This window comes from Xenorhabdus sp. KJ12.1 (assembly GCF_963876495.1).
GTDB classification, from domain to species: domain Bacteria; phylum Pseudomonadota; class Gammaproteobacteria; order Enterobacterales; family Enterobacteriaceae; genus Xenorhabdus; species Xenorhabdus stockiae.
The window spans coordinates 115,343-172,897 of the sequence record NZ_CAWNQH010000138.1; the positions used below are offsets into that span (position 1 = coordinate 115,343).

General features: G+C 45.4%; 59 protein-coding genes (1 of these 59 running past the window's edge). 40 read left to right on the forward strand and 19 right to left on the reverse strand.

The features are described from left to right. From AACS92_RS21400 to greB, 12 genes are all read right to left on the reverse strand, one after another. Nucleotides 1–82, reverse strand: the beginning of a protein-coding gene (locus AACS92_RS21400) for a hypothetical protein (RefSeq protein ID WP_099109519.1). It extends 1,118 nt beyond the left edge of the window; 82 of the gene's 1,200 nt are visible here — the first part of the coding sequence; the start codon lies at nt 80–82; its stop codon lies off the left edge, out of view. A 126-nt stretch (nt 83–208) separates the two neighbouring features. Then, nucleotides 209–964, reverse strand: coding sequence for an amino acid ABC transporter permease (locus AACS92_RS21405; RefSeq protein WP_099109520.1), 756 nt, complete (start codon nt 962–964; stop codon nt 209–211). Nucleotide 965: 1 nt separating this feature from the next. Then, nucleotides 966–1,703, reverse strand: coding sequence for an amino acid ABC transporter permease (locus AACS92_RS21410; protein WP_099109521.1), 738 nt, complete (start codon nt 1,701–1,703; stop codon nt 966–968). A gap of 206 nt (nt 1,704–1,909) precedes the next feature. Then, nucleotides 1,910–2,770, reverse strand: coding sequence for an ABC transporter substrate-binding protein (locus AACS92_RS21415; RefSeq protein ID WP_099109522.1), 861 nt, complete (start codon nt 2,768–2,770; stop codon nt 1,910–1,912). A gap of 110 nt (nt 2,771–2,880) precedes the next feature. Beyond that, nucleotides 2,881–3,597: a phosphate signaling complex protein PhoU gene (phoU, locus tag AACS92_RS21420; RefSeq protein ID WP_099109523.1), complete on the reverse strand. Its 717-nt coding sequence runs from the start codon at nt 3,595–3,597 to the stop codon at nt 2,881–2,883. A gap of 26 nt (nt 3,598–3,623) precedes the next feature. Beyond that, nucleotides 3,624–4,403 carry a phosphate ABC transporter ATP-binding protein PstB gene (gene pstB, locus AACS92_RS21425; protein WP_099109524.1) on the reverse strand — a complete coding sequence of 260 codons (780 nt, stop codon included), beginning with the start codon at nt 4,401–4,403 and terminating at the stop codon, nt 3,624–3,626. 21 nt (nt 4,404–4,424) lie between these two features. Then, complete coding sequence (gene pstA / locus AACS92_RS21430; RefSeq protein ID WP_099109525.1) at nt 4,425–5,339, reverse strand: phosphate ABC transporter permease PstA; 915 nt, start codon at nt 5,337–5,339, stop codon at nt 4,425–4,427. Between the two features lie 5 nt (nt 5,340–5,344). After that, the gene (pstC, locus tag AACS92_RS21435; protein WP_099109526.1) at nt 5,345–6,331 is read right to left on the reverse strand and encodes a phosphate ABC transporter permease PstC; all 987 of its coding nucleotides are present in this window, start codon (nt 6,329–6,331) and stop codon (nt 5,345–5,347) included. A gap of 155 nt (nt 6,332–6,486) precedes the next feature. After that, nucleotides 6,487–7,527, reverse strand: coding sequence for a phosphate ABC transporter substrate-binding protein PstS (gene pstS, locus AACS92_RS21440; RefSeq protein WP_099109527.1), 1,041 nt, complete (start codon nt 7,525–7,527; stop codon nt 6,487–6,489). Nucleotides 7,528–7,786: 259 nt separating this feature from the next. Beyond that, a complete protein-coding gene (locus AACS92_RS21445; protein WP_099109528.1) occupies nt 7,787–8,797 on the reverse strand; it encodes an ATP-binding protein in 1,011 nt (336 codons plus the stop codon). A 42-nt stretch (nt 8,798–8,839) separates the two neighbouring features. Then, the gene (gene ompR / locus AACS92_RS21450) at nt 8,840–9,559 is read right to left on the reverse strand and encodes an osmolarity response regulator transcription factor OmpR (protein ID WP_099109529.1); all 720 of its coding nucleotides are present in this window, start codon (nt 9,557–9,559) and stop codon (nt 8,840–8,842) included. 177 nt (nt 9,560–9,736) lie between these two features. Continuing rightward, complete coding sequence (greB, locus tag AACS92_RS21455) at nt 9,737–10,222, reverse strand: transcription elongation factor GreB (RefSeq protein ID WP_099109530.1); 486 nt, start codon at nt 10,220–10,222, stop codon at nt 9,737–9,739. Between the two features lie 412 nt (nt 10,223–10,634). Here greB and AACS92_RS21460 point away from each other — a divergent pair, with 412 nt between their 5' ends. The 8 genes from AACS92_RS21460 to AACS92_RS21495 all read left to right on the forward strand — a co-directional run bounded on the left by AACS92_RS21460 (nt 10,635) and on the right by AACS92_RS21495 (nt 18,635). After that, entirely contained in the window at nt 10,635–12,983 is a 2,349-nt protein-coding gene (locus AACS92_RS21460; RefSeq protein WP_099109531.1) for a Tex family protein, read from the forward strand. 389 nt (nt 12,984–13,372) lie between these two features. After that, complete coding sequence (locus tag AACS92_RS21465) at nt 13,373–13,897, forward strand: pyridoxamine 5'-phosphate oxidase family protein (RefSeq protein ID WP_099109532.1); 525 nt, start codon at nt 13,373–13,375, stop codon at nt 13,895–13,897. A gap of 286 nt (nt 13,898–14,183) precedes the next feature. Next, nucleotides 14,184–14,414 carry a ferrous iron transporter A gene (gene feoA / locus AACS92_RS21470; RefSeq protein ID WP_099109533.1) on the forward strand — a complete coding sequence of 77 codons (231 nt, stop codon included), beginning with the start codon at nt 14,184–14,186 and terminating at the stop codon, nt 14,412–14,414. Nucleotides 14,415–14,488: 74 nt separating this feature from the next. After that, a complete protein-coding gene (gene feoB, locus AACS92_RS21475) occupies nt 14,489–16,798 on the forward strand; it encodes a Fe(2+) transporter permease subunit FeoB (protein ID WP_099109574.1) in 2,310 nt (769 codons plus the stop codon). Between the two features lie 8 nt (nt 16,799–16,806). After that, nucleotides 16,807–17,049 carry a FeoC-like transcriptional regulator gene (locus AACS92_RS21480; RefSeq protein WP_099109534.1) on the forward strand — a complete coding sequence of 81 codons (243 nt, stop codon included), beginning with the start codon at nt 16,807–16,809 and terminating at the stop codon, nt 17,047–17,049. 123 nt (nt 17,050–17,172) lie between these two features. Beyond that, nucleotides 17,173–17,619 (forward strand): type II RES/Xre toxin-antitoxin system antitoxin, encoded by a 447-nt coding sequence (gene parS / locus AACS92_RS21485; RefSeq protein ID WP_099109535.1) that lies wholly within the window; start codon nt 17,173–17,175, stop codon nt 17,617–17,619. Continuing rightward, entirely contained in the window at nt 17,616–18,077 is a 462-nt protein-coding gene (locus tag AACS92_RS21490) for an RES family NAD+ phosphorylase (protein WP_099109536.1), read from the forward strand. Before parS ends, AACS92_RS21490 begins: the two co-directional genes overlap by 4 nt. A gap of 114 nt (nt 18,078–18,191) precedes the next feature. Then, nucleotides 18,192–18,635 (forward strand): OsmC family protein, encoded by a 444-nt coding sequence (locus AACS92_RS21495; RefSeq protein ID WP_099109537.1) that lies wholly within the window; start codon nt 18,192–18,194, stop codon nt 18,633–18,635. 55 nt (nt 18,636–18,690) lie between these two features. Here the strand turns inward: AACS92_RS21495 and bioH are convergent, their stop codons facing one another. Then, nucleotides 18,691–19,473 carry a pimeloyl-ACP methyl ester esterase BioH gene (gene bioH, locus AACS92_RS21500; protein WP_099109538.1) on the reverse strand — a complete coding sequence of 261 codons (783 nt, stop codon included), beginning with the start codon at nt 19,471–19,473 and terminating at the stop codon, nt 18,691–18,693. Between the two features lie 67 nt (nt 19,474–19,540). Between bioH and gntX the strand changes: the two genes are divergently transcribed. The 7 genes from gntX to AACS92_RS21535 all read left to right on the forward strand — a co-directional run bounded on the left by gntX (nt 19,541) and on the right by AACS92_RS21535 (nt 25,781). Next, nucleotides 19,541–20,224 carry a DNA utilization protein GntX gene (gene gntX / locus AACS92_RS21505; protein WP_099109575.1) on the forward strand — a complete coding sequence of 228 codons (684 nt, stop codon included), beginning with the start codon at nt 19,541–19,543 and terminating at the stop codon, nt 20,222–20,224. A 59-nt stretch (nt 20,225–20,283) separates the two neighbouring features. Further along, entirely contained in the window at nt 20,284–20,859 is a 576-nt protein-coding gene (gene nfuA / locus AACS92_RS21510) for a Fe-S biogenesis protein NfuA (RefSeq protein WP_086954736.1), read from the forward strand. Between the two features lie 143 nt (nt 20,860–21,002). Next, the gene (gene glpE / locus AACS92_RS21515) at nt 21,003–21,326 is read left to right on the forward strand and encodes a thiosulfate sulfurtransferase GlpE (RefSeq protein WP_099109539.1); all 324 of its coding nucleotides are present in this window, start codon (nt 21,003–21,005) and stop codon (nt 21,324–21,326) included. A gap of 171 nt (nt 21,327–21,497) precedes the next feature. After that, on the forward strand, nt 21,498–22,334 hold the full coding sequence (gene glpG, locus AACS92_RS21520; protein ID WP_099109540.1) for a rhomboid family intramembrane serine protease GlpG: 837 nt from the start codon (nt 21,498–21,500) through the stop codon (nt 22,332–22,334). 56 nt (nt 22,335–22,390) lie between these two features. Next, entirely contained in the window at nt 22,391–23,149 is a 759-nt protein-coding gene (locus tag AACS92_RS21525) for a DeoR/GlpR family transcriptional regulator (RefSeq protein WP_099109541.1), read from the forward strand. Nucleotides 23,150–23,491: 342 nt separating this feature from the next. Further along, nucleotides 23,492–24,985, forward strand: coding sequence for a glycerol-3-phosphate dehydrogenase (glpD, locus tag AACS92_RS21530; protein WP_099109576.1), 1,494 nt, complete (start codon nt 23,492–23,494; stop codon nt 24,983–24,985). Between the two features lie 280 nt (nt 24,986–25,265). Beyond that, a complete protein-coding gene (locus tag AACS92_RS21535; RefSeq protein ID WP_099109542.1) occupies nt 25,266–25,781 on the forward strand; it encodes a GNAT family N-acetyltransferase in 516 nt (171 codons plus the stop codon). A 124-nt stretch (nt 25,782–25,905) separates the two neighbouring features. On the opposite strand, the gene AACS92_RS21540 is transcribed toward AACS92_RS21535, so the two are convergent. Together AACS92_RS21540 and AACS92_RS21545 are read right to left on the reverse strand one after the other, a co-directional pair. Beyond that, a complete protein-coding gene (locus tag AACS92_RS21540) occupies nt 25,906–26,952 on the reverse strand; it encodes a hypothetical protein (protein ID WP_099109543.1) in 1,047 nt (348 codons plus the stop codon). 338 nt (nt 26,953–27,290) lie between these two features. Beyond that, the gene (locus AACS92_RS21545; protein WP_099109544.1) at nt 27,291–28,199 is read right to left on the reverse strand and encodes an alpha/beta fold hydrolase; all 909 of its coding nucleotides are present in this window, start codon (nt 28,197–28,199) and stop codon (nt 27,291–27,293) included. Between the two features lie 465 nt (nt 28,200–28,664). On the opposite strand from AACS92_RS21545, the gene yhfZ reads away from it, so the two are divergent. The 10 genes from yhfZ to AACS92_RS21595 all read left to right on the forward strand — a co-directional run bounded on the left by yhfZ (nt 28,665) and on the right by AACS92_RS21595 (nt 38,396). Then, on the forward strand, nt 28,665–29,573 hold the full coding sequence (gene yhfZ, locus AACS92_RS21550) for a GntR family transcriptional regulator YhfZ (RefSeq protein ID WP_099109545.1): 909 nt from the start codon (nt 28,665–28,667) through the stop codon (nt 29,571–29,573). Nucleotides 29,574–29,659: 86 nt separating this feature from the next. Beyond that, nucleotides 29,660–30,022 carry a PRD domain-containing protein gene (locus AACS92_RS21555; protein ID WP_099109546.1) on the forward strand — a complete coding sequence of 121 codons (363 nt, stop codon included), beginning with the start codon at nt 29,660–29,662 and terminating at the stop codon, nt 30,020–30,022. Between the two features lie 102 nt (nt 30,023–30,124). Next, the gene (locus tag AACS92_RS21560) at nt 30,125–31,297 is read left to right on the forward strand and encodes a YhfX family PLP-dependent enzyme (RefSeq protein WP_099109547.1); all 1,173 of its coding nucleotides are present in this window, start codon (nt 30,125–30,127) and stop codon (nt 31,295–31,297) included. A 151-nt stretch (nt 31,298–31,448) separates the two neighbouring features. Beyond that, the gene (locus AACS92_RS21565) at nt 31,449–32,399 is read left to right on the forward strand and encodes a phosphotriesterase-related protein (RefSeq protein WP_099109548.1); all 951 of its coding nucleotides are present in this window, start codon (nt 31,449–31,451) and stop codon (nt 32,397–32,399) included. 45 nt (nt 32,400–32,444) lie between these two features. After that, on the forward strand, nt 32,445–32,807 hold the full coding sequence (locus AACS92_RS21570) for a DUF2620 domain-containing protein (RefSeq protein WP_099109549.1): 363 nt from the start codon (nt 32,445–32,447) through the stop codon (nt 32,805–32,807). Nucleotides 32,808–32,817: 10 nt separating this feature from the next. Next, nucleotides 32,818–34,188 (forward strand): YhfT family protein, encoded by a 1,371-nt coding sequence (locus AACS92_RS21575; RefSeq protein WP_099109550.1) that lies wholly within the window; start codon nt 32,818–32,820, stop codon nt 34,186–34,188. 18 nt (nt 34,189–34,206) lie between these two features. Then, nucleotides 34,207–35,301, forward strand: a complete 1,095-nt coding sequence (locus AACS92_RS21580) for an aminotransferase class V-fold PLP-dependent enzyme (RefSeq protein WP_099109551.1) — start codon at nt 34,207–34,209, stop codon at nt 35,299–35,301. Nucleotides 35,302–35,439: 138 nt separating this feature from the next. Next, nucleotides 35,440–36,825, forward strand: a complete 1,386-nt coding sequence (locus AACS92_RS21585) for a pyridoxal phosphate-dependent decarboxylase family protein (RefSeq protein ID WP_099109552.1) — start codon at nt 35,440–35,442, stop codon at nt 36,823–36,825. A gap of 124 nt (nt 36,826–36,949) precedes the next feature. Beyond that, nucleotides 36,950–37,486 carry a type IV toxin-antitoxin system AbiEi family antitoxin gene (gene abiEi / locus AACS92_RS21590; RefSeq protein ID WP_099109553.1) on the forward strand — a complete coding sequence of 179 codons (537 nt, stop codon included), beginning with the start codon at nt 36,950–36,952 and terminating at the stop codon, nt 37,484–37,486. Next, entirely contained in the window at nt 37,476–38,396 is a 921-nt protein-coding gene (locus tag AACS92_RS21595; protein WP_099109554.1) for a nucleotidyl transferase AbiEii/AbiGii toxin family protein, read from the forward strand. Before abiEi ends, AACS92_RS21595 begins: the two co-directional genes overlap by 11 nt. 79 nt (nt 38,397–38,475) lie before the next feature. Here AACS92_RS21595 and paaZ read toward each other — a convergent pair whose 3' ends face one another. Then, a complete protein-coding gene (gene paaZ / locus AACS92_RS21600; protein ID WP_099109577.1) occupies nt 38,476–40,539 on the reverse strand; it encodes a phenylacetic acid degradation bifunctional protein PaaZ in 2,064 nt (687 codons plus the stop codon). 327 nt (nt 40,540–40,866) lie between these two features. On the opposite strand from paaZ, the gene paaA reads away from it, so the two are divergent. The 13 genes from paaA (at nt 40,867) to paaY (ending at nt 52,766) form a co-directional block, all read left to right on the forward strand. Next, nucleotides 40,867–41,820 carry a 1,2-phenylacetyl-CoA epoxidase subunit PaaA gene (paaA, locus tag AACS92_RS21605; protein WP_099109555.1) on the forward strand — a complete coding sequence of 318 codons (954 nt, stop codon included), beginning with the start codon at nt 40,867–40,869 and terminating at the stop codon, nt 41,818–41,820. Between the two features lie 39 nt (nt 41,821–41,859). Then, nucleotides 41,860–42,147 carry a 1,2-phenylacetyl-CoA epoxidase subunit PaaB gene (paaB, locus tag AACS92_RS21610; protein ID WP_099109556.1) on the forward strand — a complete coding sequence of 96 codons (288 nt, stop codon included), beginning with the start codon at nt 41,860–41,862 and terminating at the stop codon, nt 42,145–42,147. A 16-nt stretch (nt 42,148–42,163) separates the two neighbouring features. Beyond that, nucleotides 42,164–42,967, forward strand: a complete 804-nt coding sequence (paaC, locus tag AACS92_RS21615) for a 1,2-phenylacetyl-CoA epoxidase subunit PaaC (RefSeq protein ID WP_099109578.1) — start codon at nt 42,164–42,166, stop codon at nt 42,965–42,967. Nucleotides 42,968–43,018: 51 nt separating this feature from the next. After that, nucleotides 43,019–43,570, forward strand: coding sequence for a 1,2-phenylacetyl-CoA epoxidase subunit PaaD (gene paaD, locus AACS92_RS21620; RefSeq protein ID WP_099109557.1), 552 nt, complete (start codon nt 43,019–43,021; stop codon nt 43,568–43,570). Between the two features lie 11 nt (nt 43,571–43,581). Beyond that, entirely contained in the window at nt 43,582–44,697 is a 1,116-nt protein-coding gene (paaE, locus tag AACS92_RS21625) for a 1,2-phenylacetyl-CoA epoxidase subunit PaaE (protein WP_099109558.1), read from the forward strand. Nucleotides 44,698–44,752: 55 nt separating this feature from the next. Continuing rightward, complete coding sequence (gene paaF, locus AACS92_RS21630; protein WP_099109559.1) at nt 44,753–45,526, forward strand: 2,3-dehydroadipyl-CoA hydratase PaaF; 774 nt, start codon at nt 44,753–44,755, stop codon at nt 45,524–45,526. Nucleotides 45,527–45,529: 3 nt separating this feature from the next. Further along, a complete protein-coding gene (gene paaG, locus AACS92_RS21635; protein ID WP_099109560.1) occupies nt 45,530–46,333 on the forward strand; it encodes a 2-(1,2-epoxy-1,2-dihydrophenyl)acetyl-CoA isomerase PaaG in 804 nt (267 codons plus the stop codon). Nucleotides 46,334–46,443: 110 nt separating this feature from the next. Next, nucleotides 46,444–48,021 (forward strand): 3-hydroxyacyl-CoA dehydrogenase, encoded by a 1,578-nt coding sequence (locus AACS92_RS21640; RefSeq protein WP_241537920.1) that lies wholly within the window; start codon nt 46,444–46,446, stop codon nt 48,019–48,021. Further along, nucleotides 48,014–48,505, forward strand: coding sequence for a hydroxyphenylacetyl-CoA thioesterase PaaI (gene paaI / locus AACS92_RS21645; RefSeq protein ID WP_099109561.1), 492 nt, complete (start codon nt 48,014–48,016; stop codon nt 48,503–48,505). Before AACS92_RS21640 ends, paaI begins: the two co-directional genes overlap by 8 nt. Continuing rightward, on the forward strand, nt 48,502–49,716 hold the full coding sequence (pcaF, locus tag AACS92_RS21650; protein WP_099109562.1) for a 3-oxoadipyl-CoA thiolase: 1,215 nt from the start codon (nt 48,502–48,504) through the stop codon (nt 49,714–49,716). The genes paaI and pcaF overlap by 4 nt, the downstream gene beginning before the upstream one ends. A 65-nt stretch (nt 49,717–49,781) precedes the next feature. Then, nucleotides 49,782–51,125, forward strand: a complete 1,344-nt coding sequence (gene paaK, locus AACS92_RS21655) for a phenylacetate--CoA ligase PaaK (RefSeq protein WP_099109563.1) — start codon at nt 49,782–49,784, stop codon at nt 51,123–51,125. Nucleotides 51,126–51,205: 80 nt separating this feature from the next. Continuing rightward, nucleotides 51,206–52,138, forward strand: coding sequence for a phenylacetic acid degradation operon negative regulatory protein PaaX (gene paaX, locus AACS92_RS21660; RefSeq protein WP_099109564.1), 933 nt, complete (start codon nt 51,206–51,208; stop codon nt 52,136–52,138). Nucleotides 52,139–52,169: 31 nt separating this feature from the next. Beyond that, on the forward strand, nt 52,170–52,766 hold the full coding sequence (paaY, locus tag AACS92_RS21665; RefSeq protein WP_099109565.1) for a phenylacetic acid degradation protein PaaY: 597 nt from the start codon (nt 52,170–52,172) through the stop codon (nt 52,764–52,766). Nucleotides 52,767–52,806: 40 nt separating this feature from the next. Here the strand turns inward: paaY and AACS92_RS21670 are convergent, their stop codons facing one another. From AACS92_RS21670 to AACS92_RS21680, 3 genes are all read right to left on the reverse strand, one after another. Further along, nucleotides 52,807–53,346 carry a hypothetical protein gene (locus tag AACS92_RS21670; protein WP_099109566.1) on the reverse strand — a complete coding sequence of 180 codons (540 nt, stop codon included), beginning with the start codon at nt 53,344–53,346 and terminating at the stop codon, nt 52,807–52,809. A gap of 10 nt (nt 53,347–53,356) precedes the next feature. Further along, entirely contained in the window at nt 53,357–54,199 is an 843-nt protein-coding gene (locus AACS92_RS21675; protein WP_099109567.1) for a hypothetical protein, read from the reverse strand. 224 nt (nt 54,200–54,423) lie between these two features. Continuing rightward, nucleotides 54,424–54,702 (reverse strand): PAAR domain-containing protein, encoded by a 279-nt coding sequence (locus AACS92_RS21680; protein ID WP_241537919.1) that lies wholly within the window; start codon nt 54,700–54,702, stop codon nt 54,424–54,426. 356 nt (nt 54,703–55,058) lie between these two features. Between AACS92_RS21680 and AACS92_RS21685 the strand changes: the two genes are divergently transcribed. After that, on the forward strand, nt 55,059–55,601 hold the full coding sequence (locus AACS92_RS21685) for a dihydrofolate reductase family protein (RefSeq protein ID WP_099109569.1): 543 nt from the start codon (nt 55,059–55,061) through the stop codon (nt 55,599–55,601). A 340-nt stretch (nt 55,602–55,941) separates the two neighbouring features. After that, nucleotides 55,942–57,126 carry a M20 metallopeptidase family protein gene (locus AACS92_RS21690; RefSeq protein WP_099109570.1) on the forward strand — a complete coding sequence of 395 codons (1,185 nt, stop codon included), beginning with the start codon at nt 55,942–55,944 and terminating at the stop codon, nt 57,124–57,126. The last annotated feature ends 429 nt before the right edge of the window (nt 57,127–57,555 follow it).

Genomic DNA, 57,555 nt, shown 5'->3' on the forward strand with positions numbered 1-57,555 from the left:
GCTTAACCTTTTCATCTATTTTCCCATGCAACTCTAAAAATTTTTTAAATTGACTGTTAACTAATATACTTTTTATACTCATACTATATTCTCAAATTCAAATAACTTCCCTTTCAGGGTATTTTTATTAAACTCAAAACATAATAGAGATAATAACTCCCCACTTCAATCGCGGAGAGTTGACAGGTGAAACAAGCCAAATATCTGGCTAACATTTAATATTAGCGTTAGAAACCATCGTTAATTCCTTTTTAGACCAAAACGTGAAAAATCCCTTTCTTTCTCGCCTTACTGAGAAACGACGAGCCACATAGTTCGCTGTCAATTCCAGTGATAAACACATCACGAAATACACTAATGCGACAAATAAAAAGACTTCCATCGGGTAAACCATACTGCGGTTATTAACCTGTGTTGCCAGAAATGACAATTCTGCCACGCCGACAATATAAGCCAATGAGGTATCTTTGATTAATGCAATCCACTGGTTGATAAACGAAGGCACCATCATGCGCAAAGCCTGTGGTAAAACGATATGCCACAACACTTCCCAGCGATTAAAGCCCAAAGACAACCCTGCTCGCCATTGGCCTTCTCCGATTGCCAGAATACCTGCTTTAACACCGTGAGCCAGATAAGAAGAGGTGATCAGAGCCAGTGCGCAGACAACCGTTGTAATTTCGGGAATTTCCATTCCCAATACCACCGGCAACAGAAAGTAAGTCCAGAAAATCAGCATAATAACCGGTATAGCACGGAAAAAACCCAACACCGCCGCCAGCAGGTTTACCCAGAAACCACGCAGCATCGCCAGTGCAACGCCTGCCACAATTCCTAAAACAATGGAAATTGCTCCGGCCATCAGGCTGATTATCAGTGTTAATGCGGCACCTTCCAGTGGCCCGTCAGGAAATGTGCCCAACAGTAGGTAGCGCCAGTTTTCAGCGATAACAGTAAAATCCATATCAATGCCCTCTCGCCAGTATTCTCTGCTGACGCCACTGCCCCCAGCCTTCCATCACCGCAATAATCGCAATGTAAAGCACTGTCGCAACACCAAACGCTTCAAATGTTTTCAGGGATTGTGTTTCTACCTGACGGGAAGCATAGGAAAGTTCAGCCACACCAATCGCCATCGTTAATGATGAGTTCTTAACGATAGTCATGTACTGCCCTAACAGGGGCGGCATAGCAATTTTCAGTGCTTGTGGCAGCACAACATAGCGCATCGCCTGCCAGCCAGTTAAGCCCAGAGCCTGAGCCGCATATTTTTGCCCACGCCCAATCCCCTGCATGCCTGCTCTCAGCTCTTCGGCGATAAAAGGCGCTGAATAGAGCGTCAGACCGATAAACCCCGCCAGAAATTCAAATGAAGGCCATTCCAGTGTTAAACCTGCCAGTGTGATTTCATGGGAAGTATTCAGCCAGATCATAGCGGCCTGAGGCACAATCTGGCCGGAGGCGAAATACCAGAAAAATAGTTGTACCAGCAGTGGTGTATTACGGAATACCGAGGTATAGGCTGTGACCAGCCAACGCAATGGCGTAATTTGGCTGTCCCGTGCAGCCGCAATGACAAAACCTAATAAAGTAGAAAAAACAATAGTACAGGCAGAGATCCACAACGTAATCAGGAACCCTTGCCAGAGCCATTGCAGATATTCAGAAGCCAATAAGTGCTCGCCGAGAAATTGCTCAAACATAACGCGTTCACCATATTAATAATATTCACCCCATACCCTATAGATTTCGAGTTGCATCGCGGCGGCAAGGAAACTCATCCATATGACCGGGGTGAGTGAGCATAGCCAACAAAAAGGCAACCTGAAAGACAACGGGTATATCAACAAACGGCGCAGCCCCGTGCAAAGACGGGGCTGGCTTTCGCTATCATTTCAGGTGCTATCTATTACTCTGCCTGATTGTTTAACGGAGCGAATCTGAAATCACCACGCGGCTGAGCCGATTTTGTTTCAGGGCCAAACCAGCGGTTATAAATTTTTTCGGCTTCGCCTTCTTTTTCCAGTTTCAGTAATGTCTGGTTTACGGAATCAACCAAGCGGGCTTCTCCTTTTGAAGCCGCTACTGCCTGATATTCACGGGTAATGCTGAACGGAGAGATTTCAAAATCTGCTTTTTGCGCCTCAGGCACATTGGCCAGCAGGCCAACTAATTTGGCATCATCCTGCGTGATCGCCTGAACATTACCATTTCTCAATGCAGCAAATGCCAGCGGAGTATCGTCATAAGAGATAACTTTGGTCGTTGGATAACGTTCACGCAACGTAATTTCCTGTACTGTCCCTTTATCTGCGCCGATACGCAGTTTAGCGATATCGTCCGGGTTAGTCAGAACGCCTTTACGTGCAATAAATTTTTGCCCCGTAGCAAAATAAGGAATGGAGAAATCCACCTGTTTTGCGCGTTCATCGGTAATCGTGAAGTTCGCGGCAATTAAATCAATTTTTTTGGATGAAAGGAGTGGAATACGGTTAGCGGGATTGGTCGGGCGCAGTTCCAGTTTTACACCCAGATCGTTGGCAATGGCATTGGCGATATCAACATCATAACCTGCCAGTTTTTTTGTTTGAGGATCGATAAAACCAAAAGGCGGATTACTATCAAATACCGCAATACGAACTGTGCCTGCTTTTTTTATATCATCAAGTTTATCTGCCTTAGCGACACCTGAAGCCAATACCAGACCGGTCAGTAATGCAGTCAGTGCTATTCGGGATTGATTACGCCGAGATTGATTGCGGTATTTCATTGGACACCCCTGTTATCAATAATTGTTCATTGTTTAACAAAAGCTATCAATTTCGGCATAGCACATGAAATAATATAAAATACTATATTTATATTATTTTGGAATAAAAATTACTCACCTTTTGTCAGCAGCTCTTCCAGTTTATCGCCACCAATATGACGAAAATCCTGCCCCTTTACGTAATAGAAAATAAACTCACAAATGTTCTGACAGCGATCGCCGATACGCTCAATAGAGCGGGCACAGAAGAGTGCGGTCATAATACTTGGGATAGTACGCGGATCTTCCATCATATAGGTCATTAACTGACGGACAATGCCTTCATATTCCTGATCCACTTTTTTGTCTTCACGATAGATACGAATGGCTTCAGCCAAATCCATGCGAGCAAAGGCGTCCAGTACATCATGCAGCATTCGGATGGTATGCCAGCCCAAAGATTCCAGACTGACCAGCAACGGTTGATGCTGCTGAGAAAACCGCTCCAGCGCGGTCTGACAGATTTTATTCGCTCCATCACCAATGCGCTCAAGCTCCGCAATGGTTTTTGAGATAACCATAATCAGGCGCAGATCACTGGCCGTCGGCTGACGCTTGGCAATAATTCGAACACAGGCTTCATCTATTGCCACTTCCATCATATTCACTTTTTCATCGTCTTCAATGACCTGCTGAGCCAGCTCTCTATCCTGATTGTGCATCGCCAGAATCGCTTTGCTAAGCTGCTCCTCCACTAATCCGCCCATCGCCATAAGTTCAGTACGGATATGTTCCAGTTCAGCGTTGAACTGGCCTGAGATATGCCTGCCGAAATTCAGATTGTCCATCTTTAGCTACCCCATTTCTGCCTGTATCAACCGTAACGACCGGTAATGTAATCTTCGGTCTGCTTCATTTTGGGTGTGGTGAACAAAATATCAGTGTCACTGAATTCAATCAGCTCACCCAAGTACATAAAAGCCGTATAATCAGAACAACGTGCTGCCTGCTGCATATTATGAGTCACGATCACAACGGTATATTCCGCTTTCAGTTCACTAATAAGCTCTTCAATACGCCCCGTAGAAATCGGGTCGAGGGCCGAGCAAGGTTCATCCAGCAACAAAACTTCCGGACGAATGGCAATACCACGGGCAATACACAAACGCTGCTGCTGGCCTCCTGACAGGCTATAACCGCTCTGATGCAGTTTATCTTTTGTTTCGTTCCACAATGCCGCTTTCGTCAGTGCCCATCGCACCCGTTCATCCATTTCAGCTCTTGGAAGTTTTTCAAACAAACGTATTCCAAACGCAATATTGTCGTAAATCGACATCGGAAAAGGTGTCGGTTTCTGGAAAACCATTCCCACCTTAGCCCGCAGTAAAGCTATATCCTGTTTATCGGCCAGAATATTTGTCCCATCAAGCAGGATCTCACCTTCTGCTTTCTGTTCTCCGTACAATTCATACATTTTATTAAAGGTGCGCAGCAATGTTGACTTGCCACACCCTGAAGGGCCAATAAAAGCGGTCACTTTATTCTGTGCAATATCTAACGTCACATTTTTCAGGGCATGAAATTTGCCATAATAGAAGTTCAGATCACGCACCTGAATCTTACTCCCTGCCACATCATTATTAACCTTATTCATCAACAGCTTCTCTCTTCAGTTTCAGAATTTTTTACCGGCAAATTTCTTTTTGGCAAACAAAACCCGAGCCAAAATATTAATCAACAATACACACAGGGTAATCAGCAAAACGCCGGCCCATGCCAGCTGCTGCCAGTCCGAAAATGGACTCATGGCAAATTTGAAAATGGTGACAGGCAGGTTAGCAATGGGTTGGCTGAGGTCTGTGCTCCAGAATTGGTTAGAAAGGGAAGTAAACAACAAAGGAGCAGTTTCACCGGCAATACGGGCAATAGCCAGCAGGACGCCGGTAATAATGCCGGATATGGAGGCTTTTAACGTGATAGCGGTGATCATTTTCCATTTCGGTGTTCCCAGTGCATAAGCGGCTTCACGTAAGTTATTCGGCACCAGTTTCAGCATATTTTCCGTTGTGCGGATGACAATGGGAATTTGTAACAAAGCCAGTGCAATAATCCCTGCCCAACCGGAGAAATGCTGCATCTTCATGACCACTATGGTGTAGACAAATAGCCCAACCACAATAGAGGGGGCCGAAAGCAGGATATCGTTAATAAAGCGAACCATTTCAGCCAACAAAGAGCGACGGCCATATTCAGCCAGATAGATCCCCGCCATAATCCCTAAAGGTGTGCCAAACACCGTTGCCCAGAAAATCAGGAGCCCACTGCCGACGATAGCGTTTGCCAGCCCGCCTCCCTCACTGTTAGGTGGTGGTGTCATTTCAGTGAATAACGCCACAGACATGCCATCAATGCCTTTGGTGATTGTAGAAATTAAAATCCAGACCAGCCAGAACAGACCAAAAGCCATTGTTGCCATAGACAGAAACAGGGCTAGACGGTTTTTCTGACGCCGCCAAACTTGCCTTCGGTTGCGGCTGGCATGGCTTTCTGAGCCAACACTACCATTTGTTCGTTTATCAGTAATCGCCATTTTATTTAGCGCCCCTCATTTCTGGACAGACGCATAATCATCAGTTTTGACAACGCGAGAACAATAAAAGTGATCACAAATAAAATCAGCCCCAGCTCCATCAGAGCAGAAGTATGCAGGCCCGGCTCAGCTTCGGCAAATTCGTTTGCCAGCGCAGAGGTGATACTGTTTCCCGGCATATAGAGCGAAAAACTATCCAACTGGTAGGTATTACCGATAATGAAAGTCACTGCCATCGTTTCCCCTAATGCCCGCCCCAGCCCCAACATAACGCCGCCGATGACACCATTTTTGGTGTAAGGCAGAACGATATGCCAGATCACTTCCCATGTTGTGCAGCCAACGCCGTAAGCCGACTCTTTCATCATGACCGGAGTCTGTTCAAAGACATCACGCATCACAGAAGCAATATAGGGAATAATCATAATGGCAAGAATGATCCCCGCAGCCAGAATACCGATACCGAAGGCCGGGCCGGAAAACAGTTCCCCTACAATGGGAATGCCCGACAACACTGCACCGACAGGCTGCTGAAAATAGGTGGCAAAAAGCGGAGCAAACACGAACAGCCCCCACATGCCATAAACAATACTGGGAATGGCCGCCAGTAACTCAATTGCCACACCAAGTGGCCGTTTCAGCCAGTTTGGTGCCAGTTCTGTCAAAAACAGAGCGATACCAAAACTAACCGGAACGGCAATAATCAGGGCAATGAGCGAGGTGACTAATGTGCCGTAAATCGGTACCAGTGCACCAAAGATCTCTGCCGGCGCATCCCAGTCTTTCTGCCACAGGAAAGCTATTCCAAACTGCTGCATACTCGGCCAGGAAGCAACAAACAACGAAATGATGATCCCTCCCAGCAGGAATAGCGTCATCAACGCAGCCAACCTGACCAGTACACTGAAAATGATATCGCCATACCTGCCCGGAGCTTTTTGCAAACTGGTTTGGTCATCGGCTTTATGTTCTGCCATGCGTTCAATTCCCATTTGATACCCTTCGTCTTTCAAGTTGCCTCTTTGTTGGCTGCACTCACTCACCCCGGTCACATAGCTATCTATGCTCCCGAGGATTCGCTCCCTGGCCGCCGCGATGCAACTTGAAATCCATTGGGTAGAGTTATCAGTTTCCACCCGATAAAGAGCTAGTACAGAGCGTTGCCATGCTCATCCTTTATATTGCTTTTCCATGCTGCGCGTACCTGTTTGATAACATCCTGCGGCAACACGGCATAATCCAGCTCTTTCGCCTGTCGGCCTCCTTTTTCATAAGCCCAGTCGAAGAACTTCAGAACCTCTGCACCATTTGCGCCATTTTTCTGCTGTTTGTGGATCAGGATGAATGTTGTTGAAGTGATTGGCCAAGCATTCTCGCCCGGTTGATTCGTCAGATCCTGCGCGAAACTTTTACTCCAGTCAGCGCCTTTTGCCGCCGCACTGAAATTGGCCTCAGTAGGAACAACTGTCTTTCCGTCAGCGGTAATCAACCCGGTATAAGCAAGGTTATTCTGTTTCGCATAGGCATATTCAACATAGCCAATGGAGCCGGGTAAACGCTGAACAAATGCGGCAATACCATCGTTGCCCTTACCTCCCAGCCCAGTCGGCCATTTCACTGTAGAACCGGCGCCGACTTTTGTTTTCCAGTCACTATTCACTTTGGATAGGTAACTGGTAAAGACAAATGAAGTACCAGAGCCATCCGCACGGCGAATAACGGCAATGTCCTGATCAGGCAGTTTAAGATTCGGATTTAGTTTCGCAATGGCGGGATCATTCCATTTTTTAATGGTGCCGAGATAGATATCTCCCAGCGTTTTTCCATCCAGCACCAGTTGGCCCGATTTGATATTCGGAAGGTTCACCGCCAACACAATGCCACCGATCACAGTAGGAAACTGGAATAAACCCTCAGATGCCAGTTTTTCATCGGTGAGTGGTGCATCTGAAGCACCAAAATCAACCGTGCCAGCTATGATCTGTTTTACGCCCCCCGAAGAACCAATTCCCTGATAATTGATTTTGTTGCCGGTTTCTTTTTGATAGGAATCAGCCCATTGGGTATATATCGGTGCCGGAAAGGTTGCTCCGGCTCCTGTCAGGCTGGTTGCTGAAAATGAAGAGACAGATACCATAGCTGATGCTGCTGCCATCATACCTGCTACAGTGAGACGCATTGGTTTCATACATCCTCCGCTAAGAGACACATCATTCATCAAAAACAACTGTTAGTAGTAGTTTGGTTTTATACCAATTCAACTTCAAGATGCGTGTTATATCTCCCGCGATGCGGGAAGATATAAGAACTCGCCTCATACTTACCCTTTGTAACTTGAAGTTTATTGAGTATAAAAAGATGATTCTGGAGGGAAAAATAAGTCACTTTGATGACAGCAAAATGTACGAATTATGACATTTTTATGACAGCGGTTCAGAATGAGGAATCTAGGAATCAGCCGCCAGTGGGATATAAGCGCGAATGGATACCCCCCCCCTTTCACTTCTGCCCACATCAAGGTATCCGTCATGCATGTCGATGATACGGCTGATAATGGCAAGCCCCAGCCCAACGCCACTGTGATTATGGCGGTTATTCATACTATGCGCTTTTCCCTGCCTGAAAGGCTGGAACAAAATATCAATGTCTTCCTTTGTGATACCAGCGCCATCATCTTCCACCTGAAACCAGCCGAATTTTTCAGTTTTTCCACTGCTGATGCCGATCCATCCATTACCATAACGCTGAGCGTTAGTGAGCATATTCGCCAGTACACGCTTCACTGACAGAGGGTCGGCCATAATGAAAACCGGAATAACAGACAGGTTATCTGCAATCGCCGCTTTTTCTGCCCTCATCACTTCCTCAATGAGCTGATTTAATTCACAACGAACTTTTGCCGTATCCTGCCCGGCCCGCTGATAATCGATGAACTGGCTAATGATTGCATTACACTCTTCAATATCATGATTCACGGACTCACAAAGGAAATCATTTTTCCCGTCAATCAGCTCCATCGCCAGCCGTATCCGTGTCAGCGGAGTACGTAAATCATGGCTGAGACCCGCTATAAAAATAGCCCGATCATTCTCCAGCGACTTAAGCGCCACCGACATTTGGTTAAAAGCACGGATAACCGACCGGGTGCCAGATGTTCCCGATTCAGGTAATGGTGCAATAATTTTGCCTTTTCCTGTCCTGATGATTGCCTGCTGTATGGCTGCCAAAGGACGCCTTTGTGCCTGAAGGTAAAACCAGCACATTGCGGCAACGAGGAGTACTGACAATAGTGTACTGATCAGGATATACGGGAATACGGCAATAAATGAGATGCCTTCCCGCCTTGCCAGCATAGTGGCAGACAGATAACTGATCATCAGGCTGCTCAACGGCATTGCCAGTGCCCAGACCAGAGCACGGGATAATTTATGATGCAGTGAGAGCCTGAACTTTTTCATAACGTACTTCCACTTATTCCTTATCAGGTACCTTATTACTATTTATGCTTGATTACCGTCAGGAACGAAAACATATCCCAATCCCCAAACGGTCTGGATATAGCGGGGATGTGCCGGATCTTCTTCAAGCAGACGGCGCAGACGGGAAACCTGCACATCAATAGAACGTTCCGTCGCACCGTATTCCCTGCCCCGGGCCAGACTCATCAGCTTATCCCGCGATAACGGTTCACGGGGATGAGACACCAGTGCTTTCAGTACAGAAAATTCACCACTGGTCAGGGCTAGTTGTTCATCTTTATGGAACATTTCTCGCGTCCCGAGATCCAGTTTAAATTTACCAAACGTTACGACGGCATTATCCGGTGTCTGTGCGCCGGATAATTCATTAGAGTGCCTGCGCAACACTGCTCGGATACGTGCCAGTAATTCCCGTGGATTAAAGGGCTTTGCCAGATAATCATCCGCTCCGATTTCCAGACCGACAATCCGGTCAACTTCTTCCCCTTTCGCAGATATCATAATGACAGGGATCGGGTTATTCTGACTCCTTAATCTGCGGCAGATTGAAAGCCCATCTTCTCCCGGTAACATTAAATCCAGTACAATCAATCGAATAGATTCTCTGGTCAATAAGCGGTCCATCTGCTCTGCATTTGCAACACAACGAACTTGAAAACCCTGCTCCGATAAGTAGCGTTCCAGCAATACGCGCAAACGCATATCATCATCAACAACAAGTATTTTATAACTCTCTTGCATGTGTCAGCTCCCAAGATGCTCCATGCCCGCAATATCCATTATTCTTACAGAAAATCCATGCCTTAAAATAACACTAACGCCATGTATTTTAAGAATATTTGCAATATTGGCAATAATTACTTATGTTTCTGTTTTTCATCCCTGTTTTCCTTGCTCCCTGATTTACACCTACTGTTTTTATATTTCCGGTGGCTGATAACTGATTTCCAAAATCCAGTAAACCGCCAGACCATTCGGCGTCATTACAGTCACTTCATCATCAACCCGCTTGCCAAGTAGCGCTCTTGCCACCGGCGAATCAATGGAAATCCATTTTTTGGCCGGATCAAACTCATCCGGCCCCACCAGACGGAAAATATATTCTTCGGCTTTTTCGTTTTCGACTTTAACCCATGCCCCAAAAAAAACTTTTCCTTCCTGTCGCGGATCAGGGTCTACAATTTGCAAGACATCCAGTCTCTTAGATAAAAAACGCACGCGACGGTCAATTTCCCTTAACCTTTTTTTACCATAAATATATTCTGCGTTTTCTGAACGATCTCCTAATGCAGCCGCATCAGAGACAGCCTGAGTAACTTGTGGGCGCTCAGTTTTCCAAAGGTATTTCAGTTCCTGATCAAGCGCCTGCCAGCCCTCTCGGGTAATATAGTTACTTTTGCCCATGAAAAACTCACTTGAGAAAATATGATTAATGGCGCAGTACTATATCTTAACCGGGCAGATATTCGATGAGTTCCATCGCAACATGACAGAAATATTATGCTATACCTGTTAAATTCCGAGTCGCATCACAGCAGAAAATAATCAGTCACTGCGATGATTCAGTCCTTGCAACAAAACGGACAACCGAAAGAAAGATAGAAGGCATATACACAATGGATTTCAAGATGCGGCGCAGCCAACAAAGAAGCCACTTGAAAGACGAAATATAGAAACTGGAAATTATTGCGCTCTGTACGTATATAATGGAGCCAAGTTTGAACCCTGCCAGCATCCAGTTAAATGATGAATCTGGCCCTGTCTGCGGATATCTGCTGATATCTACAGGCGCAGAGAAAGTTGAAGAAAATAGACTATGAATGAATCTTTAAGTCGAATTATTGCCGGTGAGTTACAGGCTCAGCCCCAACAAGTTCTGGCTGCTATTACTTTACTTGATGAAGGAAACACCGTTCCCTTTGTTGCCCGTTACCGTAAAGAAGCTACCGGAGGTCTTGATGACACCCAGCTTCGCCAGCTTGAAAGCCGTCTTGGCTATCTGCGCGAGCTGTCAGACCGCCGCCAGACTATCCTGAAATCTATCGAAGAGCAGGGTAAACTGACGAGTGAACTGGCTGAAGTCATCAATAGCACGCTCAGCAAAACCGAACTGGAAGACCTCTACCTTCCTTATAAACCTAAGCGCCGTACCCGTGGGCAAATCGCGATTGAAGCCGGGCTGGAGCCACTGGCAGACCTGTTATGGCAAGACCCGCAGCAAGAACCGGAATCTGCCGCTGCCGCTTACGTTAATGCTGACAACGGTGTTACAGACACCAAGGCCGCCCTGGATGGCGCTCGCTATATATTGATGGAGCGTTTTTCTGAAGATGCGTCTCTGTTGGTGAAAGTACGTGAGTACCTGTGGAAAAATGCCCACCTGACTGCCAAAGTCGTTGAAGGTAAAGAGGAAGAAGGCGCTAAGTTCAGCGATTACTTCGATCATCATGAAGCTATCTCCTCTGTTCCCTCGCACCGCGCTCTTGCGATGTTCCGCGGACGCAATGAAGGCATCCTGCAACTGTCCCTGAATGCCGATCCCCAGTTTGAAGAAGCCCCTAAAGAAAGTTACTGCGAGCAGATTATCACTGACCACCTGAACCTGCGTCTGAACAGCGCACCGGCTGATAGCTGGCGCAAGGCTGTCGTGAACTGGACATGGCGGATCAAAGTTCTGCTGCATATGGAAACAGAGTTGATGGGTACGCTGCGCGAAAAAGCAGAAAATGAAGCGATCAACGTCTTCGCCCGTAACCTGAATGACCTGATGATGGCAGCTCCTGCGGGTATGCGTTCCACAATGGGTCTGGATCCGGGTCTGAGAACAGGGGTGAAAGTTGCTGTCGTGGACTCAACCGGTAAATTACTGGCTACAGATACCATCTACCCGCACACTGGTCAGGAAAACAAAGCAGCCGCAGCGGTTGCAGCGCTGTGCACCAAACATAATGTTGAGCTGGTCGCTATTGGTAATGGCACTGCATCCCGTGAAACAGAACGCTTCTTTGCCAACGTTCAGAAACAGTATCCTGCTGTCACCGCACAGAAAGTCATTGTCAGTGAAGCTGGTGCATCTGTTTATTCTGCTTCAGAACTGGCAGCTCAGGAATTCCCTGATCTGGACGTTTCACTGCGTGGAGCGGTTTCTATTGCCCGTCGTCTTCAGGATCCACTGGCGGAACTGGTTAAAATCGAACCAAAATCCATCGGTGTTGGTCAGTACCAGCACGATGTCAGCCAGACTCAGCTTGCCAAAAAACTGGATACCGTGGTTGAGGACTGTGTAAACAGTGTCGGTGTTGATCTTAATACTGCATCTGTTTCTCTGCTGACCCGAGTTGCAGGTCTGAGCCGCTCTGTCGCCCAGAATATCGTCACTTGGCGTGATGAAAACGGTCGTTTCAATAACCGTGAAGAGCTGCTGAAAGTTCGCCGCCTCGGGCCAAAAGCGTTCCTGCAATGTGCGGGCTTCTTACGGATTAATCAGGGTGATAACCCGCTGGATGCTTCTACCGTCCATCCAGAATCCTACCCGGTCGTTGAAAAAATTCTGGCTACAACAGAGCAGACTTTACCGGAACTGATGGGTAACCCAGCGGCTTTACGCGATTTGAAAGCTCAGGATTTTACCACGGCAAAATTCGGTATCCCGACGGTCACCGATATTCTGAAAGAACTGGAAAAACCGGGTCGCGATCCTCGCCCTGAGTTCAAGACTGCCACGTTTGCCGACGGTGTGGAAACCATGAATGACCTGCGTGCAGGTATGATTCTGGAAGGCACTGTCACTAATGTCACCAACTTCGGTGCGTTTGTTGATATCGGTGTACATCAGGATGGACTGGTACATATTTCTTCCCTTTCCGATCGATTCGTGGAAGATCCACACACAGTAGTGAAAACGGGCGATATCGTGAAAGTGAAGGTGATGGATGTTGACCTGAACCGCAAACGTATTGCCCTGACAATGCGCCTTGATGAGCAGCCGGGAGAAGCTCCGGCCCGCCGTAATAACTCTCAGGGAAATAACCGCCAGGAACGTAATGGCAATGAACGTAACCGAAATGGCAAAGGCCGCCAGAATTTCCGTTCATCCGGTTCCGCACAATTAACTAACAGTGCCATGAGTGATGCTCTGGCAGCCGCTTTTGGTAAAAAACGTTAATATCCTGCAGTAGTGTACTTTCAGAACTGGCTTAATTAAGCCAGTTCTGTCAGGCATAAAATGTGTTAGATATATACACTTTATCTTTCAAATTGTCGCTGTATCGTCTGCAACGTATTTTGAAGTCCATTGTATATATTCGTCACTGAAAATCGTTTTTAATTTTCATATATAAAATAAAATACCTTAATAAATCAATGCTATTTTCATCATCACACTGCAATTTATTGCCGATCTAATAAATTTAAATAGGAGAAATTACTGCCTGTCTTCATTAATACTTAATATAATCTGTTGCGAAAATTCAATCACTATTATTAATAGTAACCATAAGTCGTTTAAATAACTATAAATACAGATAATAAACTCAAATTGTTAAGGAATAATTTATGAATAAATATATCCAAAGCAGTTTTGACTTACTCAGCAATATAAGATTCTTCAACCTTGCCACTCATGATCCGAATGCCGAATCAGTTTGGTCATCCACACTCTTTTATATTCCTAAATATAATCCATTAAGTTTAATCTGGTATTCAAAACAGGATACCCGCCATTCTCAGGAACTACTTATCAACCCTCGGGTCAGCGGTACCATATACAGCAGTATCACCACGCCTGATTCATCGCTGATACTCGCTGGCTCTCAGTTCATCGGCCACGCCCGTCAGGTTCCCGACGATGAACTACAGGAAACCTATGACTACTTCTTCCTGAAAACTTACCCGGATGAGAATATCAGAAAGAAAAAATCCCGCCCGATTGCTGACTATCATGGCAATGCAATGCGCCGCTTCTATGAATTAAAAGTGGAAGCATGGTGGGTATACGACTCAACAGGCTGGAGTGAACGTCAGGATGATGCCCGTGTCTCAGTATCATTAAATGATCTTCTTTATCCACCGAAAAATTAATAGAAAAATAGATAATAACAAGCTCCATTTCTTATTGGAGCTTGTTATTAATTCCTTTCAGATATTCTTTACATAACTTTAATTTTTGATTAAATCACCATTAAATTGATTAATATCAATTTATTCCGTCATTATTCAGTGATAAATAGATGATATTGGTATTGCATATTATTCTCATTAGCGCTTTAATCCAAAATAACTAATATACTTTTTCCTTGTGAATTTCGCTTTATTGAGGATAATCATTCTCATAATCACTGTCTTTTGAGTTTTAACGGAGTGTTATATGTCACTGACTCCAAATCAAAGCTATAAAATTCTGGGATTCTTCCCACAGATAAATCGCGCATACAGGCAAAAATTATTGTCTCTGGGGATGTTACCCGGTTCTACTTTTCAGGTTATCCGAGTTGCACCTTTGGGAGACCCCATTCAAATAGAAACACGCAGAGTCAACCTTATTCTCCGTAAAAAAGACTTAGCGCTCCTCACATTAGCAGTACATCCAGCAGAATGAATGAAGTCCAGATGCCGTACAGTCCTGAGACTGAATGCAATGATGCACACTATTCCTGATCAGTAAAAAGTATGATGAAACAATTAACTATAGGTTTAATCGGTAACCCTAACTCTGGGAAAACCACTTTATTCAACCAACTTACAGGCTCCCGACAACGGGTCGGTAACTGGTCTGGGGTCACTGTTGAACGCAAAACCGGGCATTTTTCCACCCAAAAACATCAAATAGACCTTGTCGACCTTCCCGGTACCTATTCTCTCACAACCATTTCCGAGCAAACCTCAATTGACGAGCAAATTGCCTGTCACTATATACTGAGCAGCGAAGCCGATATGTTCATCAATGTCGTTGACGCTTCGAATCTGGAACGTAATCTCTACCTTTCATTACAGCTCATTGAGCTTGGTATTCCCTGCATTATTGCCCTGAATATGCTGGATATCGCCAAAAGCCAGCATATCAATATTGATATTGCAGCGCTGGAGCAGCATCTTGGTTGCCCGGTTATTCCGCTCGTCTCTACCCGCTCAACAGGGATAGATACGCTTAAAAAAGCCATTGACCACTACCACCAGCCTGTACGCCCCGTGTTGGTGCAATACCCCGATACTTTATTGCAGGAAGCCAACAACCTTGCAGACCTGATCAGCAGAAACTTCAATCTGCAACAGCGTCGCTGGCTCAGCTTGCAAATACTGGAAGGAGATATATACAGCTTTGAGCGTTCAGAACTGACGCAGGCACAATTGGCTGAAAGTAAACTTCGCCTGCAACAGGAACAGATTGAAGAACCTGAACTCATCATTGCAGATGCCCGTTATCAGGCAATCAATAAATTGTGTCTGACAGTCACGGATGTTGACTCAGCAATACCCAATAAACTGACTCAGGCGATAGACAAAGTTATTCTCAATCGCTGGCTAGGCGTGCCTGTCTTTCTGTTTGTCATGTATCTCATGTTCGTGCTGGCGATTAATATCGGTGGTGCTTTACAACCCATTTTTGATGGTGCTTCCTCTGCTATTTTCATTGATGGTATGCAGTGGCTCGGCTATACCCTCCACTTCCCCGGCTGGCTGACCATTTTCCTTGCACAAGGGATCGGAGGCGGTATCAATACCATGCTGCCATTGGTTCCGCAGATCGGCATGATGTACCTGTTTCTCTCTTTTCTTGAAGACTCCGGCTATATGGCCAGAGCTGCATTTGTGATGGACAGGCTGATGCAGTCTCTGGGATTACCGGGTAAATCCTTCGTGCCACTGATTGTCGGCTTCGGCTGTAATGTTCCTTCCGTGATGGGTGCCAGAACACTGGATGCACCGCGTGAAAGGCTGATTACCATTATGATGGCGCCATTTATGTCTTGTGGCGCACGTCTGGCGATTTTTGCCGTTTTTGCCGCCGCGTTCTTTAATAAACATGGTGCCAGCATTGTCTTCTCTCTGTATATCCTCGGTATTGTCGTTGCCATCCTGACGGGTCTGCTACTCAAATACACCATTATGCGTGGTGAGGCATCCCCCTTTGTCATGGAGCTGCCGGTCTATCATGTTCCTCATGCTAAAACGTTATTAATCCAGACCTGGCAACGCCTGAAAGGATTTGTGATCCGTGCAGGTAAAGTGATTGTCGCAGCCAGTATGCTTATCGGGGCTCTCAATAGCTTTTCTTTCTCTGGTAAGACAGTAGACGATATCAATGAATCAGCGCTGGCCTCGGTCAGTAAAGTCATTACACCGATCCTTCATCCTATCGGCGTACATTCTGATAACTGGCAGGCAACAGTCGGGCTTATCACCGGAGCGATGGCAAAAGAGGTGGTTGTCGGAACACTGAATACACTTTATACCGCAGAAAACATCACTAAACAGCCATTCAACCCGGATGAGTTTAATCTGCTGGATGAACTGACAGGCTCAGTAACAGAAACATGGGACAGCCTGAAAGAGACATTCACCCTGAGTGCTCTGTCCAACCCGATTGAAGCCAGTAAAGGCGACGGCAACATGGACAGCAGTTCAATGGGAGTGATGAGTGCCAAATTTGGTTCTCCTATTGCGGCCTACAGCTATTTGATCTTTGTTCTGCTGTATGTTCCCTGTGTTTCTGTGATGGGTGCCATTGCCCGTGAAACCAGCCGCGGCTGGATGACATTCTCAATTTTATGGGGGTTAAACGTAGCCTATTCTCTGGCTGTACTGTTTTATCAGGCTGCAACCTTTTCGGCACATCCACGAAACAGCTTACTCACTATTCTGGCGGTCATTTTGTTCAATGTCGCTGTTTTTGTCGGATTACGCCGTGCTCGCAGCAGAATCACAATCACATTCAATAGCACCAGAGACCGGAGCTGCGATTGTTCCGGTAGCTGTCACTAGGAGTTGCCATGATTAGTCTGCTGCAAATCCGCGATACGGTCGCCCTTCATGGGCGCACCGATGCCAGATCACTGAGCCATCAGTTTTCAGCACCACTGCCCATCGTAGAAGCCATGCTCAATCAATTGGTGACGATGGGTAAACTGGAGGAAGTAGACATTTCCTCCTGCCTGAGTGGAGGCTGTAAACAGTGCCCGGAAACACAGAGATGTGCTGTTAAGTCATATCAGCTGGCGATGATAAAATGCTGATTACATTTTATTAATTCAACAATAAATCCTCTTCCTTTCTTCTAAACATTTTTAAGCAACTTGCCCAGGCAAGACAAATGTCATATAACTAATATGACAATTGTCTTGCCTGGGGAATAATTTATGAGAATCTACGTACCAAGTAATACAACCGGTAATAAAGCGCTCTGGCGCTCTGTCGGCCTGCCGGCAAACCGAGGAAGCGATCTGATTAAAACATTACAGGCCGGATTGCCACTCGATGTGTTGGATAATATCCACCGAGACTCAAAGATATCTAAAGCTGATATCCTTCGCATTGCTGGTATCAATGAACGTAATGTTGCACGTCGTAAAAGTTCTGGTCACCCATTTTCACCTGATGAAAGTGAACGTATAGCCCGTTTAGTCCGCGTATTTGATGCAACCATCACTTTCTTCAATGGTGATAAAGAAGCTGCCTACCATTGGCTTAAAGAGCCTGTGAAGGGGTTAGGTCATGTGGCTCCTATTTCTCTTCTCTCGACAGAAAGTGGCGCCCTTGAAGTGATGGACCTCATTGGTCGGCTGGAACACGGGGTCATTTCATGATTTTTTACCGATTAGTAAAATCCGTTCATGCTAATGAAGCATGGACGGGGTATGGTGCCAAAAGATTCGGTGGACGCTGGAATCATAAAGGATATGGTGCCGTTTATGCCTCCAGCTCTATCGCCCTTGCCACATTAGAATTGTACGTTCATACAGCAAAAGAAAGTCTGCTTGAAGAATATCAACTATTTTCTATTGAATTAGCCGATACCGATGTGGACTATTTAGATCATCGTTATCTTCCCGATGACTGGAGAAGTGACCCAGCCCCTACTTCGACAATGGATATAGGTAGTGACTGGCTAAATGCTGCCGAAAATGTTGCCCTTATCATTCCTTCTTGTATCGTACCTTACGAAAACAATATCATTATCAATCCAAATCACCCTAAATTTTCCAAATCCATTGAATCAGTTGAGGAATTAGACTTTACATTCGACCAGCGTCTAATTCGTTAACATTAGCACAGTAATTCTTTTAACCATCGTGATAGATTAAAGAATAAAAACCACTTCCTGATTATTTCATATGCAGTTCTGTCATAACGATTAATAACCTGAGGATATACTCAAATGCCTAAAGAGTTATTTGCTGCAACAATAGAGTCTGCTGGTCATCTCAAAATGAAATGTTCATCACGAGGTTTTACCTTTCATGTGGATGAACCCAAAAATCTGGGCGGAACAAATGAAGCCATGAACCCTGTGGAAGCACTGCTTTCTGCTTTTGGTGCCTGTCAGTGTATTGTGACCAAAAGTTTTGCCCGCAAACATAAAATCAACCTGATTGATATTCAGGTCAATGTGGAAGGAGAGTTGGATACCGACGGTTTCACCGGTAAGAATAAAAACGCCAAAATCGGCTTTTCAAAAATCACATCAAAATTTCATATAAAAGCCGATAATACCGAACAAGAGATCCGCGATTTTGTTCAGTTTGTAGAAAGTAACTGCCCTGTACTCGATACCATCGTCAATACACCGGAAATTGTCACCGAAGTTTATCCTGTCAGATAAATATCAACTACCCATAACAGCCATGTTATGGGTAATTAGTAGTCAATAGCTGAAATTACCCGGCTTCACTCCCACTGTTCGCAAACGCTATCAATAAATCGACAAATTCATCCGGATGGGAAATAAAAGGTGCATGTGCCGCATGACGCATAATCACAGAACGGGTGTGCGGCCATTCACAATCAAGCAAGGCAGCAATCTTACGTGGTACCAAACCATCAAGATAGCCATAGATACGCAGGAAAGGCAGCTGAAGCTGCGCCAGCTCACTTCTCAAATCATCAGTACGCAGAATTTCCAGCCCGGCATTGAGCACCTCCACTGTCGGCATAGGCAGATTCAATACCACTGATTTCAATAAACGCGCATCCTGACGGGCGCTGTCAGTGCCCAAAGTCTGCAATGCTAAAAAGCGCTCAACCGTCTTCTGAAAATCTTCACTCAACTGGTGTTTGAATGCACTCAGAACCGAAGGCTGGATCCCCGGCCAATCTCCCTCTTCACTGAATTTTGGCGATGATGCGACTGTGATTAAACCCGCCACTTTATCAGGATGATCTAACGCAATCTGGCTGGCAATGAGCCCTCCCAGCGACCATCCCAGCCATAAGGCATTTTCTGGCGCCTGTTGCCATACCGTATCAGCCATCTCTTTCAGTGTCATAGCCGGATACGGCTGACTGCGCCCATACCCCGGTAAGTCCACTAAATGTAAACGAAAATGCGAAGCTAATCGTGTTTCCACTGAACGCCAGACCTCAGCGTTCAACCCCCATCCGTGCAGCATCACAAGATCACGAGGAGCTTCGCCTAAAGTCTGCCAAAACAACTTATCCATTGTTATTCTCACCTTATTTACTCTCAGGAATTTCTTATCAAGGAAGAAAGCGATGTTCACAAAAACCATGCTAACAATGGTTGGGTACTGTTGGCTATGCCATCAAAGTTTGTATTTCGCTCATCATGGAATATGCCATATCTGCTGGCAAAACCTGAAACGGCTTGCGAACGTTTGTCCACGCTGCTCTCTGCCTGCCAGTTCTCGTGATTTACCCTGTGGCCGCTGCCTGAAGGAGCCACCACTCTGGCAACAAATGATCGCTGTTACCGATTATGCTCCCCCCTTAAGCCAGCTTATCCGGCGCTATAAGTATCATAGTACACCCCAGCTCGCCGCAGTTCTGGCGCGCATATTTCTTCTGCACTGGTTACAGGGCTATCGTGAAGGGCGCTGGATTAAGCCGGATTGCATACTTGGTATTCCTCTGCACCGCCAAAAACGCTGGCAACGAGGGTTTGATCAGGTTGAGCTTATCATCAGGCCATTAGCACGCTGGTTGCGATGCCAATATCAGCCTAATCTTTTGCAACGCACACGTGCTACACTCACACAACGGGGCTTATCTGCCGCCCAAAGGAAAACCAATCTTAAGCATGCCTTTCAATTGCGTGGTGATTTTACCGATCAACATGTCGTCATTTTCGATGATGTAATCACCACGGGAACCACTCTGCATGAAGCCACACAGTTGTTAATTCGTGCTGGTGCCCGTTCCGTTCAAACCTGGGCAATATGCCGAACCTTGTAGTTCCTTTATGAATGGGCGTATTATAACCAACTATAACAGTCAACTATTGAGCAAATGACATGATTAATATTACTGAAGCAGCGCAAGCGCACTTTGCCAAGCTACTGGCAAATCAAGAACCCGGTACACAAATCCGCGTTTTTGTCATTAATCCAGGAACGCCGACAGCAGAATGCGGTGTTTCTTATTGCCCACCTGATGCTGTTGAAGCCACTGACACCGAATTGAAATTTGACCAACTTTCTGCCTATGTTGATGAAATCAGTGCGCCTTTTCTGGAAGAGGCGGTTATCGATTTTGTGACTGACCAGCTTGGCTCCCAGCTGACCCTGAAAGCACCAAACGCAAAAATGCGCAAGGTAGCTGACGATGCGCCACTGATTGAGCGCGTTGAATATACTCTACAATCACAGATTAACCCACAGCTCGCAGGTCATGGTGGCCGTGTCAGCCTGATGGAAATCACAGATGAAGGTTATGCCATCCTGCAATTTGGTGGTGGATGCAACGGTTGTTCGATGGTCGATGTCACTCTGAAAGAGGGGATCGAAAAACAACTGTTACAGATGTTCCCTGAGCTGAAAGGCGTTAAAGACCTGACAGAACATCAGCGTGGCGAACACTCTTACTACTGATTTTAGCCCGTTATTTTTTGTTCTTTATATCTTTAGTCATGCCTTCCCAATGACAGAATTGGGAAGGCAGTAAAGTCATAAAGGAACATTTTTAAGAAACTGACACCTTAAAACGAAATTTTAAGAAACAAAACTGAGTGTTTATGGAACATTTTCAAACAATAAGCCCTGAACAAGCCTACCAGAACTGGCTCGATAAAAGTGCTCTGATGGTGGATATCCGTGATCCACAGAGTTTCCGTGCCGGGCATGTAACAGGCGCATTTCATCTGACCAATGAAACTATCAATCAATTCCTGCAAGAGGCCGATTTTGATCAGCCGGTTATGGTGATGTGCTACCACGGCCATAGCAGTCAGGGAGCCGCACAGTATCTGATCAATATCGGTTTTGAAAACGTATACAGTGTTAACGGCGGTTTTGAAGTATGGAAAAAAGATTATCCTCATGCCGTTCATGCTGAGTAATAAGCATCTGTACTTCTATACCCTATGGATTTCGAGTTGCATCGCGGCGGCAAGGGAATGAACCTCAGGAGCATAGGTAACTATGTGACTGGGGTGAGTGAACGCAGCCAACAAAGAGGCAACTCGAAAGACGACGGGTATAACCCTAATTTAAGGTGAATAATACGCACAATGATCCATGTAACTTCAATCCATAATCCAAGACTGGCTCAGGCCTTTATTGATTATATGGCGACACAGGGCATTCACCTGACCATCCGCCAGACCAATGAACCACATGTGGTTGAATTGTGGCTGGAAGATGAAAAACAATTAAGCGCTGTTCAACAGGAGCTTAATCAGTTTTCCCGAGATCCGCTCAATGAGCGCTATCAGGCTGCCAGCTGGCAGGCAGGTAAAACAAGTACGCCGTTGAAATACCAAAGTAATCTGAACTGGAATACACTGAAAGGCCAGTCCGGCCCATTAACTATCGCCATTTCTGCACTCTGTATTCTGGTCTATTTTTGGATGCAGCTGGCTGGAGTTAATGAGGTTATGAGCTGGCTGGCGTGGCCTAACAAAGAGCAATATCTGGAACTGTGGCGTTGGCTCAGCCCAGCTTTATTACATTTTTCGTTATTGCACATTCTGTTCAATCTGGTGCTGTGGTGGTATTTCGCTAGTCAGGTTGAAAGGAACATCAATACCGCAAAGCTTGTTGAAATCACAATAGTTTCTGCCATTTTCAGTGGCTGGGCACAATCGTTGTTCAGTGGATCGCATTTTGGTGGGCTTTCCGGTGTAGTTTACGCTTTGATCAGCTATGTTTGGCTGAGCGGAGAAATGTCTCCCCAAAAAGGACTCAGTGCCCCCAGAGGGCTTATCGCAATTTCAGTCATCTGGTTATTTGTTGGCTATTTCAATGTATTTTCTCTTAACATCGCTAATGCAGCCCACTTTTCAGGCTTAATTATCGGGTTACTGATGGGATTATGGGACAATTTACGCAAACAAAAGAATCAATAATATTCCAATTAAAATCAGTTAATTATAATAATTTTAGGTAAAATTAGGGGAATGTTTTGAAGCAAACTCAGCGACATGATGCAATAATCGAGCTGGTACGTCTTCAGGGCTATGTCAGCACTGAAGAACTGGTCGAACACTTTGATGTCAGCCCACAAACAATCCGACGTGATTTGAACGAACTGGCCGACAAAAATAAGATCCAGCGTCATCACGGTGGTGCAGCTTTACCTTCCAGCTCTGTCAACACAGCTTATCATGACCGCAAGATTATGTGGTCAGATGAAAAAGCACGCATTGCCCAGCAGGTTGCTACCCAAATCCCAAATGGCGCAACCCTGTTCATCGATATCGGTACCACACCAGAAGCCGTCGCCCACGCCTTACTTAATCATCGGGATCTGCGTATTGTTACCAATAATCTCAACGTCGCAACCCTGCTGATGGGAAAGGAAGATTTCCGCCTGATTCTGGCCGGAGGGGAAGTCCGCTCCCGCGATGGTGGCATTATTGGCGAAGCCACTCTGGATTTTATCTCCCAGTTCCGCCTTGATTTCGGCATTCTCGGTATCAGTGGCATTGACTCTGATGGCTCTCTGTTAGAGTTCGATTACCATGAAGTTCGCACCAAACGCGCAATTATTGAGAATTCCCGCTGTGTCATGCTGGTTGCTGACCATTCAAAATTTGGCCGTAGCGCGATGGTTAATCTCGGTAATATGAACCTGATTGATTTTCTGTTTACCGATAAAGAGCCACCTTCCGGCCTGCAAAAAATCATTGAACAGCATAGTGTTAAGCTGGAATTGTGTTAGGTCAGAGCAGTATTAAGCCAGAATCGTGTTAGAACTGGCTTCAGATTGAAGACATTCTATTTAGAATCCGTCTGAAAACAGGCGGATTCCTCCTCCCCCGGTCAATTGCTCCCAGTCATCATCTCAATCCTCTCCCTTCATGACCCTGCAATAACGAGTAAACTCAAATTTGCCTCTCACAATTTCCTTATTAATCTTAGATATATGATAACGATTTGTTATCTGCATCACGCAAATATGTTTTTTTCTGGTAAATGGTTGGCGATTGATGAAATTTTGATTACAATCACTGAGCGAAAACGAACATTAAAGAACTGTTTCGAACATTTCAGAGGGTATGCAATGGAAACCAAAGACTTGATTGTAATTGGCGGCGGAATTAACGGCGCTGGTATTGCGGCTGATGCTGCTGGCCGTGGACTGTCAGTCCTGCTGTTAGAAGGTCAGGACTTAGCCAGTGCGACCTCATCAGCCAGTTCTAAGCTGATCCACGGTGGCCTGCGCTATCTGGAACACTACGAGTTCCGTCTGGTCAGTGAAGCACTGGCTGAGCGTGAAGTCTTATTAAAACTGGCACCTCACATTGCATTCCCAATGCGTTTTCGCCTCCCACACCAGCCACACCTGCGTCCGGCCTGGATGATCCGCATTGGCTTGTTCCTTTATGATCACTTGGGTAAACGTGTAAGTTTACCGAGCAGTAAGGGGCTGAAATTCGGCGCTAACTCAGTGCTTAAATCCTCGATTAACCGTGGCTTTGAATACTCTGACTGTTGGGTTGATGATGCACGTCTGGTCGTATTGAACGCGCAGGAAGTACAGAAACATGGCGGTGAAGTCCGCACTCGTACTCAGGTCACCCGTGCGTGGCGTGAAAATGATCACTGGATGGTAGAAGCTAAAGATCTCGTCACTGGTGAGAGCAAAACATGGCGGGCAAAAGGTCTGGTTAACGCAACTGGCCCGTGGGTTAAGAATTTCTTTGATAATGGCCTGCAACTGAAATCACCTTATGGTATTCGCCTTATCAAAGGCAGCCACATCGTTGTCCCACGTGTTCATGATGAACCTCAGGCTTATATCCTGCAAAACGAAGATAACCGCATTGTGTTTGTAATCCCGTGGAATGATGAATTCTCCATCATCGGCACAACGGATGTTGAATATAAAGGCGATCCAAAAGACGTTAAAATTGACGATCAGGAGATCGATTATCTGCTGAAAGTCTATAACGACCATTTCAAAAAACAACTTAACCGTACTGATGTCGTTTGGACTTACTCTGGTGTACGTCCGCTGTGTGATGATGAATCAGATTCACCACAAGCCATCACCCGTGACTACACACTGGATGTACAGGATGAGCAGGGGCAGACTCCATTGCTATCCGTCTTCGGCGGCAAACTGACAACTTACCGTAAACTCGCAGAACATGCGATGGACAAACTGGCACAGTATTATCCGAACGCCGGTCAGGCATGGACGAAAAATGGTAAACTGCCCGGCGGTGAGCTGGAAGGCCAAGACCGTGATGGATATGCCCGTTTACTTCGCCAGCGTTATGACTGGTTGCCAGAAGGCATTGCACGCCGTTATTCCCGCACTTACGGCAGCAACAGCAATATCATTCTGAGTGATGCGAAAGAACTGGCAGATTTAGGTGAATTCTTCGGTTATGGGCTGTATGAAGCTGAACTGCGTTATCTGGTCGAACATGAGTGGGTTACTCAGCTGGATGATGCGATCTGGCGCCGTACCAAACTAGGTATGTGGCTGACAGATGAGCAGAAACAGCGCGTTGCTGATTGGCTGGCTCAGAACGTTAAATCAGCATAATCACAAAACTGATTTAATCTGACAAACTCGTATACTTAAAAACGGCGATAATTTTTTATCGCCGTTTTTTTATTTCCTTCCGCTCGAATCCTCGCAGAAAAACTCATAAATTTTCGAAATCAATCATCAATATGTTCTATCAAAATTTCTTTATTTTCATTCGATTCTACTGAGCTATTTGAATAGTACATTTTTACCGCTGTGATAGGCTAATGGCCAGCAGGTGAAACATTAATCTGGTAATAACTTAATCCATTATAACTCATTGAAGAGATGACTTATGTTGAAAATCCAGCAAGCAGTCACAGAAGATACTCTATTGCTATCCCAAATGCTTGAAGAAAGTTACCGTTTTCATTTTTCTTATTTATGGAAAGATAAAGATGAGTTAGAGGAATATATTGCCGAAGAAAGTTCCCCAGAAAGCATAGCGAATTCGCTCAATACCCCCAATCATAAATGGTTTATTGCCGAGACTAACCGTCCTATTGGATTTATAAAAATAGTTGTAAATAAAACTATTCCGGATAGTGAATTAACAGGATTGTATTTACATAAACTCTATCTGCTGCCACACCTGACCGGGCAAAATTATGGTCAGAAAATGTTTGGCCATGTTGAAAAATTAGGACAAGAACAAGGCCAAAAATGGCTTTGGCTGGAAGTGCTGGAAAGTAACAAGCAGGCGAAAAAATTCTATGAAAAAAATGAGATGAAATGGTACAGGGATATTATATTCACCAGTACTAAACAGCAAAGCACACTGCATATTATGATTAAAGAAATTTCTCGCTAAAAACTCCTTCCTTCACCTTCTAACTGCAAATTGATTGACTAAACTTACTTACTTTCAGTCAAATAGCATAAAAAAGGTGAAGGATATATTATATATAAACACATATGATTAACTTGATGAATTATTATTTTTGCCTTTTAAAAATATCACTTGGGTAATACTCAATATTAAAAACACCAGATTGCGTCCCATACTCACTCCCAATTTTTTGTGATGAAGCTATCTGTGTAGTACCCGTTTCGCCAAGAAATTTTCTCTTAACATGCCTGTATTCTGAATCTGTAATAGGGCTATACAATGAGCCATTTGAAAATGTTTTTTGTTCTTTCCACAGTTTGGGTCGATTAATTTCCAGATCAATTCTATTTCTTTTTTCTGGCTGAGATAAACGATTATTATTAGTCAAATAATCCATGAGAAATATCCATCCACTAATAGGAGAATCTGGTTTTTCTGATTCTATCTTAATCCACTCCAACGATAATTTAACTAACTTCCTAATCATTCTCGTCTGAAGGGATACCGAAAGCAAATTATTGGTGTGTAAATTTAAACCACCATATTCAACTTCAGTATTATTTCTATTTTTACTCCTCTCTATCTCTGCTAATTTACTTAATAAATTACTATCACTTTTTTTATATCCCTGTCTATTCCCTTCCCTATGCTGGCTCATAAAACGACTAATTGATTCCATTTTATCATTATCAAAATTTATTTCATTATAAAACCTGTTATCTTTACTAAAGCTAAATATTGAATTTTTATTCAACATTTCAGTAAGATATTTTTTCATTCCTGCATTACTATTTTTTTCTAAATTAATATGTTTATCTAATCTGCGATAGATTGATAATTCTTCCGTATTTTTAAATAAAAAATGCACCCACGATATCAACAAGTACTCGGCAATTTCCGGGAATTTTCTCAGATTTGGATCACGCAAAAATAATGGCTTACACATATCAGAAGTTATATAAGAGGATCGGCTAATAAGCGATTGTAACCTCATTGGAAATTCTTCACCATCTTGACGTGTAATCCCTAATACATTATTTAAAGCATCAATTGTTAAATAAATATTATCATCCCGTTTTTCTTTTCTTAAATATGATATAAGTACACGACGGGCATCACCTTCTCCATAAACAAATATTACATTCTTATTCATATAATTAACTCCTATATTAATCTATCACGATGGTTAAACACTTATCCGTTACGAAAGAAACCCGTCCTGATATCTATCGTTAGTAAAACTTGATCCCTTACTTTCCCAAAATATATTTGATTCTGATTTATCGCATTGAGCATGAATAATATGTCCAATCTCATCGACAATAGATGCAACTACTTTAATTGACAATTCAGGAGGAAAGGAAGACCGATGTGATGATTTCATTTTTTCATATACGATATCTGGTACACCAAGTGGACCAAATTTGCCAAAAGATGTCCGGTGATCAATCGGTTTACTCGACCCTCCTCTCCTCATAGAGAGTGTATATTTTATTCTGTTTCTTCCACATCATTCAGAAACGGAATAATTTCCTCAGTCATAGCCTGCATAAACGATGGTGGAAAAGTGTGCCCCATTTGCTGCACTGGTAAGAACTTAGCCCCGCTAATACGTCTGGCGGTATCTTCTCCACAGGCCATCGGAATTAAAGGATCATCCTCACCATGTACAACCAGTGCAGGGCAACTAATCCGGCTCAAAAGCTCAGCCCGGTCAGAATCTGCAATTATCGCCAAAATCTGCCGGATGAAACTTTTGGGATAATAGCCGCCACGACTAAAAGCCATTCTCAGATGCTGAGTCTGTTCATCAATATTTAGTGGTTCAGAAGGAGAAGCAATAAGCTGGATAATTCTCAGTTGATGGGTCACCAGCTCTTCTATACGGGTATCGGTGGGTTTAGATAACAACGCTGCCATTACCTCCGGCTTTGGCAAAGGAAGCCCCTGAGCACCACTCGAACTCATGATGCTCACCAGACTTTTTACCCGCTCCGGGTAGGTTGCCACCAGTCTCTGGGCAATCATGCCTCCCATTGAAGCACCGATAATATGGGCCTGAGGGATATTCAGCGCATCAAGCACCCCCAGAGCATCATCAGCCATATCCTGCATACTATAAGAAGCGCGAACAGGTAAGCCCAGACGAAACCGGATTTTCTGCCACAATAAAGAGCGCTGTGGGATATGATCAAATCTCTGGCTCAGCCCCGCATCACGATTATCATGCCGAATTACCCGAAACCCGGCCGCAACTAACAGGTTTACTATGTCATCAGGCCAGTCAATAAGCTGCATTCCCAGACCCATGATAAGCAACACAACCGGTCGCTTCTCACCATTAGCTCCTTCACCGCTATCTTCTATTTCAATTGGGACATCATTTGCTATAACTTTCATAAGAAATAACCTCATGATATATCAATGAAAAATAAATAATTGGCCTGATAAATATACTACCCTGTCTTTTATTGCAGCAGGATAGAATAAAATTTAATAGTAATGAAATAAAAAAAGATAAAACTGTTTAGTTGATGACTCTATATTGAGGTAAAGAACAAAATACCATCAAATTGTTTCATACTGTGACAAATAGTGTAGCAAAAATCACCATACAGACAGAAAAATACAGCAGACATAAGGGTAGGAATCAGGCTATTTCCCTATATTCTCCCATGATGCTTATTTTTATATCTTCAGGCCAAAATAATGATATATCTTCAAAATATTGATAATATTAGTTTTTATCATTTTTTAAATTTTCATTTATTCTGTAATTGTGATATTACTCCCTTTTCTTTAATTCGCTGGTTGCGGTTTATGTTCAAATTTATGAAGATAAATAAGAATGGATAAAAACTTGTAATGATGAGTCAAACATTCATTAAAAAAGAGGGGATTGCGCAATCATTTCTGGCTCGTTATCTCCTCTCAGAACAATGTGGCAATCGCCTGAAAACCATAGAGTTACTGGCAAAAGAGTGTGGGTTGTCCGTGGGTTTAATGCAGGCAGCATTAAAATCTCTCGAGCAATCGCAGGCGGTTGGAATTAAGCGTCGTGGTAGGAATGGCAGCTTTCTCTCGCAGATTAACCATAAATTACTATTGGAATATGCCGATATCGGCAATGTAGTCTGCGCAATGCCCCTTCCCTATACCCGTGCCTATGAGGGTCTGGCCAGTGGTTTAAAAGCATTGTGTGCAGGTGTTCCTTTTTACTTTGCACATATGCGTGGCTCAGATATCCGCATTGAGTGCTTACTGAATGGCGTCTATGACTTAGCAGTAACATCAAGACTCGCCGCAGAGCAGCATCCAGATAATAAAGATATATATATTGCGCTATCACTAGGGACCCAAAGTTACACAGACAGACATCGGTTAATCTTTCGCCAGGGGGAAATGGAAACTATCCGCCGCGTAGGGTTAGACAGCACCTCAGCTGACCAGAAAATAATGACAAAGCAGTATTTTGCAGGAAAAGAAATCGAACTGGTCGAGGTCTCTTATCATGAATGTCTGAATCAAATCATAAAAGGCCACATTGATGCGGCTATCTGGAACGTTGGACAAGGCCATGAGCTGATTGCACAAGGCCTGATGACCCAACTTCCCGATGACGGTGAGTGTTTTATCAAAGCCTCCGAAGCGGTTATCCTTGCCCGCAAGGATAATATCCCTATCCAGCAACTCTTGCATACCATGGTTGACAGAGAAGCACTACTAACCCATCAGCAAAACGTGGTATCAGGCATAATCGAACCCATTTACTGAACCTTAATTAGCCCCAAATAAGGTCTCAGCCAAAAACAGACTCAGACCAAACATAATCAATTAAATCTGACGTGTAACAAAAAGCGATGGTAGAACAACGGCTAACTATCCTGTTGCAAGGTGGTGTCATCGATCAGGATATCTACGATAATATGCTTGATGTCGTGCATATTCTGGAGGAGTTCTGGCTGATCCCAGTCCGCCATCCACAAGGTGAAATGGCGCTTACTCACATGGCAAGTGCTTTTATGCGATCACGTCGTGGAGAGATTGTTTCCCCTATAGAAAAAGACATTCTGGACAAAATAAAACAATCCGGGAATTATTCGCGGTTACTCAAAATTCATCATTCCCTGTTGGAAAAATTTACTCTTACCCTACACCCCAATGAGGAAGGCTATCTGTTAATAAATTTATATGGTTTAATACTTGCAACAACAAGTTACTGATTTTTACACATCATAAATATTCAAAAAAATGAAGATTAAGAAACTTCAAGCGTTTTTATTTTTCGCACACACGTACTGCTTTGCAGCTACAAAGAGAAACCTATGTTTATTAATGCGTTAAAAAAACAGAATCCTGAACTAATAGAAGTAGCAAAAAACCTTTGGCAACAAGGTACGATCCTACCAGATACTTACGTCATTGATGTCGATCAGGTATTAAAGAATGGTCAACATTTACTGCAAACAGCAGAGCAATATGGTATCGAACTCTACCTGATGACCAAACAGTTTGGCCGCAATCCGTGGCTGACCAAGAAACTGATTGAACTTGGCTATCCCGGTGTGGTTGCGGTGGATTTCAAAGAAGCCTACAGCCTGAGTCAACATGGTATTCCTCTATGCCACATTGGCCACTTAGTACAGACACCCGCTCATTTGATAGAAACCATGCTCCGGTGTGATCCTAAAATTATCACTGTATTTTCGTTGGAGAAAGCTCAGGCCATATCAGATGCAGCCGAAAAGCTGGGGCGTATCCAGCCCATCATGCTGAAAGTCTTTGCTAAGCGCGATATGGCTTTTACCTGTCAGGAATCAGGTTTCCTCTTTGAAGAACTAGATTCGGCTATTGATGCTTTAAAACAGATGGCGGGTATTAAACTATGTGGTCTGACTCATTTTCCCTGTCTGGCATGGAATTCTCAGTATCAGACCACGTTACCGACCGTTAATTTGCAGACGCTGATCAGAGCACGAAATAAACTCAAGCAACGCGGCATTTCTCTCTCTCAAATCAATGCCCCCTCGGCAACCAGCTGCAACACAATTCCCCTGTTATCAAAATATGGTGCGACTCATTTAGAACCGGGTCATGCCCTGACCGGAACAATCCCTGCAAATAGTATTGGCCGGGAGCCTGAACAGATCGCGATGGCTTATGTCACGGAAATATCTCATCACTATGAGGACAAAAGTTATTGTTATGGTGGAGGCTACTACCAACGCAGCCACATGAAGCATGCTCTGGTTTTTCCAGAACACAACAGTTCATATAAAACAGCACGGATATTACGGTTAGGTGAACCCTGTATTGATTACCACTTCTCTCTGTATGGATTGCACCCTATTGGTAGCCCGGTGATCATGTGCTTCCGGACTCAGATTTTCGTCACCCGCAGTGATGTCGCCCTGATCTCAGGTATTCAGTCAGGAAATCCAAAGCTTGAAGGCATTTATGACAGTCAGGGCAACTGGAAAAACAACGGTTACTCTTAATAATTACTCAACATAGGTATTACATTTAATATTATCTTTCCCTCAAATAATGTTATTTTCGCTCTAGTCAATTTACCGCATGATGCTGCGCGACTATTTATTTACGGAAATAATTTTTACGGAATAGTTATGCTTTATTTATGGAATAGTTATGGAATGCCAGAAAAAGATCAGGAATACACCCATACATTCCGCTCTGTATTCCCCATCCAAGATTGATACATCAGGCTACACCTATGTTCATGAGCACTTGCATATTGATCTGTCCGAAGCCAAAGGTACCCTTGACTGTCGTCTCGATCAGTATGAACTGATTGTTGATGAACTTCGCCATCTGCATGCGCTTGGTCTGCGCAATATTGTGGAGGTGACCAACCGTTACATGGGGCGCAATGCCTCCTTTTTACTGAATCTGGTGCGTGATACCCACATCAATATCATTGCCTCAACAGGCTATTACAAACGGCCATTCTTCCCCGCTCATTTCAGCACATTAAGCATTCAGGACATTGCTGAAGAGATGATTACTGAAATTGAGACAGGCATTGACGGTACGGCATTAAAAGCCGGTATTATTGCCGAAATTGGCTCCAGCCTTGGGGAAATTACCGAAGATGAGCAAAAGGTCTTTGCCGCAGCCGCTCTCGCACATCATGCTACCGGATGCCCCATATCCACCCACACCACCTTAAGTACAATGGGACGTGAGCAACTGGCGCTCCTCAAGGGATTTGGTGTTTCTCCTGAATCTGTGGCGATTGGTCATTGTGATCTGAAAGACAATCTGGACACGATTATTCCCCTGCTTGAAGAAGGTGCCTGGGTACAATTCGATACCATTGGTAAAAACAATTACTATCCTGACAGCGGGCGCATTGCAATGTTACGGGTGCTTGCCAGCCGAGGGCTACTCGACAGAGTCATGCTCTCTCAGGATATAACCCGCCGTTCTCACCTGAAAAGCAACGGAGGAATTGGTTTCGATTACTTACTCACGGTATTCGTTCCGATGTTGCTGACTGCCGGCTTTACCCAAACACAGATAGACCGAATGTTACGCGATAACCCTGCCCAATTCTTCCGGCACCGCTTTTCCAAATAACTAAGCAATAATTCGACAGAAAATAAGAAAGAGAGGGATAACAGCATGAAATTTGTCGTTGGTGGACAAATAGAAAAAGAAAAAATTGCCGAATGTATCCGGCAACTGGCCGGAGACAAAGCCGCCTCCGTCGTCATTATGAATGACATTGAAGCCTCTATGGCGATTAAAAATGGCGATGCCGATTATTATTTTGGTGCCTGTAATACGGGCGGCGGCGGGGCGCTGGCTATCGCGATTGCCCTTATCGGTCTGGATCTCTGCGCAACCATTGGTATGCCGGGAAAAATCTTATCCGACGATGAGATTATTGCTCATGTAAAAACAGGCAAAAAAGCATTTGGCTTTACGGGGCAGGATATCGACATTGTTCTTCCGGTGATCATTAACACGATCATTTCTCAATAAGGAGCCTGCCATGCAACATTTTCATGAGTTCCTGATGAGACTGATGGAAGTCGATCCTTTTAAAGCGGGATTACTGGCTTCAATTGGTGCGATTGCCGCCATGATGGCAAACCGTGGTATCGCCGTTTTCCATGATGGCCTGCGTCCGCTGCTCCCTGAATATCTGGAAGGACGAATGAGCCGTAAGGCACTGGCAGCAACAAGTTTTGCCCTGAGCATTGGTCTGGTCGTCGGGTTTGGTATCCCCTTCTCGCTGACAGCACCTATCGTGCTGGTTCACAGCCTGTTGCTCGGTACCGATATGATTGGTATCTGGTGTGCCAACAGCCGCAGAGGATTCATGGCTTCCGGTATCATTGGAGCCTTATACGCCATTGCCTTACTGGCCGGATTACGTTCCGTTGTTGAGCTGTTTGCGATGCTGCCGGTTAATTTCACCGATGACCTGAAAAAAGTCGGTGATCCGATTGTCGCCTGCTTTGCTCTGTTCCCTGCGATGGTCGTCGGCTATCAATATGGCTACCGCAAAGGGCTTTTAGTCATGCTCACCGCTTTAGTCGGCTATGTAGCGACGAAAGCCGCTGGCCCGCTCAGTTTTGGAGGACTAATCGAAAAGCCGGTCAGTGTCGATCCGAATGGTGCGGCTTTGTTGCTGTCGATGATTGCCATGTTCTACTTCGCCATGCGTGAACGTCCGGATAATGCCCCATCCGCAAATCAATCCTCCGCAGCACCAAAAGGCGCTAATGAAATGTTAGTCGGGCTGTTCTCAACCCGCATCGAACGTATTCAGAAAAACAAATGGCTACTAATCCTGTGTGGTGGCCTGACTGCAAGTGCAGCGACCATGTCTTTCAGCCTGCTGGCTGAAGGGCCGGTATCCCTGCAATTGATGGCTCAGGATGAGCAGACGAGTGCCCTGCTGGTGGCGCTGGCACGTGCCATCGGGTTTGTCCCGCTGGTCGGTACAACGGCAATTGCTACTGGTGTCTACAGCCCCAACGGGATGAAATTCGTGTTTGTGGCAGGTCTGGCAACCAGCAATCCGTGGCTGGCCTTTGTCGCCGGTGGCCTGACGATGTTTATCGAGATCCAACTACTGGCAAAAATTGCTATCTGGCTGGATAAATATCCCGGCGTCAAAGCGTGTAGCGGCCATATTCGTACCGCGATCACCAAAATGCTCGAAGTCGCCCTGTTGGTTGGTGGTATGATCGCTTCCAACGCCATTCTGCCGGGTATGGGCTTTATGATTGTTGCGGGGATTTATCTGCTTAACCGCACGTCTAAACGTCCTTTGGTTGAAATGGCAATCGGCCCGATCGCAACCATTGCCGTAGGTATTCTTGCTAACGTACTCTATTTAGTCGGAATAAATTAACAGGAACAAAGTGAGAGAATGAAAGCAGCACCGTTACAAAGCATGACGATGGCACAGGCCCAGAAGCAGCAGTTTAAGCTGGTGGATATCATCTGTCGTCACTTTCCCGGTGCTGATTTTCTCTCACAGGGAGATCTGGGTTTAGTCCCGGATCTCCAGCAACCCAGAATGACGCACCGTATTGAATCTGTTCTCGCCGAATATTTTAACGCAGAAGCGGCAGCTTTTGTGAATGGTGCCGGAACCGGTGCCTTGCGGGCCGGGCTGGGAGCAATACTTCGTCCTTGTGAGACATTACTTGTCCATGACGCACCGATTTATCCCACGACTAAAACATCAATTGAACAAATGGGTCTTCATGTCGTTTATGCAGATTTCAACTGCACAAAGCAGCTTGAAACTGCCATACAACAGCATAAACCCACAGCTTGTCTTATCCAGCATACACGGCAGAAAATTGATGATCGTTATTCTTTGAAAGAGGTTATTTCCATCCTGAACAAGCATCACATTCCTTCACTGGTAGATGACAACTACGCAGCCATGAAAGTCCCCCACATCGGCTGTGAATATGGCGCAACGCTTTCTACTTTTTCCTGCTTTAAATTACTTGGGCCACAGGGAGTAGGCTTAGTTATCGGTAAGCAGACAATCATCGAGAAACTGCGTCACAACATGTACTCCGGCGGTTGTCAGATTCAGGGCTATCAGGCAATGGAAGCACTACGTGGGCTGGTATTTGCACCGGTCATGCACGCAGTACAGTCTGAAGTAAATGAAGAATTAGTGCTTCGGCTGAATCAGGGGGAAATACCTCAGGTAAAACAGGCTATGATTGCCAATGCCCAGTCCAAAGTAGTTTTAGTCGAATTCCATGAACCCATCGCGGATACGGTACTGAACATCGCGCATACATTGGGCGCATTACCTTATCCCGTTGGGGCAGAGTCAAAATTTGAAATTCCGCCCCTCTTTTACCGAATTTCCGGCACATTCCGCCAGACCGATCCCACGCTGGAGAAACGTATGATCCGCATCAATCCCAATCGTAGCGGAGCCGAAACCATCATGCGTATCTTGCAGGCAAGTTGTCGGAAACAGACATCCGGCTGATATTCTGCCAATCAAGGCTAACAACCCACCATCAAATATTTTCCCTTCTGGATCAGCCATCACTCTTCCCATAGAATCAATGATAGCTATCCAATTGAATAAATTACATAAATGATAATAAACAGGGAAAATATTTTGATGGAAGAACCGATTCGGGAAACCTCTCTTGCTGCGGTTAAAACAGCCAGCAAAATCGCATACCAATATGTCAGTGAAATTCGAAATCAACGTGTCTATCCCGATTCTGATGCTTTACTGGGCCTGCAACATTTTGACAGGCCATTACCTCAGAATGGCACTGATTGTCAGGAAGTGCTGGCCCAACTTCAAAAATACGGCTCACCAGCAACCGTTGCCAGCACGGGTGGGCGCTATTTCGGGCTGGTTGTCGGCGGCTCAACACCGGCTGCGATGGGAGCCAATATCATTACCAGTGTCTGGGATCAAATAGCGCTGATGGAGTCTTCCTCTCCCATTGCTCATAAATTAGAAAAAATTGCCGGGCGCTGGGTATTGGCGCTTTTGAATTTACCCTCAGATGCATTCGTTGGTTTCGTCTCCGGCACCACGATGGCACATGTCAGTGCATTAGGTGCTGCGCGCCAGTACCTGTTTCAAAAACAGGGCTATGATCTGGCAGAACATGGTTTACATAATGCGCCACCGTTGAAAGTTGTTCTGTCCGAAGAAACCCATGTCTCTGTTTTAAAGACACTGAGGTTACTCGGCTTCGGTCGTTCACAGTTCATTTTTGTACCCTGTGATAATCAGGGGCGCATCATTGCCAGCGCTGTACCTGAACTTTCAGATAATATGATTCTGGTATTACAGGCCGGTAATGTGAATTCCGGCAGTTCTGATCCTTTCCAGTCCCTGATTCCACAGGCCAAAAAAGCAGGCTGTTGGGTGCATGTCGATGGTGCTTTTGGTCTCTGGGCACGGGCATCAAAAGAAAAATCTGAATTAGCTGAAGGTGTTGAAGGCGCAGATTCATGGGCGGTAGATGCTCACAAATGGCTGAACACACCCTATGACTGTGGCATGTGTATTGTACGCAACAAACAGGCACTCAGAGATGTTATGACAACCTCTGCCGCCTACGTTGAGACTCAGGAGGAGTGGCAGGCAAAAGATATGTTGCCGGAATTCTCCCGCAAAGCCAGAGCGGTAGAGGTGTGGGCAGCTATTTCTGAGCTGGGTGCTCAAGGGATTGAAGCATTAATTGATCGCTGCTGTCTGTATGCAGAAATGCTGGCTGATGGTCTGAAATCACTGGGTTTCACTATTCTTAATGATGTTGTTCTAAATCAGGTAGTGGCCTGTTTGCCTGATATCACTTTGCAGCGCAGGATGCTGCAACTGGTTCAGCAATCCGGTGAATGTTGGTTCGGGCAGACGACATGGCAGGGTCAGGAAGCCATAAGGCTCAGTGTCAGCTCGTGGGCAACCACAGAAGCCGATATTCAGCGTAGCCTGAAAGCAATTGCAGCCGCAATTGATGAGGCAAATAAAGACATCAAATAAATAAGAATACCTCTATCAAGTATACACAAAGAACACATATATGTGATATTTGTGTATACTTAATTAAGTATATTATGTATACATAAACCTCATGCAAAAGTGATATAAATGTAGACTTAATACCATGAATCACATGACTGCTATTCAATATCTGAATAAATTTGATCAGCAAGGTCGCTACGTCTTTACCACTAAAGATCTCGCTAAAGTTTTTTCAGAAGATAGTAAAAGAGCCTTTGAAGCCGGTCTGAATCGCCTCGTGAAGCACGGGGTGTTATTACGAGCCTGTAAAGGCATTTATGTATTCGCACTGTCACAACATAATGGGCTAGATACGCTGGAATTAATCGCCAGAGCGATGAGGCGAGGTGAGTACAGCTATGTCAGCCTAGAATCTGCATTATCTGAATACGGTGCTATTTCCCAAATCCCGATTGATCGACTGACTGTAATGACAACTGGCCGTGAAGGGACTTATAGAACACCTTTCGGCACCATTGAATTCACACACACTAAAAGATCCGTACCCGATATTATTAACAACATTAAAGAAATTGGTAGACCACTCCGCCTGGCCAGTAAACAAACAGCTTACCGGGATCTAAAACGAGTCGGCAGAAACACTCATTTAGTTGAGAAGGAGGTTATCAATGAAGATTAATCGTACTGATTTCTCACAACTGGTTGACATCGCAATGCAAAATGATCAGGTGACACACATGAGACCTGTTGTCGAAAAAGAACTTCTTCACTATGACATCTTATTTTGTCTTGAGCAGGGCGGGTTACTGGATGAGCTTGTTTTTCAGGGAGGGACATCTTTACGACTCTGCTACGGAGGCAGCCGCTTTAGTGAAGACTTGGACTTTGCTGGTGGAAAAGATTTCTCATCCAGTCAATTAAAGGACATGAAACAGTGTATTGAAGATTACATTGGAAAACGATATGGCTTAGAAGTAACGGTAAAAGAACCGGATATCTTGAAGCAACAGCCCGAGTATTCTGAACTGAAAATCAATAAGTGGCAGATTTCTATCATTACATCTCCCGGCAGAAAAGACTTACCCAAACAACGCATTAAGATTGAAGTTGCCAATATTCCTGCTTACACCCGAAATATTTTGCCATTACGTAACAACTACCCTTCTCTGCCGGATGGTTACAATGACACATTGATACATGTAGAAACCTTAGATGAAATCATGGCGGATAAATTGATTTCATTACCTGCTACCAGAAATTATGTTCGCTATCGTGATATTTGGGATTTAGTTTGGTTACAACAACAAAATGCCAGATTAGATGCTGATTTGGTGATGAAAAAAATCGCTGACTACAAGCTAATAAACTTTACTACGTTATTAGAGCAGCGCCTCCACTCCTTACCTGAAATCATCACAGGTAAAGCATTTATCGCCGAAATGGAGCGCTTTCTGCCCAGTGATACCTTTGCACGTACTTTGGGAAATAAGAAATTTATCCCTTACTTAATTTCAAATTTAAAAGAGTTATTTCAAAAACTGCAAATATCACTCTCCGGCAATGATAACCAACCCAAATTCAGAATGTAAAAAATAGCCTGAGGGATACCACTTATATTGCTTTTCACCTCAGGCACTCTCTTATTCAGAAAAGGTTAACAAACGCGGATTAAACATAATCCCTCAACTGCCGTTCCACCAGCGTGAGAATGCTGTAAAGCGCGACAGGCTGTTGCTCCTGATTTAAAACCTGCACATCCCACATAACGACACCATGTGGTTTATCATCCGGCGTTTTCTGCACTTTCTTGATCTTCTTCTTACAGGTCAGCCGAACCTGAATCGTATCGCCAATCTTCACTGGCTCAATAAAGCGTAGGTTTTCCATGCCATAGTTCGCCAATACCGGCCCAACGGGTGCATCGACGAATAAGCCAGCGGCGGCAGAAACTACAAAATAGCCATGTGCTACACGCTCACCGAACAGGGATTCAGCCGCGCCAATTTTATCCATATGAGCATAGAAATGATCACCGCTCAGGCAGGCAAAATTAACGATATCCGCTTCCGTCACCGTCCGGCGGGCGGTTAGCAGACTTTCACCGATTTCAATTTTTTCGAAATATTTGCGGAACGGGTGGACAGGATCTTCCTTCACTTTTGCACCACGTACCCACTCTCGGCCAATTGCTGTCAGCATACTTGGGCTGGCCTGAATTGCCGTGCGCTGCATATAGTGTTTCACAGCACGTAATCCGCCAAGCTCCTCACCACCACCTGCGCGTCCCGGCCCGCCATGTACCAGCATGGGTAACGGAGAACCATGCCCGGTTGATTCGGCAGAAGCCGCTTCATCCAGAATCAGCATACGGCCATGAGCGCAGGCGGTTGCACGGATGACCTGCATCGCAATCTGCTCATCTGACGTAACCAGCGAACCCACCAGACTTCCCTGCCCCATTAAAGCCAGCTCAATCGCCTGTTCAGTCTCCTGATATGTCATCAAGGTGGAAACCGGGCCGAAAGCTTCTGTTTCATGTACAACCTGATTGGTCATCGGATCTGCGCAATAAAGCAGAGTTGGCGGGTAAAATGCCCCATTACTGTTCGTCTTATCCGCCAGTTGCAGTTTAGCTAAAGAGCCACCATGCAGTAATTCACAACCACTTTGTAGCAGTAAATCCACTTTGGACTGAACTTCATCGCGCTGTTCAAGGCTGATTAATGATCCCATACGGACATCCGGTAAAGCCGGATCGCCTACCACAACACCGGACAAACGTTTAATCAACGCCTGCTGAACCGACTCAAGCTGGCTTTCCGGTACAATAATACGCCGGATAGCAGTACACTTTTGCCCGGCCTTCACCGTCATTTCACGGACAACTTCCTTAATGAATACGCCAAATTCTGGCATATCCGGCGTCACATCATCCCCCAGAATACAACAGTTGAGAGAGTCAGCTTCCATCGTAAACGGAATGGATTTTTCAATCAGGCGAGGGTGAGACTTCAATTTATGTCCGGTCTGGGCTGAGCCGGTAAAAGTCACCGCATCCTGATAGTCGAGATGATCAAACAGATCGCCGATTCCGCCACAGATCAATTGCAATGCGCCTTCCGGAACCAAACCACTGTCGAGGATCAGTTTCACCATTGCCTGTGTTAACTGTGCTGAAGCGGTAGCGGGTTTAATAATGGCCGGCATGCCCGCCATCCAGGTCGGTGCCAGTTTTTCCAGCATCCCCCAGCAAGGGAAGTTAAATGCATTAATGTGCAGAGCCACACCGGGGCGGGAAGTCAGAACATGACGAGCGACAAACTGGGACTGTTTGGAAAGTGGGATCATCTCATCTTCCGGCCACAACACATCATCCGGTAGCTCACGCCCTGCCAGACCCGCATAGGAAAATAGCGTTGCAATGCCCCCTTCAATATCTACCCAGCCATCCGAGCGGGTCGCTCCGGTTTCTGCCGAGATAGCATATAAAGCTTCTTTATTGGCAAGCAGATGCTTTGCAACGGCTTTCATCATCTGGGCACGCTGCTGGAATGTCATGGCTGAGAGTGCTTTTCCACCTTTTTCTCTGGCATATCTAAGGCTATCAGCCAGTGGCAGATCATCTGAACAGACCTGATACAGCGCTGCACCACTTACTGCATGATGAATAGTTCTGGCGTTACCATTTCCATAAACCCACTCACCACAAATATAACTGGTCAATTGTTGCATTTTTTTCTCCGCCGATATCATTAATGAATCACCATTAAAACAATATGCAATATTTATGTATCACATAATCCAGACAAAAAACCACCCAAAAAATTAACAAAAGCGAACATTTTCTGGGCTCTGCATATCAATCCCCTTACTTATCCATAACAATAAAAATTAATTACAACTTTTTGAAAAATAAATAACATAAATTGTGATGCGCTCAACAAATATACAAATAAAACGTTTGATATTTTTGTTATCAGTTTGTAGATTTAAGGTTGCATTAAATGATTCGTTTTTACTATATATTTTAAAAAATAAGAATCATATGTGGAGCGTTATATGACAACTGATCAACCAGATCATCAACGACAGGCGCATTTTGACGCCAAGATCGAGGCAGATATCACCATTGAAGCTAAGGATTGGATGCCCGATGCCTATCGCCAAAACCTGATACGTCAGATCGGTCAACACGCACACTCGGAAGTTGTCGGCATGTTACCGGAAGCCAACTGGATCACCCGTGCTCCAACTCTGCGGCGCAAGGCTGTATTACTGGCAAAAGTGCAGGATGAGGCAGGCCACGGGCTTTATCTCTACAGCGCCGCAGAAACACTGGGCTGTACTCGTCAGGACATCTATCAGAAATTGCTGGATGGAACGATGAAATATTCGTCAATTTTCAACTATCCCACCTTGAGCTGGGCAGACATTGGCGTAATTGGCTGGCTGGTGGACGGTGCTGCGATAGTCAATCAGGTCGCTCTGTGTCGTGCCTCTTACGGCCCTTATGCCCGCGCTATGGTGAAAATCTGTAAAGAAGAGAGCTTCCACCAACGTCAGGGATATGAAGCGGTTACCGTGCTGGCAAAAGGGAGTGAAACTCAGCGGGCCATGCTACAGGATGCCATTAATCGGTTCTGGTGGCCGACGTTGATGATGTTCGGCCCTAATGACAGTGATTCCCCCAACAGCGCCCAGAGTATGGCCTGGAAAATTAAACGGTTTAGTAACGATGAGCTGAGACAGAAATTCATCGATAACACCGTTCCCCAATTAGAGGCACTGGGTATGACAGCCCCTGATCCTGAACTGGCCTGGGATGAAACAACAGGGCATTACCGTATTGGTGACATCAACTGGGACGAATTCAATCAGGTGATCAAAGGCTACGGCATATGTAACCACGAACGTCTGGAGGCCAAACGTCGGGCATGGGAAAACGGAAGTTGGGTACGTGAGGCAGCTTCCAGCCATGCCAGAAAAATGGCTGCCAAAAAACAGGCTGCTTAGTCCACTGTATTTAATAATCGATGAAAACGGAGGCAAGATATGAACAATACCGATTGGCCACTGTATGAAGTCTTTGTTCGCAGTAAGCAGGGGCTGGCTCATCGTCATGTCGGCAGCCTCCATGCAGCGGATGATCAGATGGCGCTGGAAAATGCGCGTGATGCTTATACCCGGCGCAATGAAGGCTGCTCTATCTGGGTGGTGAAATCCATCTACTTGGTTGCATCACAACCGGAAGATCGCAGTGCTTTTTTTGAACCGTCGGAAGATAAGATTTACCGTCATCCGACGTTCTACACGATCCCTGACGGCATCAAGAATATGTAAGGGGGAAAATATGAACATGCCTCATACCGCTTCCCTCGATCATAACCTTCTCAATCATAATCTTTTCAACTACGTACTGCGTCTCGGAGACAGCCCGCTGATTCTGGCGCAGCGCCTGTGCGAATGGTGTGGTCACGCGCCAGAACTGGAAATTGATTTGGCTCTGGCTAACATCGGTCTCGATTTGCTGGGTCAGGCACGCCATTTTCTCAGCTATGCAGCCACACTTGACGGAACTGATGCTGAAAAAAATAGAGAAAGTGATGAAGACCGGTTGGCTTTTGGTCGTGATGAGCGGGAGTTCCGCAATCTTCTGCTGGTGGAGCAACCTAATGGCGGCTTTAACGATACGCTGGTGCGCCAGTTTTTTATCGATGCCTATCACGTCTTACTTCATCAGGCATTAAGGCAGAGCCGTGATACTCAATTAGCCGCTATCAGCAATAAGTCATTAAAAGAGGTGGAATATCACCTGCGTTTCAGCCGTGGCTGGATGATCCGTCTGGGGGATGGCACAGAACAGAGCCACGAGAAAATGCAGCAGTCTGTCAATCAGCTGTGGCGCTTTACCGGCGAACTTTTCCATTGCGATGAAGTAGAGCAGCAACTTGCTGAGGCGGGCATTGCGGTTGATCCCCGGACACTGCATGAACCCTGGCAGCAAATGGTCAAAGACACCTTTGCTCAGGCCACGCTGGAAATACCGCAGGAACCCCCTTACCGGCAGGGCGGCAAGCAAGGGCGGCATACAGAACATCTCGGATACATACTGGCAGAAATGCAGTTTTTACAGCGGGCATATCCAGACAATAACTGGTGAACGCAGCCAACAAAGAGGCAGCTCGAAAGACGAAGGGTATAGGAGGGTAGGATGGAACAGCAACTTAGTTCCTTGCAATCAATAGCGTTGCAATCAATAGCATTGCAGCAACCCGAAATCCACCAGATCTGGCAGTGTCTGCATCAGATTGCCGATCCAGAACTGCCGACGTTATCGATTACCGACCTCGGTATGATACGAGAAGTCACCGCTTTCCAGAATGAGCAGAACGGTCAGAAGGGGTGGCAAGTGGTATTCACTCCCACTTATTCAGGCTGCCCGGCCACGGATTTTCTCATTCATGAAATCCGGACAACACTGGCTCATGCCGGTTTTTCCCCTGTACATATTGACGTAAGCCTGAGCCCGGCATGGACGACTGACTGGATGAATGCTGATGCCAGACAGCGTCTGCGGGAATCCGGTATCGCGCCACCACAGGGAGTGGCCTGCGAAAAACCCGCAGACACCGAATCCATTACCTGCCCGCGTTGTGGCAGCCATCAGACAGAAAAAATCAGTGAGTTTGGTTCCACCGCGTGCAAAGCACTTTATCGCTGTCAGCACTGTCTGGAACCTTTCGATTATTTCAAATGTATTTAAGGGAGCAGCAGATGGCTATTCTTCCTCATCCCGGTTCTCAACAAAAGCAGTCTCACCGGACACAGTTTCATCGCTTACGCATTGCTGCTATTGAACAGGAAACGCCAGATTCTGTAGCAGTCACACTGCACATTCCCGATGAACTGAAAGAATATTTCCACTATCAGCCGGGTCAGCATCTGACACTCAAGGCAGAGGTTAACGGGGAAGAACTGCGCCGTTGCTACTCCATCTGTAGCTCACCACTGGATGACACACTACAAATTGGTGTCAAGGCTATCTATCAGGGGCGATTCTCTACTTTTATTAATCAACAATTGAAAGTTGGGGATGAGCTGGATGTCATGCAGCCACAAGGTAATTTTGGTCATCCCCCTGATACCAGCAAACCGGGAAATTATCTGGCGATTGCGGCCGGTTCAGGTATTACGCCTATCCTGTCGATTATCAAAAGCACACTGGCTTTGGAGCCAGACAGTATTTTTACGCTGATTTATGGCAACAGTACCAGCCGCTCGGTGATGTTCAGGGAAGCGCTGGCTGATCTGAAAAACCGCTACCTGCAACGTTTTCAGGTCATGTATCTATTCAGTCAGGAAACTACTGACAGCCCGCTGCTCAACGGTCGTATCAATACCGAAAACCTGCTGCGGATCGGCAAGATACTCCTTAATTTTTCCCAGTTTGATCACGCTTTTCTTTGTGGACCTGCAACGATGCTGGATGATGCCAAATCAGCACTTGAGCAAGCCGGCATGGCGCCTGAACACATCCATAGTGAACGTTTCAATACCGGTAATCATCCACTCTACACTGCTTCCCGTCCTGCCAGTCTGGCCGGACGCAATGAAACGAGTGTCGAAATTCATTTAGATGGTCGCACTCTGAATATTGTGATGAATGCTGAGGATAACAGCATTCTTGATGCAGCCCTGCGTCAGGGCGCAGATTTGCCCTACGCCTGTAAAGGTGGTGTTTGTGCCACCTGTAAATGCCGGCTCAAATCCGGTGAAGTGGATATGGGGGTGAACTACAGCCTTGAACCGGATCAACTGGCCGCTGGTTATATTTTAAGCTGCCAGTCATGGCCGAAAGGCGATGGTGTTGTTGTTGATTTTGATGTCTGAAATCTCTCATTAATCAGAAATATTCCAGAGATAAGAGTGCAAATCAGGAGATACCATGAATCAGGAATGGGTTTTAAGTCTTCAACAACAGCGGGTACGCACACTGACCCTCAACCGCCCAGAAGTACGTAATGCCCTCAGCAATGACTGTCTGGAACTGCTCGTACAACATCTGGAACAGGCAGATGCCGATGCCGGAACCGGTGTCATCATCATTACCGGCTCACTACGCTGCTTCGCCGCCGGGGCAGACCTTAAAGAACTACAGCAACAAACCGTTGCCAGCGCAATAACTGATCGTCGCCCCCAACTCTGGCAGCGGCTGAACAATATCAGCAAACCGATGATAGCCGCCGTTAATGGTTATGCCCTCGGCGCGGGCTGTGAACTGGCACTGGCCTGCGATCTGGTGATTTGTGGTGAAAACGCCAGCTTTGGGCTGCCGGAAATCACGCTGGGGTTAATGCCGGGAGCGGGAGGAACACAACGGCTTATCCGCAGTGTAGGCAAAGCCCTTGCCAGCCAGATGATATTAACCGGCGAAGCCATTAACGCTCATCAGGCGCAACAGGCAGGGTTAGTGAGTGAAATTTGCATCGATAACCTGACGTTGAAACGTGCACAACAGATAGCAGATCGCATCAGTGAATTTTCGCCGCTGGCTTTGCGGGCGGCTAAGGCTGCGCTCAAGACTGCATACGAAACCAGCCTGTCACAAGGGCTGTCCGCTGAACGACAACACTTTGTTGCCTTAGCAGGTACAGCCGATCGTCAGGAAGGTATTTCAGCCTTCCTTGAAAAACGTAAACCAACATTTAAAGGATGCTAGTAGATGGAAAATGAAAATATACCCACGATACTCACTGAAGTGAAAGCAGGTGTCCTTAGCATTAAACTCAATCGTCCAAGACTGATAAACAGCATCAACGAGGAAATGCACCTGCAACTCAGTGAAGCTCTGAAAATTGCAGAACAGGATGAATCGGTGCGCTGTGTACTGATTTCAGGAACCGGACGTGGTTTCTGTGCTGGTCAGGATTTAAATGATCGTAGTTCTGTTATCAACGTAGGTGGCGTTCCTGATCTCGGCTATTCCCTTGAAACTTACTATAACCCGCTAATCCGCCGTCTGACCACCCTTCCCAAGCCGGTGATTTGCGCTGTTCATGGCGTGGCAGCGGGAGCGGGTCTTTCTCTTGCTTTGGCGGGTGACATTGTGCTCGCGTCCCGCAATACCACCTTTATTCAGGCTTTCTGTCGTATTGGCCTGACACCTGATGCAGGCGGCAGCTGGTTCCTGCCCCATAAAATTGGTCATGCCCGCGCGATGGGAATGGCAATGCTGGGAGACAAAATCAGTGCTGAACAGGCACTGGAGTGGGGCATGATCTGGCAGGTCTTTGAACCTAAAGAACTGGAAGAAAAAGCATGGGAAATCGCCCAACGTCTGGCAACTCAGCCGACAGTCTCCCTTGCGTGCATCAAAAAATCCACTTACGCCGCCGCAACCAACACGTTGGATCAGCAGCTTGAGCTTGAGCGCGATCTACAACGCCAGTGTGGGCATACAGAAGATTTTCAGGAAGGCATTCGTGCGTTTATGGAAAAGCGCGAACCACAGTTTAAAGGAAAATAAATATGAATATGCCAATACATCATCGCCCGACATTCAGTGATTCAACAGATAACGAATCAATTAATGAATCAATACCAGAAGGCCCAATCGCTGTTATTGGCGCGGGAACGATGGGTATCGGCATTGCTCAGGTTGCAGCACTAGCAGGACATTCCGTCCTGCTATTTGACGCTAATGATGAAGCCGCACAACGGGCGCTGGATACACTCCATACCCGCCTGCATCAGCGTGTCGCAGCAGGTAAAGCCGATGCAGACAAAACTCAGGCGCTATTGCAACGCATCACTCTGGTTGACTCATTACAGGCATTAGCTCCCTGTATACTGGTGATTGAAGCGATTATCGAGCAGCTGGAAGCCAAACAAAAACTATTCCACCAGCTGGAATCCCTGTGTTCAGAACAAACCATTTTTGCCAGTAATACCTCATCGCTGTCGATTACGGCTATTGCCCGTGTTCTGAGTAAACCTCAACGCATGGCCGGGCTGCATTTTTTCAACCCTGCTCCGCTAATGAAACTAGTGGAAATCGTGCAAGGGCTGGAAACCTGCCCACAAATTATCGCAACGCTTAAATACCTCATGATCAACTGGCAAAAACAGCCAGTCATTTGCCGCTCTACACCCGGTTTTATCGTCAACCGCATTGCGCGGCCTTTTTACGCCGAAGCCCTGCGTGCACTGGAAGAGCAGATCGCATCACCTGCGACACTGGATGCCGTCATAAAGGATGCCGGCGGCTTTGCTATGGGGCCATTACAGCTGACTGATTTAATCGGACATGACGTTAATTACGCTGTTACTGAATCCCTGTTTCACGCGTTCTACGGTGATCCCCGCTTTCAGCCATCATTACGCCAAAAAGAACTGGTGGAAGCTAATCATCTGGGGCGTAAAAGTGGCCGGGGGTTTTATCTCTATTCCGACACCAATAATGCAGAAAAAAATAGCACAGATAAAAAACCGCAATTACTTCCTGAGATTGAAGAAATACAAGCCGCTGAGCCGATCACATCAGCACAAATAAATGCGAGCGGAGACTGGTCTGCCCTGCCGCATTTTGCCGCTCTGTTACAGGAAAAATTACAGGAAAACGGGGTATTCTGCGGGGAAAAATACAATATCCCATTATCTTCACCTGCATTACAGATTGATGATGTTCTATTTATGCTGGCAACCGGAAAAACCAGCTCCCAACTGGCTGATGAAATTCAGGCTCCGGTCGTACAGTTTGATCTGTCTGCCAATCATCATGCAGCTCCGATAATCACAATAAGTGCAGCCAGCCAGAACACTCAACAACAAACGGCAAAAGTCGCCCGTTTTCTCCATTCTCTCGGCAAGCAGGTCATTTTACTGCCGGATTATCCGGCCATGCTGACGATGCGGACTGTGGCAATGCTGTGCAACGAAGCGCTGGATGCGCTTAATAAAGGCATTGCCAGCGCGGAAGATATCGATCTGGCAATGTGCCGTGGTGTGAATTATCCCATCGGGCCACTGGCATGGGGAACTCAGCTCGGCTGGCAGCATATTTTCAATATACTGGAAAACTTACGACAGTTTTACGGGGAAACCCGTTATCGTCCGTCGCCCCTGCTTCGGCAGCTGGCGGCGGGCCATGTCACATTACAGTCTCCATCTCTCCGGCAACATGAATATCAACATAAGAAGAAAGATCATGCCTAATAAAACGAATACTTCCCCGAAGCAACTTGCCCGAAACTGTATTGAGACCATGTATACCAAAGATGCCTGCGCTAATAATATGGGAATGCAGATTGACTATATCGACATCGGGATTGCTCAGTTAAGCATGACCATTGTACCTACCATGCTTAACGGTCATAAGACCTGTCATGGTGGCATTATATTCAGTCTGGCAGATACCGCATTTGCCTATGCCTGCAACAGTGAGGGAATTGCGGCTGTCGCTTCCGGCTGTAATATCGATTTCATCCATCCGGTTTTTAATGGTGACCGGCTTACTGCTAACGCGTCAGTGCAGCATCAGGGCAAAACTAACGGGTTATATGATGTCAAAATTACCAATCAGAATGGCAAAACGGTGGCCTTTTTCCGTGGTCACTCTCACCGTCTGGGTCATTCTGTTTTAGAAGAACCCGCCAAAACAACGACTCCTACTAAAGCAATCAGGAAAGAAAAATCATGACCCATGCATTTATTTGTGACGGAGTGCGTACACCTATCGGCCGTTATGGGGGAGCCCTCGCCAACCTGCGCCCTGATGATCTGGCCGCTCTGCCGCTACGGGCATTGCTGGCACGTTATCCCGGACTGGACGGGCAAACGATTGATGATGTCATTCTCGGTTGTGCAAATCAGGCGGGTGAAGATAACCGCAATGTCGCTCGCATGGCGACATTGCTGGCTGGCCTGCCATATTCCGTTCCCGGCACAACTCTCAACCGATTGTGTGGCTCCGGTCTGGATGCACTGGCTTTTGCTGCCCGCAGTATCAAAGCAGATGAAGCTCAGCTGATACTGGCTGGTGGTGTGGAATCCATGACCCGTGCCCCATTAGTGATGGGAAAAGCGGAAACGGCTTTCAGCCGTCAGGCTCAGATATTTGATACCACAATTGGCTGGCGTTTCATTAATCCGCTGATACAGAAACAATTTGGTACAGATTCGATGCCGGAAACCGCAGAAAATGTTGCGGCCCTATTTGAAATCAGCCGGGATGCTCAGGATGCTTTCGCGCTGCGCAGCCAGCAACGTACCGCTAAAGCGCAGCAACAAGGCATTCTGGCCGAAGAGATCACCCCTGTTACCCTGCCTGACTGCCGGAAAAAAGGGGAAGACACGCTTATTTCACAGGATGAACATCCCCGCCCTGAAACAACATTAGCGCAATTACAAAAGCTGAAAACACCATTCCGGACTGAAGGCACCGTCACTGCCGGTAATGCTTCCGGCGTCAATGACGGAGCCGCCGCCCTGATTATCGCTTCAGAAGCCGCAGCATTAAAACACGGGTTGATACCTAAAGCGCGTATTGTGGCAACCGCAACCAGCGGTGTTGAACCGCGCATTATGGGGATTGGGCCACTGTCAGCCACGAGCAAAGTGTTAGCACTCACCGGGCTGAGTCTGAATCAGATGGATGTGATCGAACTGAACGAAGCCTTCGCAGCTCAGTCACTGGCCGTGATGCGCCAATGGGGATTACCGGATGATGCAGAACATGTGAACCCGAATGGCGGTGCGATAGCACTGGGGCATCCGCTGGGAATGAGTGGTGCCCGGCTTGCACTGACAGCAACGCTTGAACTGGAACGGCGGGCCGGACGCTATGCCTTATGCACTATGTGCATCGGCGTTGGGCAGGGAATTGCCATGATTATTGAACGTATTTCATAACCAACACCTGCATATAACAATAAAAACAGCCTGATACAGTTAAACCAACAAAAAGGGCGGGAATTATGAGCAACAACGTACAGCACCTCAACTCAAGCTTCACTCCACATCCCGAGGCCAATCTCGATTCTGTTGAATTTGCTTCACGCGACGAAATTCAGGCGCGACAGTTTAAGCAGATGAAATGGACATTGCATCATGCCTATAACAACGTGCCAATGTATCGCCGTAAATTTGATGCGATTGGTATTCACCCCAATGATTTCCGGCAGCTTGAAGACATCGCTAAATTTCCTTTCACCACCAAACAGGATCTGAGGGATAACTACCCTTTTGATACCTTTGCCGTTCCGATGGAAAAAATCGTGCGTATCCATGCTTCATCCGGAACGACAGGGCGTCCGACCGTTGTTGGCTATACTCAGCAAGATATCGACAACTGGGCTGATCTGATCGCCCGTAGCCTGCGTTTTGCCGGAGCAACAGCCAAAGACAAAATACATGTCGCTTACGGTTACGGCCTGTTCACTGGCGGTCTGGGAGCACATTATGGCGCTGAGCGTCTGGGGGCTGCCGTGATCCCGATGTCTGGCGGGCAGACAGAAAAACAGGCACAGCTGATCTGCGACTTTAAACCCGATGTCATTATGATGACACCCTCTTACTGCCTGACACTATTGGATGTATTGGAACAGCAAATGGGAGGCGATGCCAGACAATGCTCTCTGCGGGTCGGTATTTTCGGGGCTGAACCGTGGACTGAAGGGCTTCGGCATGAAATTGAAACTCGTATGGGTATCAAGGCGCTGGATATTTATGGTTTGTCCGAAATCATGGGGCCGGGTGTCGCCATGGAATCACTGGAATATGCCGATGGCTCGACTATTTGGGAAGACCATTTTTATCCGGAAGTGATCGACCCTGACAACCTGAATGTATTACCGGACGGCGAGAATGGTGAGCTGGTTTTTACCACTCTCACCAAAGAAGCCATGCCGATGATCCGCTACCGTACCCGCGACCTGACACGCCTGTTACCGGGAACCGCTCGCAATATGCGGCGCATGGACAGGATTACCGGACGTTCCGACGACATGCTCATCATCCGTGGCATCAATGTCTTTCCATCACAGGTAGAAGAACAGATCACGCGTTTCAGCGAGTTGTCGCCACATTATCAACTGGAAGTGAACCGCGTTGGGAATTATGACAGCCTGTCCGTCAAGGTCGAACTGAAAGATCCGGCGCAACTGAGTATCCAGCAACGCTGCGATATCTGCCACCAATTACGCCATCACATCAAGGCCATGATAGGGATCAGCACCGAAGTCAGTATCGTTAACTGCGGGGATATTCCACGTTCCGAAGGCAAAGCGGTTCGGGTTCTTGACCACCGTCAGCAGAAATAATATTCCAACAATACAATAACGACTGGGATACCTGTTTATGCTACTGTCATGACTCATTTGCGCTCAGACAATAACAAAATATGACACACAAACTCGACGATTTTATTCGACATGCCCTTGATGCCCAGCCGATTAGCGGAACATCGCTGATCATTTCCCTGTATGGCGATGCGCTCAGCCATCGGGGAGGTGAAGTCTGGCTGGGTAGTCTCAGCCTTCTGCTGGAACCACTGGGGTTCAGTGACCGTTTTGTCCGGACATCTGTATTTCGTTTACAAAAAGAGGGTTGGCTGGAGGTAGAGAAAATAGGTCGTCGCAGTTATTACCGTATCACTGAGCGGGGCATGAACCAATTCCGTCATGCAGAAAGTAAAATTTATCTCAGAGAACAACCGGCATGGGATGGCAAATGGGATTTATTGCTGTTGGAAGAAACCGGTAAAGAGGAGCGTACCCGCCTGAAAAAAGAGCTGAACTGGTTTGGGTTTGGTCAACTCAACAGCACATTAATGGCAGCCCCCAGCAGTTCACAAAGTGATATTCCGGCCCTGCTCGGAGAACTCAACGCCAGTGATTCCGTGATCTACTTCCGGGCAGATTATCCTTATCCCCGCTCCGAACAGAGCCTGAAAGAACGGGTATCAGCCAGCTGGTCGCTGGAGCAGGTTGCTGAGCACTATCATGAATTTATCATCACATTCCGGCCCTTGATGAAACTCTTGCAAGACTGTCATGCAGACGAACTGACACCAGAGCGCTGTTTCCAGTTACGCCTTCTGCTTATCCACTTTTACCGCCGTGTTGTACTGCGTGATCCACTATTACCGAATGCGCTGTTACCTACACAGTGGGAAGGCCAAATCGCCCGGAATTTATGCATCAACATCTACCAGCGTATTGGCCCTGCCGCAACACGATACATTGGTGAACAATGCGAAACCACCATAGGTAAATTGCCCCAGCCTGCTGCTGCGTACTATCGTCGTTTTGGCGGATTACACAGCGGCTCTTAGTAACGTCTAACAATTGTTTGAGGAAATACTTATGCCTGTATATCAACTTGATGGTTTAACTCCGGTTATTGATCCCAGTAGTTATGTTCACCCTACCGCTGTTCTGGTCGGTGACGTCATTATTGGCAGGCAGGTTTATATCGGCCCGAATGCCAGCCTGCGTGGTGATTTCGGTCGGCTGGTGGTGATGGATGGTTCGAATATTCAGGATAATTGCGTCATGCACGGTTATCCTCAACAGGACACAGTGGTTGAAGAAAACGGTCATATCGGGCATGGAGCGATACTGCATGGATGCCAAATCCGGCGCAATGTTTTGGTTGGCATGAATTCAGTTGTGATGGATGGCGCAGAAATTGGTGAAAACTGTATTGTGGGAGCAATGGCCTTTATCAAGGCAGAAGCGATTTTTGCAGCCAATCAGCTGATCGTCGGCACCCCCGCCCGCGCTTTGCGTACTCTGACCGAGCAGGAACTGGAATGGAAGCGGATCAGCACTCGGGAATATCAAGATTTAGTAACACGTTGTAAAAATACATTGAGGCAGGTAGAACCGTTGACTGAAATAGAACCGGGACGTAAGCGGATGATCTTTAGTGACGATTTTGTGCCTAAGAATCAATTGTAAAATGGTTCCTACTGCTCGCTGGCTGCGAGCAGCTTCAATACTATTTAATATCAACCACCTCAGAAGGTTTTATCGTTATTTTTTGACCATGTAACTCACAATCTTCCAGTAATTGAATAACGCCTTCTTTAGCATATAAAGCTTGTGCTCCTTTTGTTTCTTTATAAGGAACCACTGACTCATTCATATCAATAAATGGCTTACCATATATAATTGCTTTATAACTATACGCATCCTTTTCATCTGGTAAATTCCAATGAATCAAATAATTAGCAGTTTTCCAAACAATCATTAATCTTTCAAGTTCATTATTTTCTTTTGTTTTTTTCCATCGGTAACCAATTAGACAATACTCATTGTCTACATTTTTTAAATCAAATAAATTAATAAGATAACTAAAAGCGGGCAGATAACCCTCCTTATATTTATTGATTTCTAAGATCTTAAAATGGCTATCTGGATGCCTATAGAATATCCCCCATTGCCCCGTATTACTCCACGATTTGAAATCTAGTTTATCCTGATTTGAAAAAGCAGCAATAGAAAACAAAATAATAAAAAAACCAATTAAATACTTCATATATAAACTCTTATTTAAGGTACTGTTCAGAAAGTTTATAAAACTCTTGCCCTTGCAATGAAAATAATTTAATAAAATTGGAACCAGGTGAACCACTACCTTCTGTTCTCCATGCAATAACCTCTGCATTAGATATATGATTACTTTTAGCTATATTTATAGCATTTGTAATCAATCGTCGATATGCTAAAAATTTATCTTGAGTCCCATCATTTGCAGTAACGATCATGCCATCAATCCTATCCTTTATACTGGTTTTAATATTGGGGTATTGCTGAAAACCTTCTATTGTTTTTGGTGCTGAAATGAGACCAATTAATTTATTTCCATGTTTAGGAACACCAAGGTATTGTGATTTAGGAGATTTTACTCTATTTAATAATACATCATGCATATACTGCATAGTGTCCTTAGCTTCTTTTTCATCATACTTTCCACCGATTGTATCTGGTGATGTTGTTTCTGCCAACAACACCATCAGCATTGCTCTCTGCTCAGCAGTAAGATCAGCGGGGATCGATATTTTAGGTACGATATTAATCGTTAAATGTGGAAAGCAATCTTCAGCAACACCCTGAGCAAAATTAGGACAGAAATCAATATTTGTATCAACCGCCTTAACTTTACTTACTCCTATATTAATCGCCGTTATTTGCAATGTTTGCTCTCTCATCTGAGGATTATCACGCTGAAAAATAGTTACCAAACCATTCTCTGACAGAAACTTAAGGTGCTTTCTGGTATTGAGGTTTAAGCCATCAATCTTTAATGTCAGTGTATTACCCGGAGTCAGATGAAACTCAGTTCCGAGAAGCGCTTTTCCGTTATTCCGTGTAACAATAAATCTAGACATAATTTGTTATCCTTTCTATTTTGGTTAAATCCGTTTTCTGCCCTATCTTATTCAATAAGAGTAATCCTATAAACAAATTAAACAACAATCCAATAAGACACCTCTTATTTTTGGTCATATCTTTTATATTTTAAAAGCTAATTGTCAATAACATAAATTATTTATTTAATCTCTTAAATGCCATCGGAGATATTTGCAATGGCATAATTAGTTACAAACTGTCATTATTTAGCATAGGAATCAGGAATAGACTGAATCAAGCCAGCCTGACAAGGGCAACTACTCTGGCTATCCAGCGTTCCTGCCATTCTTTGCTGATAATTGATAAAACCACTGACACCGCCGATAATCCGGTATTTACCGGCAAATCTGCCACAACTGACCTCTGAACCTTCAAGAGCAGACGGCTTACCGTAAAAAGTGACTGTACTACTGCCCGTTAAAATTGCACCACCACATGTTGTTTTATCCCCAACAACTAAGAAGTATCCAATAGCCATCATTTATCCTTAACGTGAATTTAATGTGATTGATTAATCAATATATTATCGATAAAAACTGGATGATTAAAGCAACCATACTGCATGGTTACAAATCAATTTATTCATCCTGCTTTATTTAAAATTTGTAGTAGTTGTGACAGTTAATACATAAAAAATTATAGACAAACTCTTTATTTCAAAACTTTATGTGACCAACATCAATTTTAAACATGCTGTTCTAAAATATTACTTTAAAAAGCTAATCCATTTTCGATTCCCCTGATAGAGTTATTAATAATGTAACAAAAAAAATTATCTCAACACCAACTGGGTTTTCAAAATATTCATAAATCCTAAAAAGTAAAATGAGGAAAGATATGTCAAAGCTCATTTATTATGTTGCTGCAACAATGGATGGTTATATCGCTACAGAGAATCATGAGTTAGGCTGGCTGGAGACATTTGCTCTCAGCGATGATGCCACACCTTATGAAACCTTTTATCAGGGTATTGGAGCAGCCATTATAGGGGCTGGAACTTATGAATGGATTATGAAGAATACGGCTGGTCACTGGCCATATCAGAATATCCCTTCTTTTATTCTCTCCTCCAGAAATTTACCGGTTCCGGCTGAAATTAATGCCGTTGTCACTCATGATCCTGCCAGTGAAATTGCCGCCAAAGCGCGGGCTGCCGCTAAGGATAAAGACGTATGGATTATTGGTGGTGGAGAAACGGCAGCATTCTTTGCCGATGCCGGAGAATTACAACAACTGTTTATTACCACGGTACCGGTGTTTTTGGGCTCAGGTATCCGAGTTTTGCCAGTCAACCATTTGATTGAGGCTGTTCCTAATAAACAGCGTCTCTTAAGCAGCGGCGCCATTGAAACTATTATGGATATCAAACCAACAGCATAAACTGAATGATATTTTGACCCATTACGGGAAGCCGATCTTTTATAAGTTCAGGGTCGGTTATGCTCTCAGCATTAAAGATCCTTTATTGCCCCCATCTGGATCAATACGATCTCTCTTACAATCAGTGATCGTGTCGATGCACTGTTGTTCCCGCTCTATATCCTAAAATGTAGTGTCTCATCCATCACATACGACAACCCCCCTAGATCTGACGATAAGAAAAAGAAACCGAGAAAAAATATTATGGCAAATGACCATGCTTTTCATGATAGTTTCTATTTATTACCTTTTTTCGATACTTCTTTCATGACTCAAATAAATTCAGCGTAAAAGGGGTTAGATAATGAATAAATATAATGTCAGCGATACGCTATTTTCATTAGAACAATTCAGCAAAAAGACTCGTCAGGATCTCCATAAAATTCCTGAACTATCCGGTCGTGAGTTTAAAACGTCAAAATATTGCCTTGATTTAATGAGATTCTTTGGTTACACCATCAAAAACTATTCAGATTATACTGGTTTTACTGCCGATTTAATTATTGATCCAGCCAAACCTCTGCTTGCATTTCGTACCGATATGGATGCACTCGCAATGCCCGATCTGACCAATAATGACCACAGCTCTGTTCATGAAGGCTGTGCGCATAACTGTGGTCATGACATCCATATGACAGTTGCACTGACTGCCGCCAATTACCTGTCACAGCATCAGCATCAGCATGAGATGAACGCCAACGTGCGCTTTATCTTCCAGATGGCAGAGGAAGATATGCGCATTCCGGGCGCAGATAAAATGGTTGAGCTGGGGTGTATGGACGGTGTCAGTGAAGTCTATGCCTTGCATAACGATGGTGCTGAGGATACAGGTACTATCGCTCTGACAAGCGGCACCCTTACCTCGTGGGGGACGACATGGACTCTTGATGTCTACGGTATTTCTGCCCACGGCTCAGCACCACAAAAAGGGCTGGATGCCATTCGGGAGATGTGTCGCATTATTGATTATATGGACTATATTGTCGCGAAAAAGACAGATCCGTTCAGCCCGGCAGTACTCACTTGCGGCATGATTAACGGCGGAACAATTCCCAATGCCATCGCTGCCCATGCTCAGGCACAAGGAACCATTCGGACGATGGATAAGGAAACTGACCAAATCCTCAAAAATGGTATTCAGGAAATTATTGCCCGCAGCGAAGCGGGCGGTTTCAGAACTACAGTAAGCTACGCAACTTACCCAGCAGTGGAAAACCATCCTTACGCTTACCAGCGTATCATCGAAGCGGCCGGCAAATTCCTGCCCTCAGAAAATATAATCGCTAACATCCGCCCAGCAACAGGCAGTGAGGATTTCAGTTACATGATTAACGCCACCAAAGATCGCACAGGTGCCATGTTTTTCCTCGGTAGCGGAAATAAAGAAAAAGGAATAGATAACTTCCCGCATTCCAATCCTTATTTTATTGACGATGACTGCCTTCTGATTGGAGCACAAATATTTATTAATCTTGTTACGCATTAATAATATCTGGCGTCCGGTAGGGAATATCGGACGCGATAACATTGAAATAAGTATATTTAACCCATTATTTTAATTTCATTTTTCCCATAAGCCATTGACAGAAATATTCAATTACTCTGGTATGTTTGCTATTCTTATTCCCCATTACATAGTACATAGCACCCGGTAGTTTATTAACAAAAGGCACTTCCAATACATTAGCCCGTAGCTCCCTCTGAATCATTAAGCGACTAAATAGCTTTTCAAAATGATAGGCGAATCAAAGAAACTCAGTCCTATTTTTGCGAACTTTTTAATCGCAAAACCAAAAAAACACAAAAAGGAAGGACTGAGTTATGGCCATCGTACCACCAATTCCGCGCAATGAGCGGCGTAAAATGAGAAAAATTGTCCAAAAAACGGCAGATAAAAACTATGCTCGCCGGATTA

Coding starts and splice junctions, on each gene's coding strand:
- AACS92_RS21405 (WP_099109520.1), bottom strand. CDS start 964: ATGGATTTTACTGTTATCGCTGAAAACTGGCGCTACCTACTGTTGGGC.
- AACS92_RS21410 (WP_099109521.1), bottom strand. CDS start 1,703: ATGTTTGAGCAATTTCTCGGCGAGCACTTATTGGCTTCTGAATATCTG.
- AACS92_RS21415 (WP_099109522.1), bottom strand. CDS start 2,770: ATGAAATACCGCAATCAATCTCGGCGTAATCAATCCCGAATAGCACTG.
- phoU (WP_099109523.1), bottom strand. CDS start 3,597: ATGGACAATCTGAATTTCGGCAGGCATATCTCAGGCCAGTTCAACGCT.
- pstB (WP_099109524.1), bottom strand. CDS start 4,403: ATGAATAAGGTTAATAATGATGTGGCAGGGAGTAAGATTCAGGTGCGT.
- pstA (WP_099109525.1), bottom strand. CDS start 5,339: ATGGCGATTACTGATAAACGAACAAATGGTAGTGTTGGCTCAGAAAGC.
- pstC (WP_099109526.1), bottom strand. CDS start 6,331: ATGGGAATTGAACGCATGGCAGAACATAAAGCCGATGACCAAACCAGT.
- pstS (WP_099109527.1), bottom strand. CDS start 7,527: ATGAAACCAATGCGTCTCACTGTAGCAGGTATGATGGCAGCAGCATCA.
- AACS92_RS21445 (WP_099109528.1), bottom strand. CDS start 8,797: ATGAAAAAGTTCAGGCTCTCACTGCATCATAAATTATCCCGTGCTCTG.
- ompR (WP_099109529.1), bottom strand. CDS start 9,559: ATGCAAGAGAGTTATAAAATACTTGTTGTTGATGATGATATGCGTTTG.
- greB (WP_099109530.1), bottom strand. CDS start 10,222: ATGGGCAAAAGTAACTATATTACCCGAGAGGGCTGGCAGGCGCTTGAT.
- AACS92_RS21460 (WP_099109531.1), top strand. CDS start 10,635: ATGAATGAATCTTTAAGTCGAATTATTGCCGGTGAGTTACAGGCTCAG.
- AACS92_RS21465 (WP_099109532.1), top strand. CDS start 13,373: ATGAATAAATATATCCAAAGCAGTTTTGACTTACTCAGCAATATAAGA.
- feoA (WP_099109533.1), top strand. CDS start 14,184: ATGTCACTGACTCCAAATCAAAGCTATAAAATTCTGGGATTCTTCCCA.
- feoB (WP_099109574.1), top strand. CDS start 14,489: ATGAAACAATTAACTATAGGTTTAATCGGTAACCCTAACTCTGGGAAA.
- AACS92_RS21480 (WP_099109534.1), top strand. CDS start 16,807: ATGATTAGTCTGCTGCAAATCCGCGATACGGTCGCCCTTCATGGGCGC.
- parS (WP_099109535.1), top strand. CDS start 17,173: ATGAGAATCTACGTACCAAGTAATACAACCGGTAATAAAGCGCTCTGG.
- AACS92_RS21490 (WP_099109536.1), top strand. CDS start 17,616: ATGATTTTTTACCGATTAGTAAAATCCGTTCATGCTAATGAAGCATGG.
- AACS92_RS21495 (WP_099109537.1), top strand. CDS start 18,192: ATGCCTAAAGAGTTATTTGCTGCAACAATAGAGTCTGCTGGTCATCTC.
- bioH (WP_099109538.1), bottom strand. CDS start 19,473: ATGGATAAGTTGTTTTGGCAGACTTTAGGCGAAGCTCCTCGTGATCTT.
- gntX (WP_099109575.1), top strand. CDS start 19,541: ATGCTAACAATGGTTGGGTACTGTTGGCTATGCCATCAAAGTTTGTAT.
- nfuA (WP_086954736.1), top strand. CDS start 20,284: ATGATTAATATTACTGAAGCAGCGCAAGCGCACTTTGCCAAGCTACTG.
- glpE (WP_099109539.1), top strand. CDS start 21,003: ATGGAACATTTTCAAACAATAAGCCCTGAACAAGCCTACCAGAACTGG.
- glpG (WP_099109540.1), top strand. CDS start 21,498: ATGATCCATGTAACTTCAATCCATAATCCAAGACTGGCTCAGGCCTTT.
- glpD (WP_099109576.1), top strand. CDS start 23,492: ATGGAAACCAAAGACTTGATTGTAATTGGCGGCGGAATTAACGGCGCT.
- AACS92_RS21535 (WP_099109542.1), top strand. CDS start 25,266: ATGTTGAAAATCCAGCAAGCAGTCACAGAAGATACTCTATTGCTATCC.
- AACS92_RS21540 (WP_099109543.1), bottom strand. CDS start 26,952: ATGAATAAGAATGTAATATTTGTTTATGGAGAAGGTGATGCCCGTCGT.
- AACS92_RS21545 (WP_099109544.1), bottom strand. CDS start 28,199: ATGAAAGTTATAGCAAATGATGTCCCAATTGAAATAGAAGATAGCGGT.
- yhfZ (WP_099109545.1), top strand. CDS start 28,665: ATGATGAGTCAAACATTCATTAAAAAAGAGGGGATTGCGCAATCATTT.
- AACS92_RS21555 (WP_099109546.1), top strand. CDS start 29,660: ATGGTAGAACAACGGCTAACTATCCTGTTGCAAGGTGGTGTCATCGAT.
- AACS92_RS21560 (WP_099109547.1), top strand. CDS start 30,125: ATGTTTATTAATGCGTTAAAAAAACAGAATCCTGAACTAATAGAAGTA.
- AACS92_RS21565 (WP_099109548.1), top strand. CDS start 31,449: ATGGAATGCCAGAAAAAGATCAGGAATACACCCATACATTCCGCTCTG.
- AACS92_RS21570 (WP_099109549.1), top strand. CDS start 32,445: ATGAAATTTGTCGTTGGTGGACAAATAGAAAAAGAAAAAATTGCCGAA.
- AACS92_RS21575 (WP_099109550.1), top strand. CDS start 32,818: ATGCAACATTTTCATGAGTTCCTGATGAGACTGATGGAAGTCGATCCT.
- AACS92_RS21580 (WP_099109551.1), top strand. CDS start 34,207: ATGAAAGCAGCACCGTTACAAAGCATGACGATGGCACAGGCCCAGAAG.
- AACS92_RS21585 (WP_099109552.1), top strand. CDS start 35,440: ATGGAAGAACCGATTCGGGAAACCTCTCTTGCTGCGGTTAAAACAGCC.
- abiEi (WP_099109553.1), top strand. CDS start 36,950: ATGAATCACATGACTGCTATTCAATATCTGAATAAATTTGATCAGCAA.
- AACS92_RS21595 (WP_099109554.1), top strand. CDS start 37,476: ATGAAGATTAATCGTACTGATTTCTCACAACTGGTTGACATCGCAATG.
- paaZ (WP_099109577.1), bottom strand. CDS start 40,539: ATGCAACAATTGACCAGTTATATTTGTGGTGAGTGGGTTTATGGAAAT.
- paaA (WP_099109555.1), top strand. CDS start 40,867: ATGACAACTGATCAACCAGATCATCAACGACAGGCGCATTTTGACGCC.
- paaB (WP_099109556.1), top strand. CDS start 41,860: ATGAACAATACCGATTGGCCACTGTATGAAGTCTTTGTTCGCAGTAAG.
- paaC (WP_099109578.1), top strand. CDS start 42,164: ATGCCTCATACCGCTTCCCTCGATCATAACCTTCTCAATCATAATCTT.
- paaD (WP_099109557.1), top strand. CDS start 43,019: ATGGAACAGCAACTTAGTTCCTTGCAATCAATAGCGTTGCAATCAATA.
- paaE (WP_099109558.1), top strand. CDS start 43,582: ATGGCTATTCTTCCTCATCCCGGTTCTCAACAAAAGCAGTCTCACCGG.
- paaF (WP_099109559.1), top strand. CDS start 44,753: ATGAATCAGGAATGGGTTTTAAGTCTTCAACAACAGCGGGTACGCACA.
- paaG (WP_099109560.1), top strand. CDS start 45,530: ATGGAAAATGAAAATATACCCACGATACTCACTGAAGTGAAAGCAGGT.
- AACS92_RS21640 (WP_241537920.1), top strand. CDS start 46,444: ATGGGTATCGGCATTGCTCAGGTTGCAGCACTAGCAGGACATTCCGTC.
- paaI (WP_099109561.1), top strand. CDS start 48,014: ATGCCTAATAAAACGAATACTTCCCCGAAGCAACTTGCCCGAAACTGT.
- pcaF (WP_099109562.1), top strand. CDS start 48,502: ATGACCCATGCATTTATTTGTGACGGAGTGCGTACACCTATCGGCCGT.
- paaK (WP_099109563.1), top strand. CDS start 49,782: ATGAGCAACAACGTACAGCACCTCAACTCAAGCTTCACTCCACATCCC.
- paaX (WP_099109564.1), top strand. CDS start 51,206: ATGACACACAAACTCGACGATTTTATTCGACATGCCCTTGATGCCCAG.
- paaY (WP_099109565.1), top strand. CDS start 52,170: ATGCCTGTATATCAACTTGATGGTTTAACTCCGGTTATTGATCCCAGT.
- AACS92_RS21670 (WP_099109566.1), bottom strand. CDS start 53,346: ATGAAGTATTTAATTGGTTTTTTTATTATTTTGTTTTCTATTGCTGCT.
- AACS92_RS21675 (WP_099109567.1), bottom strand. CDS start 54,199: ATGTCTAGATTTATTGTTACACGGAATAACGGAAAAGCGCTTCTCGGA.
- AACS92_RS21680 (WP_241537919.1), bottom strand. CDS start 54,702: ATGATGGCTATTGGATACTTCTTAGTTGTTGGGGATAAAACAACATGT.
- AACS92_RS21685 (WP_099109569.1), top strand. CDS start 55,059: ATGTCAAAGCTCATTTATTATGTTGCTGCAACAATGGATGGTTATATC.